The sequence below is a fragment of the Microbacterium sp. B35-30 genome (genome assembly GCF_010634855.1).
Classification (GTDB): Bacteria; Actinomycetota; Actinomycetes; order Actinomycetales; family Microbacteriaceae; genus Microbacterium.
Genome location: NZ_MWLQ01000011.1, coordinates 170,964 through 228,634, shown reverse-complemented (window position 1 = coordinate 228,634; position 57,671 = coordinate 170,964). Strand labels below are relative to the sequence as shown.

Sequence of the window (57,671 nt, the reverse complement as noted above, 5' to 3'; positions counted from 1 at the left end):
CGAAGAAGGTCGCGATTGTCACCAAGACGGATGCCGCGACTCGCGACGAGATCACCGAGAGGCTGATCGAGGTGGACCAGCTGCGCGAGGACTGGGCCGCCGTCATTCCGCTCTCGGCCCTCACCCGTGATCAGCTCGACGTGCTGACCGACGAGCTGCTCGTCCTCATGCCGAAGGGCCCGGCGCTCTACCCGGACGGCGTCGTCACCGACGAGTCGACCGAGGACCGCATCGCCGAGATCATCCGTGAGGCGGCGCTCGAGGGCGTGCGGGATGAGCTGCCGCACTCCATCGCCGTCACGATCGAGGACATCTCCGAGCGTGACACGGGGTCGATGACCGACATCTATGCGAACCTCATCGTCGAGCGCGACAGTCAGAAGGCGATCATCATCGGCCACAAGGGCTCACGCCTGCGCGACGTCGGAGCGCGTGCTCGCGCGCAGATCGAGCCGCTGGTGGGAACGAAGGTCTTCCTGAAGCTGCACGTTCGCGTCGCGAAGGAATGGCAGCGCGACCCGAAGCAGCTGGGCCGCCTCGGCTTCTGACGCTGCGTCCGCGGGCGCTGCGGCTCAGCCGCCGGTCGGCGTGATCGCCGACCGGATGATGACCGTTTCTTCGCCGTACTCCGCGTCCGCGGCATCCTGCCAGCTGCCGTCGTCCCAGACGACGTCGACCCAGAGCCACCCGTCCTGCGGGTACGAACTCAGGTAGGCGTCGCCGAGGCGATCGGGAAGCTCCTCCTGGATCGCGGCGAGCTCGGACTCGTCGCCGGCCCCCGGTTTGCCGCCCGTCGGATCCTCGGGCCGGATCGGGTCGTACAGCGCGAGCAGGATGGGGTCCTCGGTGACGGTGAACGTCGTGCCGTCGTACGTGCCGCGGACCGCGTACGCGCCCCAGGTCACCTCGTCCGACGACTCCGCGCCCTCGACGCCGTCCCACGTCCAGCCGTCGAGCGGGATCCCGGTGCACTGCGGAGGGTACGACTCCGCCACCGGCCCCAGGCAGAGCTCGGCATCGCCCGACGCATCCAGCACGGTGCCGATGGCAGACACCTCGCCCGCCGGCGGAACGGGGGTGACGGTGCCCAGTGGCGGCGACGCGGGCGTGCTGCCCGGATTCTCGCTCGCGCAGGATGCGACGACGAGGGGGACGAACACGGCGATGGCGGCGATGCCGAGCAGACGGCGCAGACCTCTCATACCCTCATGGTGTCGCAACGGCCTCGATCGTCTCAGAGGCGGATGCCGCGGCATCCGCGTTCCAGCGGTTCGCGCTGCGCGCGGAACCGGGTGTAGCCTGGTGCCATGCGCTTCGGCCGGCTTCTCCTTCTTAGCCGCCGCGACGAGACCTCGTTCTAGGGCCTTCCTCGTCGCGGAGCTTTCGCCTGGCCCGCATCATCAGGCATCGAGCCACCCCGATCGGGTTGAGGCTCGTGACAGACGAGAGAAGCAATCCATCATGAAGAACAATCAGAAGCCCTCGGGCATGCCGGTCCACAAGTATCTGCCGTACCACGAGCAGATCACCGTCGAACTGCCCGACCGCACCTGGCCGGCTCAGCGCATCACGACCGCCCCCCGCTGGTGTGCTGTCGATCTGCGCGACGGGAATCAGGCGCTCATCGACCCGATGAGCCCCGAGCGCAAGCGGGTCATGTTCGACCTTCTGGTGCGCATGGGCTACAAGGAGATCGAGGTCGGCTTCCCCTCGGCGAGCCAGACCGACTTCGACTTCGTGCGTCAGCTCATCGAAGAGAACCTCATCCCGGACGACGTCACGATCCAGGTGCTGACGCAGGCGCGCGCGCACCTCATCGAGCGGACGTACGAGTCGATCGTCGGTGCCAAGCAGGCGATCGTCCACCTGTACAACTCGACCAGCGTGCTGCAGCGCGAGGTCGTCTTCCGCACGGACGAGCAGGGCATCATCGACATCGCCCTGGAGGGCGCGCGGCTGTGCCGCGAGTTCGAGAAGCGCATCCCCGAGACCCGGGTGTTCTACGAGTACTCGCCCGAGAGCTACACCGGCACCGAGCTGGAGTTCGCGGTGAACGTGTGCAACCAGGTGATCGAGATCTTCGAGCCGACGCCCGAGCGCAAGGTCATCATCAACCTGCCCGCCACGGTCGAGATGGCGACCCCCAACGTCTACGCCGACTCGATCGAGTGGATGAGCCGTCGCCTCGCGCATCGCGAGAACGTGATTCTCTCGCTGCACCCCCACAACGACCGCGGCACCGCGATCGCCGCAGCCGAGCTCGGCTACATGGCCGGCGCCGACCGGATCGAGGGGTGCCTCTTCGGCAACGGCGAGCGGACCGGCAACGTCGACCTCGTCGCGCTCGGCATCAACCTGCTGACGCAGGGCATCGATCCGCAGATCGACTTCAGCGACATCGACCAGGTCAAGCGCACGGTCGAGTACTGCAACCAGCTGCCCGTCCACGAGCGCAGCCCCTGGGCCGGCGACCTGGTGTTCACCGCATTCAGCGGATCGCACCAGGATGCGATCAAGAAGGGCTTCGAGGCCATGGAGGCCCGGGCCGCCGCGGCCGGCGTCACGGTCGACGAGATCGACTGGGCCGTGCCGTACCTGCCCATCGACCCCAAGGACCTGGGCCGCTCCTACGAGGCCGTCATCCGCGTCAACTCGCAGTCGGGCAAGGGCGGGGTCGCGTACCTGCTCAAGACCGACCACTCGCTCGACCTGCCCCGCAAGCTGCAGATCGACTTCTCGGGTGTTGTGCAGGCCAAGACGGATGCCGAAGGCGGCGAGGTCACCAGCGACCAGATCTGGAAGATCTTCACCGACGAGTACCTGCCGGCCGAGGTCGCGGATGAGCGCTGGGGCCGCTTCGAGCTGCTGGCGACGAGCACCCGCAGCGACCTGTCGGGTGACGTCGCGCTCGACATCACCCTGCGTGACGGCGACGACCGGTTCGAGGCATCCGGCCGGGGCAACGGCCCGGTCGCGGCGTTCCTCGAGATCATCCGCGCACAGGGATTCGACGTGACGCTCTACGACTACGTCGAGCACGCCCTCAGCGCCGGTGGCGACGCCCAGGCTGCGGCGTACATCGAACTGCAGGTCGATGGTGAGCGCCTGTGGGGCGTCGGCATCGACTCGGACATCTCGACCGCATCGCTCAAAGCGATCGTGTCGGGCGTGAACCGCGCCATCCGCACGCGGCAGCGCTCCGGGGCCCTCGCGGCCGTCTGAGCGCGAACCGTCGACGGGTGTGCGCGGGTGATCCCCGCGTGCGCCCGTCGGTGTGCGTTCGGCCGGTGTCGGATGCCGGCACTGCAGGGCTGCTGAGCCCGCTCAGGGCTTGACGATCGGGATCGCCGACGTCTCGACGGCGACCTTGCGCCGATACAGCGCGCGCTGTTCCGGCAGAGAGATGTCGAAGATCACCGCGAGCAGGCGGATCACCGTGGTCACCACGATCCCGATCACGGCGGCGACCACGAGGTTCGCGCCGAGCTCGTGCGAGATCGCCAGGACGAGGCATCCGGCCCCCGCGGCCACCGCGTAGAGGGAGCCGACGTGCATGATCGCGACGGGCAGCCCCATGATCATGTCGCGAAGGATGCCGCCGCCGACCGCGGCGCAGACCCCGACGAACACCGCCGGGACGAGGGGCAGCCCGAGCGCGAGGGCCTTGCTGGTGCCGAACGCGCCGAAGAGACCGATCACCAGCGCGTCGAGGCCGACGATGACCGCGTTGAGCCGCTGGAACAGGCCGGCGAGCAGCATCCCGAACAGTGCCGCGCCGGCCGCGGTCAGCAGGTACCAGTTGCTCTGGAGCGTGGTGGGCGTGACGTTCAGCAGCAGGTCGCGGATGAGACCGCCGCCCATGCCGACCACGATGCCGATGATGGCGACCCCGAGCATGTCGAGTCGCCGCTGACCGCGGAACCCGGATGCGAACAGGGCGCCTTGGATGCCGCCGAGCCCGACGGCGATGAGGTCCGCCCACAGGGGGATCACGAAGACAGGCTCGTTCACCCCTCCATTGTCGCGTCCGGAGCCGCAACATGCCGCGCGCCTCGCGCGTGCATGCCGGGTATGCAAAGGGACACGTGGTGCAGGATGGGGACATGCCGGACGGCGACGACGGGAGCAGGGATGCCGCGGCCCACGCCCGTGGCCGCCTCATCAGTGCGGTCGACGTCGTGCGCGGCCGGCTCACCGCTGCCACGCTGCCGCTGGAGGGAACCGGCGTCGCGGAGGCGCGAGCGCGCCGGCACGACATCCTCGCGCAGATCGATGACTACCTCCTGCCGCGGCTGCGGTCGGACGGAGCCCCGCTTCTCGTCGTCGTCGGCGGATCGACGGGCGCCGGCAAGTCCACGCTCGTCAATTCCGTCCTGGGTGCGGCTCTGACGACCCCGGGCGTTCTCCGGCCGACCACCCGGTCACCCGTCCTCGTGCATCACCCCGCTGACGCACCGTGGTTCGCGCCCGAGCGGATCCTCCCGACCTTGACGCGGGTGCACACGACGACCGTCGCCTCGGGAGGATCATCCGTCGCCGAGCGTGACGGCACCGCCGCGTCCGGTGTGCGGGCGCTCCGCCTCGCTCCGTTCGCCGGGATGCCGCCGGGGCTCGCGCTTCTCGACGCCCCCGACATCGACTCCGTGGAGGTGGCCAACCGAGAGCTCGCCGCACAGCTGCTGGCGGCCGCGGACCTGTGGCTGTTCGTCACGACGGGTGCGCGCTACGCCGACGCCGTCCCGTGGGAGCTGTTTCGCGCAGCCGCAGGGCGCCATGCCCAGCTGGCCCTCGTCCTGGACCGCGTCGACGCGGGCGGTGAAGCCGTCGTGGCGGACCTCCGCCGCATGATGCTCGAGCACGACCTCGGCGACGCGCCGCTCTTCGTCGTCCCCGAGGCCCGGCTCGATCCCGACGGGCTGCTCCCCGACGCAGCCGTCGCAGACATCTCCGGGTGGCTCACCGACCTGGGCGGAAGCGCGGACGCCCGTGATGATGTGGCGCTCGCCACGCGCGACGGGGTCCTGGCCGATCTCGCTGAGGCCGTGCAAGGTGTCGCCGCAGCAGCCGACGGGCAGGCGGCCTCAGCCGCCCGCCTTCGCCAGATCGTCGAGGGTGCGTACGCCGACGCGTCGTCGCAGATCGCGACGGCCACCACGGACGGCGCGATGCTCCGCGGCGAGGTGCTCACGCGATGGCAGGATTTCGTCGGCGCAAGCACCTTCATGCGCTCGATAGAACGCGGCGTGAGCCGCGCCCGCGACGCCGTCGTCTCGTTCCTGCGCGGCGGCGAACCCGATGCGAAGCCGGTCGAGCTCGCGATCGCCAGTGGACTCGAGGCCATCACGATCGATGCGATGGAGACGGCGCGTGAACGGGTGCGCTCCGCCTGGCGCAGCGACCCGGCCGGCGCGGGGATCCTCGTCGACGCCGGAGCGACGGCGGGCGTGACGGGCGTCAGCACGGCCGACCTCAGATCGGCGATCGCCGAGCAGATCCGCGCATGGCAGGGCGACGTGCTCGCCATCGTGCAGGAGCAGGGAGCGGACCGCCGCGGCCTGGCCAGGGGACTGAGCTTCGGCGTCAACGGTCTGGGCGTGGCGCTCATGCTGGTCGTCTTCGGCAGCACGGGAGGCCTCACCGGCATCGAGGTCGGCGTCGCCGGGGGCACGGCGCTGCTCGCGCAGAAGGTGCTCGAAGCCGTGTTCGGCGACGACGCCGTCCGCAGGCTCACGGCCGAGGCATCCGAGCGACTCAGTCGGCGCCTGGGGTCTCTTCTCGAGGCCGATGCCTCCATCGCTCTCACGGCGGTCACTGCTCTCGCCGTCTCGGAGTCGGCAGGCGACGAGCTGCGGGATGCCGCTGAGGAGCTGACGCGCGCATCCGCCGACGAACGCCGCGCGCGGGTGGTGAGCGCCCCACGCGCCGCGAGTCCGGTACCCGCGCTCCGCGGCGCGCACCTTCGTGCCGTCGACATCGCCGCGCGAGGCGTCAGCGCCGAGGCATCCGGTGCACCGACGACGTCAGGCCCCGCGGAGGAGCCGAGGAAGCCCGGATTCTGGCAGTGGCTGCTGGGCAGGCAGGGCTGATGGCGCGGACGACACTCTCCCAGCGCGCCGAGGATCTGCGTGTCGCGGCCGATGCCGCGGAGGGACGGATCGCCGACGAGGTGATCGCCGCTGCGCGGCTGGCCCTGCAACGCGCGGGCGAGCGTTCGCAGCTGTCGGCAGAGCACACGGTCGTCGCACTGGCAGGGGCGACCGGCACGGGCAAGTCCACGTTGTTCAATCTCCTCACCGGAGCGGACCTCGCCCGCACGAGCCAGCAGCGCCCCACGACGGCATTCCCCCTTGCCGCCATCGCCGAGTCCTCCGACATCGCAGCCGGCTCGGCTGCCCTCCTCGACTGGCTCGGCGTGAAGGAGCGTCACGAACTCGACGTCTCAGCGAGGCACCCCGAGGGCCTCGTCTTGCTGGACCTGCCCGACCACGACTCCGTGGTCACCGAGCACAGGGTGCGCGCCGACCACGTGACCGAGCGGGCCGACCTGCTGGTGTGGGTCACGAACCCGCAGAAGTACGCCGACGCAGTCCTTCACTCCCGCTACCTCATTCCCCTCGCCGGTCACGAGGACTCGGTGGTCGTCGTGCTCAACCAGCTCGACCGCCTGACCCACGAAGACGCTGCTGCGTGCCTGGCGGACCTGACGCGCCTCGTGCAGGCCGATGGAGTCCGAGCGCGCATCCTCGGCACGTCCGCGCGCAGCGGCGAAGGGATGCCCCAGCTCGAAGCCCTCATCGCGCGCGCCGTCGACCGGCGGGAGGCTGCGACCGCGCGTCTCACGGCCGATGTGCGTCACGCGGCGGCCGAGCTCCTCGCCGCCCTTCCCGGCACGGCGCCGGACGCACGCGCACTCGCCGACGCCCGCCGCAGCCTCGTCGACGCGCTCGAGCACGCGGCCGGTATTCCTCTCGTCGTCGACGCGGTGCGCGACTCGAGCCTGCGCGACGGGTTCGCCCGCACCGGGTGGCCACCGACACGCTGGGTGCGAGCGCTGCGCGCCGACCCGCTGCGCACACTGGGGCTTCGCCCGCCCGAGCGCCGGCGCGAGGTGGACGCGCCTGCGGAGTCGGAGCTCATCCGCTCGTCGCTTCCGACGGCATCCCCGGCCGTTCGGGCGCAGGTCGCGACCGCCACCCGCACCTACGTCGCCGCCGCCGCCGCGGCGCTCCCCGGCGGCGCGCAGGAACGCGTCAACGCACGCGCGGTCGCGGCCTCGGCCGGCATCGTCGACTCCGTCGACCGCGCGATCGTGCGGACAGTCGAAGTGCGCAGCTCGCGCTGGTGGGGTGTGGCGAACGTGATGCAGTGGCTGCTGCTCGCCGTCGCCATCGCCGGGGGCTCCTGGCTCGGGCTGCTCGCCCTCCTGGACTATCTCCGCATGCCGACGGAGGGCCTCGTGCCGACGCTGACGGTGGGCGAGTTCGACGTGCCCTGGCCGACCCTGCTGCTCGTGGCGGGTGCGGCGCTCGGCCTCCTGCTCGCACTCGTGTCGGGGTTCGCGGTGCGGGCGGGCGCCCGGCGACGAGCCGCCCGCGTGGCCGGGCGGCTACGAGACGGCATCGCGGCAGTTGCGCACAACGAGATCCTCGACGAGGTCGACGCCGAGCTCACGGCGCTCGCGACGGCGCGGGAGGCAGCCCGCCGTGCCGCGCGCTGACCACGCGGCGAGGACGCCTGATCCGATGAGCGGGCGTCGAGCTCAGGGGATGTGGGTGCGGACCGCCTGCAGGAAGCCGTCGACGTCGTCGGTCCAGAGCCGCACCGCATCGATCTCGACCGCGTTGTCCGACAACCTCGTGCGCACCGGCCTCTCGAGCACGATGAGGATGTTGGTCTCGTTCGCCATGCGCAGGGACAGCGTGCGCCCGTGCTCCTCGTCGCGCAGCTTCGGCGCCTTCTCGGCGACGTCGCGCGACCGCTCGACCGATGCCACCGCCTCCCACGGCAGGTCGACATCGACGTCCGCGCCCACGCGCGCACGGATGCCGTCCGGACCGACGGCGTGGGGACGCGTGAGGTAGCTCAGCGCGAGGCCGATCATCCAGGTGAGCCCCCAGATCCCGAGGATCAGGAGCGGGATGCGCACCCACGGCCACGGGTGGACGATGAGATCGATGATGGGGATCTCCACCGCAGACAGCACGATGAAGATCATGAGGATCGTGAAGACGGGGGAGTGGTAAGCGAACCCGGTGGCCCCGGCGGGAACGCGCGGGCGGCGGAAGATCCAGCGGTAGAGGCTCTGCCAGATCCCGATCTCCGCGCGCCACGCGAGTGCAGCGAGACGTCGTAGGCGCTGCCCCAACGACGCGGGCATCGGTCGCGGCGTCGGGGTCGTGGTCGGGGTGCTCATGCGTGCACCACTCGCTCGTCCTGCCGCGCCGCATGCTCGGCGACGAGGCGCTGCAGCGTCGTCAGGACATGCTGCAGCGCGTCGGCCGTGACGCGCACGGTCTCGTCGTCCAGCCCCGCAACCAGGTCGCTGCCGAGCGACTCGTGCTCGGCATCCATCGTCTCCATGATCGAGAGTCCGCGTTCGGTCAGGTGCACCAGCACGGCCCGGCGATCGGACGGATGCGGCTCCCGACGTGCGAAGCCCGTCGCCTCCAGCGCGTCGACGAGCGTCGTGACGTGGCGCGGCGTGACGCCGATCGCCTCGGCCAGCTGAGCCTGTGTCACCGGCCCGCCGTGGTACAGCACCCACAGCAGATGGGTGCGGGGCTGAGTGAGTCCGCGCCGCTCGAGTTCGCGCGCCTGATCGGCCTCGAGCACCTGCGAGAGGGCGAGGAGGGTGTCGAGAATCTGTGTGCCAGACATAGTGAACACTATACATTATGTGATCCGGGGTTGACCGACGCCCCGTCCGTTGGGATCCTTGCGGAGGGGCTCTCAGCACTGGGGAGAGGCGATGGCGATGGCGATGTCGGATCGCGCGGCACGGGCGAAGGCGTCGGTCGACGTCGTCACGGCGTTCTTCGCACGCATCCAGGCGACGGCCGACGACACCGACGCCCTCGATTTCACGTTCGGCAACCCGCACGAGCTGGCCCTTCCGGGACTGACGGCGGCGATTCAGGCGCAGGTCGAGCCGCGGTCGGTGGACTGGTTCGCCTACAAGTCGAGCGAGCGGGCTGCGCAGGAGACGATCGCGGCAGGCCTTCGCATCGAACTCGACCTCGACTTCGAGCCCGACGACATCGCGATGACCCAAGGCGCCTTCGGCGCGCTCTCGCTGGCGTTCGCGCTGCTGGCGGACGCGGGCGACGAGGTGGTCATCCCCGTGCCCGGATGGTTCTGCTACGAGCCCATGCTCCACGCCGCGAACCTCCGCCCCGTCCGGGCCGCGCTCGATCCCGAGACGTTCGATCTCGACATCGACGCGATCTCTCGCGCGATCGGCCCGCGCACGCGGCTCGTCGTCGTCAACTCGCCGGCCAACCCGACCGGACGCGTCTATTCGCAGGAAACCTGGCACGCGCTCGCGGACGTGCTCGAACAGGCCTCGCGCACGCACGGTCGCCGCATCTGGCTCGTATCGGACGAGCCGTATCGGCGCATCCGCTTCGACGGCATCGACTTCACGAGCCCCGCCGGCTCGTACCCGTGGACGGTCATCGACTACAGCTACGGCAAGGTGCTGCTCGCACCGGGGCAGCGCCTCGGGTACCTCGCCCTGTCGCCGCTCATCCCGTTGGCCGAACGGGACGAACTGCGCGCCGCGCTCATGCCCGTGGGCCTCGCGATCGGATGGGGATTCCCCGACGCCGTCATGCAGTACTCGGTGCCGGCGCTCGAGTCCGTGTCGCTCGACCTGGCCGAACTCGCCCGGAAGCGCGATCGGCTGTTCGGCGCGCTCACCGATGCGGGCGTGCGTGTCACCCGCCCCGAGGGCACCTTCTACCTGTGGGGCGAAGCGCCGGGCGGCGACGCGGCCGCCTTCTGCGACGCCCTCGCTGCGCGCGGGGTCTATGTGATGCCCGGCACGCTCTTCGACGAGCCGCGCCACTTCCGGATGTCGCTCACCGCCACGATGGCGACCATCGACCGGGCTCTGCCCGATCTCACCGAGGTCGCCGCGGCCCTCGCCTGACAGCGCGCGGGGCGTCAGCGCCCGAGTCGGGGAGACCGCATCCATAATTGACGGGTGCCCACCTACCGCGATGAAGTCGTGGTCCTGCGTACCCACAAGCTGGGGGAAGCCGACAGGATCGTGACGATGCTCAGCCGCCGCCATGGCAAGCTGCGCGCGGTCGCGAAGGGGGTCCGCCGCACGTCGTCGCGCTTCGGCGCGCGTCTCGAGCCGTTCATGGTCGCCGACGTCCAGCTGTACCAGGGCCGGTCGCTCGACATCGTTCAGCAGGCCGAGTCCCTCGGCTCGTACGGCGCCGAGATCGTCGCGCACTACGACCGCTACACCTCCGCCCACGCGATGGTCGAGGCGGCGGACCGGCTGAACGAGGCAGAGGCGACGCCTCAGCAGTACCTGCTCCTCGTCGGCGGTCTCCGCGCTCTGTCGCGCGGCGAGCACGCCTCGCGCAGCGTGCTGGACTCCTACCTCCTCCGCGCCATGGCGCTCTCTGGATGGGCGCCCGGACTCGGCGAGTGCGCCCGCTGCGGGCGCAGCGGCCCGCACGACACATTCGTCGCACAGCAGGGCGGGATCATCTGCCGCGACTGCGCTCCGACGGGTGCCGCTCGCGTGGATGCCGCAACCGTGTCACTGCTCCAATCGCTCATGGCGGGGGAGTGGGAAATCGTGGATGCCGCATCCGCCGGCTCGACGGCGGCCGCGTCGGGGCTCATCGCGGCCTACGCTCAATGGCACCTGGAGCGCGGCATCCGTTCGCTCTCGCACGTCTCAGCCCCGCAGGAAGGCGACCGGTGACCCCGAAGCCCTACACGCACCGCGACGCGGTGCCGTATCGCCCGCTGGACTGGACCGGTGTTCGCCCTCCCACGTACCCGCGAGGGGCGGTGCCGAACCACGTGGCGATCGTGATGGACGGCAACGGCCGCTGGGCGAACCGCCGGGGTCTCACGCGCATCGAGGGGCATAAGGCCGGCGAGGCCGCCCTCCTCGATGTCGTCGCCGGCGCGATCCAGGCCGGCGTCAAGCACCTGTCGGTGTACGCATTCTCCACGGAGAACTGGTCGCGCTCGCCCGAAGAGGTCCGCTTCCTGATGGGGTACAACCGCGACGTCCTGCACCGTCGCCGCGACCAGCTCAACGAATGGGGCGTGCGGATCCAGTGGGCAGGGCGCAAGCCGCGGCTGTGGTCGAGCGTCATCAAAGAGCTGCAGTTCGCGGAGCGGCTCACCGCGGGCAACGACGTCCTGACCCTCACGATGTGCGTCAACTACGGGGGCCGCATCGAGCTCGTCGACGCGATGCGCTCCATCGCCGACGACGTCGCGGCGGGCCGGATCAAGCCGTCAGCCGTGTCGGAGAAGCTCATCCAGCGACGGCTCTATCGCCCGGACATGCCCGATGTCGACCTCTTCCTGCGCTCGAGCGGCGAGCAGCGCACGTCGAACTTCCTGCTGTGGGAGTCGGCGTACGCGGAGTTCGTCTTCCTCGACACACTGTGGCCGGACTTCTCGCGGCAGGACCTGTGGCACGGCATCGACACGTACCTCGGTCGCAATCGTCGATTCGGCGGCGCCGTCGACACGCCGGACGCATCCGCCTCCTGAGTCCGCTCGCATCGACCGGGGTATCCAGCGCGCCCGAGCACGCTCATCATTGACGTGAGCCGCGCACGCGGCCGTCAGGAGGCGCACCATGGCGCTGTCACGCAGGGTCGTCGCCACAGCGACGCTGAGCATCGCGGTCGTGCTCGCCACCGCGGGCTGCGCCGGCCCCGTGACGCAGACGGATGCTGGGCGCACGGTGTCGGCGAGCCCCTCACCGTCGCCCACTGAAACGGACGATGGGGAGAACGGGGAGACCGATCCGGACGGAGATGAGGATCCGGCTCAGGACCGCGTTCGGACCGGACCCGTCGCGCAGTACGGCGGTCCCGCGTACGGCGATCAAGGCGTGGCGGAGATCATCGACGCGGGCGTATGGTGCAAGACCATCGCGGTGTTCTGGGGCGGAACGGTTCCCGAGGGCGTGCGGTTCACCTTCCAGCACGCGGTGACCGATCGTGGCGGACTCCAGATCGAGGGCGGGGTGTGCGGGTCGCGCGGCGCCGACCGCTCCTGTCTGGGAATGACCGTCGACGCCGACGACTCCCAGCTCACCTGCAGCCTCCTGCTGCGTCCCGATGCGGACTTCCAGGACGGCACGTCGATCCTGTTCGAGGGAACACTCGAGTGCCCGACATCGGAGATCTGCGACATCGTGGTGGCCCGCGATGTCAAGCCCGGGCCCGCCATCGTCGTCGTAAACCCTGAGGGGGAGGGTGAGGACGAGCAGCAGGATCAGGATCAACAGGATCAGGATCAACAGGATCAGGACCAGCAGGATCAGGACCAGCAGGATCAGGACCAGCAGGATCAGGACCAGCAGGATCAGGACCAGCAGGATCAGGACCAGGATCAGCAGGAGGAGGGGAGCGGGTGATGGCCCGCCGCGCGCGCAGTCCGCGGCCGGAGCAGTCGGCCGTCGGCGCGCCCGCGCACGCGACGCAGACGACGAGCACCACCGCAACCCCTCCCGACCCCGCCGCCGCACCGCGCCGCGAAACCGGACTCGGCTTCGAGAAGTGGATGGGGTTCCTGTCGTCGTTCGTGGCGCCGCTCACCCTGGTCACGGCGCTGCTGTTCTACTTCGGCTACGTCTCGACGCGCGAGTTCTTCCGCTACTTCGGCGTGGACGTCGACATCATCGGACTGAGCTCCCAGGAGTTCGTCATGCGCAGCCCCGGAGCGCTCTTCATCCCCGTCATGGTGCTCACCCTCCTGGCGGTCCTGGCGATCCTCGGCCACCGCGCGCTGAGGAAGTGGCTCGTGGTGCAGCAGCGGGCGACCCAGCGCCGCGTGATCGGAACCGTCGCGTGGACCGGCATCGCGTTCGTGCTCGCCGGTCTCGCACTGGCGTTCGTGGTGCCGTTCCTCCCCGGATGGACCTACGGACAGCTGCTGACGCCGCTGTTCCTCGCAATCGGCGCGGGCCTCGCCGCCTACGCGGCGGCGACCGTTCGCGCCCTGGACGGCGCGAGCGGTGGCCGGGGCGTCGTGGTACTGCTGGTCCTCGTGATGATCGCGGGGACGTTCTGGTCGACGGCGACCATCGCGCAGTGGTGGGGTCTCGGGCAGGCGCGGTCGCTCGCGGCCGACCTCAGCACACTGCCCGCGGTGGTCCTCGACACGCGCGAGCGGCTCTACCCCGGCGACGACGACATCACGTTCCAGCAGCTCGGCGACGAGGCATCCACAGAAGATCCCGCTGCAGGGGACCCCAAGTTCGGCTACCGCTATTTCGGCCTCCGGCTCCTCGCGCAGGGCGGAGGCCGGCTGTACCTGGTGCCGGACGCGTGGTCACCGGATGCCTCGACCATCGTCGTGCCGTACGACGATGTGCGCGTGCGATTCCGGTTCGTCCCCGACGCGGACCCGCCGACACCCTGACCATTCCGTCCGCGAGCATTCGACGGAATAGAAGCGTGCGCTCGCACCGTTGTCACCAGCATGACGGACGCCATCAAGATCGACGTGTGGAGCGACATCGCCTGCCCCTGGTGCTACATCGGCAAGCGCAACCTCGAGAACGGGCTGGCCGCGGCATCCGCCGACGACGACGCGCCCGCCGTGGAGGTGACCTTCCACTCGTTCGAGCTCTCGCCCGACACGCCCGTCGACTTCGAAGGCGATGAGCTCGACTTCCTCGCGAAGCACAAGGGCATGCCGCGCGAGCAGGTGGAGCAGATGCTCCAGCGCGTCACGGGCGTCGCCGCCGAGGCCGGCCTGGAGTACCGCTTCGACCTCCTCAAGCACACCAACACCGTCAAGGCGCACGAGCTGCTGCACTTCGCCAAGGAGCAGGGCCGGCAGCACGAGCTCGCCGAGCGGCTCATGGCCGCATACTTCACCGAGGGCCGTCACCTCGGGCGGGAGGACGAGCTCATGGACCTCGCCACGGATGCCGGGCTCGACGCCGACGCCGCGCGCAAGGCCCTGCAGAGCGGCCGCTACCTCGACGCTGTCCGTGCCGACCAGGCGCAGGCCACGGCGTACGGCATCAACGGCGTGCCGTTCTTCGTGATCGACGGCAAGTACGGCGTATCGGGTGCGCAGCCCGCCGAGGCGTTCGCACAGATCGTGCGCCAGGTCTGGTCGGAGCACCGTGAGCCCGTCGTCGCCGACGCCTGATCCCTGACCGCTCGAACGGGCCCGCCGCGATTCGTCCGCGCCGGGCCCGTGCTCTGCGTGCGGTCGCCGGACAGAATGCACGGCGATGACGGCGACGAGGCCACAGGGAAGCGGTCCGTTCAGCCAAGGGACGGATTCCTGTAAGAGAATGGAGTCGTGACGACTGCCCTCGCTCCCGCGCGCACGCTGCGCATCGGGCCCATCGAACTCGATGCGCCCGTCGTGCTGGCGCCGATGGCGGGCATCACCAACACCGCTTTCCGGCGGCTCTGCCGCGAGTACGGAGCAGGCCTCTACGTCAGCGAGATGATCACGACGCGCGCCCTCGTCGAGCGCAACGCCACGACGATGCGCCTGATCACGCACCACGAGTCCGAGAAGCCGCGCTCGATCCAGCTGTACGGCGTGGACCCAGCGACGACCGAGGCCGCGGTGCGCCTCCTCGTCGAGGAGGATCGCGCCGACCACATCGATCTGAATTTCGGATGCCCCGTTCCCAAAGTGACCCGCAAGGGCGGGGGAGCAGCGCTGCCGTGGAAGCTCGGGCTGTTCCGCGACATCGTGACGCGCGCTGCGCGCGCCGCCGGAGACATCCCGCTCACCGTCAAGATGCGCAAGGGCATCGACCCCGACCACCTCACCTACCTCGATGCGGGCCGCATCGCCGAGGACGCCGGAGTGGCGGCCGTCGCCCTGCACGCGCGCACCGCGTCGGAGTTCTACTCGGGCAACGCCGACTGGTCGGCGATCGCCGCACTCAAGCAGGCCGTCACGAGTGTCCCCGTCCTCGGCAACGGCGACATCTGGTCGGCCGACGACGCGGTGCGCATGATGGATGAGACGGGGTGCGACGGCGTCGTCGTCGGTCGTGGCTGCCTCGGGCGTCCGTGGCTCTTCGGAGACCTCGCCCGCGCGCTCGGCAACCCGGGCGCCGCACCCGCCGCGCCGGTCGATGCGACCCTCGGGTTCGTCGCGCGCGCCTTCCGCCGGCACGCGGAGCTGCTCGTCGACTTCTTCGAGGACGAGGGCCGCGGCTGCCGCGACATCCGCAAGCACGTCGCCTGGTACTTCAAGGGCTACCCGGTGGGTGGCGAGCTGCGTGCGAGCCTGGCCACCGCATCCACCCTCGCCGAGATCGACGATCTACTCGCGACCATGGAACTCGACGCCCCCTACCCGGGTGCGGCGGCGGAGGGCCAGCGCGGTCGTGCCGGCACCCCGAAGCGCCCCGCCCTGCCCGACGGCTGGCTGAACTCCCGCGAGCTCGGGGCCGAGGCATCCACCGCCCTCGCCGAAGCGGAACTCGACCACAGTGGCGGGTGACGTGGCGGGCGCGTCCGATCGCCCAGCGGGGTACGACGACGCCGATGCCGCCCGCTTCCTCACCGAGCGCCACCGGTCGCAGCGCGACGACTTCGCGCGGGATCGAGCCCGAGTGCTGCACTCGGCTGCACTCCGGCGTCTCGCCGCGAAGACGCAGGTGCTCAGCCCGGCGAGTCCGGCCGACTTCGCGCGCAACCGCCTGACACATTCGCTCGAGGTCGCCCAGGTCGGGCGCGAGCTCGCGACGGCGCTGGACCTCGCCGCGGACGTCGTCGACACCGCCTGCCTCAGCCACGACCTCGGGCACCCGCCCTTCGGGCACAACGGCGAGCGGGCGCTGAACGAGTGGGCGGAGGGCTTCGGCGGGTTCGAAGGGAACGCCCAGACGCTGCGCATCCTCACGCGCCTCGAGCCCAAGGTCATCGACGCCGAGGGCCGCAGCTTCGGGCTGAACCTCACGCGCGCGAGCCTCGACGCGGCGTGCAAGTACCCGTGGACGGCAGACCACCCGCTCCCCGATCCGGGCGGCCGGTTGAAGTTCGGCGTCTACCCCGAAGACGAAGAGGTCTTCCGCTGGCTGCGCGCGGAAGCGCCAGGACGCGTGCGCTGCATCGAGGCCGAGGTGATGGACCTCTCGGACGACATCGCCTACTCGGTGCACGACTTCGAGGACGCCGTGGTCAACGGCTACCTCGACCCCGCGCGCCTCGTGGATCCGCGCGAGCACCAGTGGTTGCTCACCGCGATCCAGTCATGGGTCGGCTTCGACTTCGCGCGGGACGAGCTCGAGGACGCCCTGTTCCGCCTCACACGGATGCCCGAGTGGATCGATTCGTTCGACGGCACCCGCCCGGCGCTGGCGCGACTCAAGAACCTGACCTCCGACCTCATCGGCCGCTTCGCGCGCGCGGCCACGACGGCCACGCGCGAGTCGTACGCGACCTCGGTGCTGACCCGCTACCGCGGGCACCTCGTGGTGCCCCGCATCGTCGAGGCTGAGATGGCAGTGCTCAAGGGCATCATCGGCGCGGCGGTCGTGTCGATCGAGGGACGCAAAGACCTCTACAAGGAGCAGCGGCGCCTGCTCAAGCGCGTCGCCACCGCGCTCTGGGAGCGACCCGAGGCGCTGGACCCGCTGCACGCGGAGGACTTCGCCGCCGCCGAAACGGATGCCGCACGCCGCCGCGTGGTCGTCGATCAGGTCGCGAGTCTCACCGACCAGCTGGCGATCGCGTGGCACGGGTCGCTCGTCGGGCAGGTGGACGCCGCATCCGTCGGCGTCTGGGCGCCGGGAGCCCGGCCCATGGACGCGGCGCGCACCGCCCGCGACCCGTCCGAGGTGCGCTGATGGTGGGGCGAATCCGTCAGGCGGACGTCGACGAGGTGAAGGCCCGCACGAACATCGCCGACATCATCGGTGAGCGGGTCGCCCTCAAGTCGGCCGGCGTCGGCTCGCTGAAGGGCCTGTGCCCGTTCCACGACGAGCGCAGCCCGAGCTTCAACGTGCGCCCGCAGGCCGGCTTCTACCACTGCTTCGGCTGCGGCGAGTCGGGCGACGTCTACTCCTTCCTGCGCGCGATGGACCATGTGACCTTCACCGAGGCGGTCGAGCGCCTCGCCGGCCGCATCGGCTATTCGCTGCACTACGAGGACGGCGGCGCCGCCCCCGAGCACACCGGCCGTGCGCGCCTGTACGCCGCGAACGCGGCGGCGGCGGAGTTCTTCCGCGCGCAGCTGGTCACGGCGGAAGCCGACATCGCCAGGCGCTTCCTGGGGCAGCGCGGATTCGACGCCGGCGCAGCAGGACACTTCGGCGTGGGCTACGCCCCGAAAGGGTGGTCGGGCATGCACTCGGCGCTGCGCGCACAGGGCTACAGCGACGAGGAGCTCTCCTCAGCGGGACTCGTGTCGCAGGGCCAGCGCGGCGTGTACGACCGGTTCCGCGGCCGGGTGGTCTGGCCCATCCGCGACGTCACCGGTCAGGTGATCGGGTTCGGCGCACGCCGGCTCTACGACGACGACAACGGCCCCAAGTACCTCAACACGCCCGAGACGACCATCTACAAGAAGGCGCAGGTGCTCTACGGACTCGATCTCGCCAAGCGCGAGGTCTCCCGCCAGCACCGTGTCGTGGTCGTCGAGGGCTATACGGACGTGATGGCCTGCCACCTCGCCGGCATCACGACCGCGATCGCCACGTGCGGCACCGCCTTCGGCTCCGACCACATCACGGTGCTCCGCCGCGTCATGGGCGACGACTCCACCGCCGGGGAGGTCGTCTTCACCTTCGATCCCGATGCCGCAGGGCAGAAGGCGGCGCTGCGCGCCTTCGCCGACGCCAAGCGGTTCAACGCGCAGACGTACGTCGCCACCGGTCCCGAGGGACTCGACCCGTGCGACCTGCGCCTCGCCCGAGGGGACGGCGCGGTTCGCGCGCTGCTCGAGACCAAGGTGCCCATGGTCGAGTTCGTGATCGATCAGCGCATCTCGGGCTTCGATCTCGCAAGTGTCGAGGGCCGTGTGGGCGCGCTGCGCTCGGCCGCACCGGTCGTCGCCGAGCTGCGCGACCCGCTCCTGCAGCCCGAGTACGTGCGGGTGCTCGCGCGTCGACTCGGCATGGACACGGAAGACGTGCGCCGCGAGGTCGAACGCGCGGGCCGTGGTGGCGGGAACCGGCGCGACTCCGCCCCCGGAGCGCCACCGGCGGAGCCCGCCGCCGACGGCGCGCTGCGCGTCACACTCGCGACACTTCCCCGCACCCCCGAGGTCGGGCTGGAGCGGGACGCGCTGATGGGCGTGCTGCAGTTCGGGCACCGCATGGACGCGACCCTCATCGAACGGGCGCTCGAGCAGCCGTTCCGCAACTCCGCGCTCGACGCGGTGCGCGTCGCCATCCGCGAGGCACCCGGGATGCAGCGGCCGGGCTGGTCGGCGGATGCCGTCGCCACCGTGCGCGAGCCGTATCGGTCGCTCGCCGCAGAGCTGCTCGCGGGCGACTTCCCGGCGCTGAGCGATGATGCGGCGGTGACATCGGCAGGAGATCTCGCGCGCCGCCTCGTCCTGCGGCGCTTCGATCGGGAGAAGGCCGAACTCCTCGGTGCGATCCAGCGTGTGCCGGCGGCATCCGAAGAGGGACGCAGCATCCGCCTGCGCCTGCGCGAGCTCGACGCACGACGCCAGGCGCTCGTCGACGAAGCGTCCTGATCCGCGCGTCCCGGCTGGCGTCGAGGTCGCTCCCAGGGCAGGATGAACAGATGGCTCGCCGAAGAGACGCGGATGTCGCGATCGACTGCTCCGATCTTTCGATCGCCCGTCGTGGCGGCCGCGGAGGTGAGTCCCAGCGGGTCGTCGACGGCGTCTCGTTCCGGCTGCCCCACGGTGGCATCCTCGCTCTGATGGGCCCAACCGGCTCAGGCAAGTCCTCGCTCGCCACGGTGCTGGCAGGCGCCGACGAGGCGGGCCTCGCTGTGGTGGGCGGACACGCGCTCGTCGAAGGAATCTCGGTGCGGCATCCGGGCCGCGCGCATCGCCAGTTGACGTACTACGCCGGCCACCTCCCGCAGTCGGCGGGCGCCCGGCTGCCGGCGCGCCTCACGGTGGCCGACCTGATCGGCGAACCGATCACCAGCCGCGACCGCCGCGTGAGCGCACGTGCCCTCGCGGTGCGGGTGGCGTCCCTGCTGGACGAGCTGATGCTCCCGCTCGGCGCGGCCGCAAAATATCCGTACGAGCTGAGCGCCGGCATGCGCCAGCGCGTCGCGCTGGCGCGCGCTCTCGTTCTGCAGCCGCGTGTGCTGATCGCCGACGAGCCCTTCGCGAACATGGACGTCGAGGTGCGCAAGGCGGCACGCGAGGCCGTGCTGCGGCGCCGCCGTGAGCTCGACATGGCGGCGCTCATCGTCACCAACGAGCGGGACGTCGTGAACGAGCTGGATGCGGACGTGCTCGTGCTCCGCGCAGGGCATGCGGTCGCGTACGGACATGGCACGCAGAACCTGCTGTGGACGCCGAGCGGCGAGGCCGACAGGCGTCTCGTGAGCTCATGAAAGCCCTGCCGTGGTCGTGAGCACGGGCTGGGCTTTGCTAGTATGGTCTGGTTGCCCGCGCGAAAGTGCGGACCATTCCTCCATAGCTCAATTGGCAGAGCAATCGGCTGTTAACCGATAGGTTCTTGGTTCGAGTCCAAGTGGGGGAGCGAAGGCCTCGGGGCTCCACCCCCGAGGCTTTCTTCGTCTCCGGGATCAGATCGAGGGGTGCACATGGCGGGTCGCGCGAAGGCCTCGCCGCTGCTGGCGGTCGAGGGCGGCGTCCCCGCGCCGGCGCCGATCTACCGCGCTGTGCCGCTGCTGGCTGCGCTGGCGGTGTTCGCGGCGGCGGTCGCGTGGGTCGGCCTCGTGGTGCTGATGGGCGGAGACCCGTGGATGTTCCCGTTCTCGGTTCCGGCGCCCTGGCTCTTCCTCGCACTGGTGCCCTCGATCGCGGCGATCCTGCTCGCGGTGCGTGGCGTTCTGGTGTGGTCGCTGGCTCTCGCGGTCGTCAGCTGCTGGCTTGTTCCGACGGGTGTCGCGACGATCGCGGTCGTGGTGGTCGCGCTGTGGACGGCGCGCGGGATCCGCAGTCAGTGGGCCGCGCACGATCTCGACTCGGTCATCGCCACCGCCGCGGCCCACGGCCTTCCGGTGCTGGTCGTGCAGCACGTCGCGGGCAGGGCGGGGTCACGCAAGGCCACCGACACCACGCAGGTGCAGGTACGCGACGTCGACACCGGCGAGCTGACCACCGCCCGGGTGTGGGGGCCGCTGCAGACCGGCACCACCCTCGTGCGGCAGGGGATGAACGTCATCGCACAGGCGCCGCCCGGAGCCGACGCCGAGCTGCGTCGGTGGGTCGACCGTCAGAACCGCCGCAGCGACGATATACCTGCCTGAGCGTCAGGCGTCGATGTCGTCCACTCCGGGAGTCCAGGCACTGCCGGGCCGGCCCCACCCGCGCTTGCGGGCGATCTTCTGCACGGTCTTCCAGTCGCCGTCGTCGAGACGATCGACGTACAGGATCCCGTCGAGGTGGTCGAATTCGTGCTGCATGATGCGTGCCCGCCACCCGCCGACACGAATCTCCACGGGCGCCCCGTCGAGATCGGAACCGGTCACGAGCACTTCGTCCGAGCGACGCAGCGGGAATCGTTCGCCCGGGAACGAGAGACAGCCTTCGGCTTCGTCGTCGGGATCTGGTGCGCCCGGGTCGAGCGGTCGCATCCACAGCTCGGGGTTGATGACCACCCCGCGCCAGGGCGCACCGTCGTCGTCAGCGTAGTTGTACGTGTAGATGCGCAGCGGCACACCGACCTGAGGGGCGGCGAGCCCGACGCCGGGTGCGGCATCCATCGTCTCGAACATGTCGGCGACCAGCGTGCGGATCTCGTCCGTGATCTCTTCGACGGGGGATGCGGGGGAGTGCAGGACGGGATCGCCCATGATGCGAATCGGGAGAACAGCCACGCCTTGAGCCTATCGACCGGCGCCTGCGGCTAGTGTCGATACGTGGTCTGGACTGCGGTGGAACTCGAGGATGTCGGCGATCAGCTCGTCGGCGCGTTCCAGAACCCCGGCATCCTGATCGGCATCCCGCTCGCCCTGCTGGGCGCGGTGTTCATGTCGTTCGGCGCCCAGTACCAGCACCGTGGCGTGACGAAGGTCGAGAGCCTCAGTGGCGGCCACTCCAGCGAGGGGCTGGGGCCGAGTCATCTGCTGAAGCTGCTCGCCCGTCCTTCGTGGGTGATCGGCACCGTGATGCTGGGCCTGGCGATCGTCTGCCAGCTGTCTGCCCTCTTCTTCGCACCGCTCATCGTCGTGCAGCCGCTGGGAGCGGTGGCCCTCGTCATCACGACCCTCCTCAATGCGCAGATCAGTGGGCACAAGCCCACGAAGCGCTCCCTCATCGCGATCGGCGCGTGCGTCGGCGGCATCTTCATCTTCGTCACCATCGCCGCCCTGTTCGCGACCGAGAAGCCCGTGTCGAACGGGCAGCTGATCACGATCCTGGTGCTCCTGGTGGTCGTCACGCTGGTGTTCGCGGGGTTCTGGATCTGGCTACGCAAGCGCATCGGCGCTCTCTTCTACATCACCGCGGCCGGGGTCATCTACGGTTTCGTCGCGACGCTGGCCAAGGTGGTCATCGAGCGGATCAAAGACGACAACTTCGATTGGCTGACGTTCGCGTGCCTGGCCGCCCTGATCATCGGCGCCATCATCGGGGCCTATTTCGTGCAGAGCGCGTACGCCTCGGGTCCGCCCGACCTGGTCGTCGCCGGTCTCACTGTCATCGACCCCATCGTGGCCATCATCATCGGTCTGACGGTGCTGCAGGAGGTCGCCGGCGCTCCACTCTGGGTCTACATCTCGTTCGCCGTGGTCGGTGCGATCGCGGTGTGGGGAGTGTTCCAGCTGGCGCGCCACCATCCGCAGGTGCTCAGCGAGAGCCAAGAGCTGCCGATCCAGCGTGGGAGCAACGGCGAGACGATGGATGCCGCGCACCCGCGCACCGGCTCGGTCAAGGTCACCGAGGCCGTTGCTAAGGTGTGGCCCGAGCCGCCGGTCAAGGACCGCCTCGACGACACCGACCACCACTGACGCGCGCACGTCGAGACGGACCGGTAGGCTCGTCTGCGCACTCGGTGCCCGGGGGCGGTGGCCAAGCTGGTCAAGGCAGCGGGCTCATAACCCGACGATCGTGGGTTCAAGTCCCACCCGCCCTACGAGTGGAAGACCGCCGCTGCCCGAAGGGTTGCGGCGGTCTTCCACTCGGAGAACGGGTGTCGTCGAGAACGCACCTGTGGGTGGCCCACGCCACCGAAGGCAATTCGTTCGCACCCCTTACTTTCGGAGGGAGGGACCTGTTGGCGCACTGGTTGTTGCGTGTAGCGTCAGCGGCAGCAACTGTCCCTTGCGCCTGGGAGGCGAACAATGAAGTTCCTGCAACGGCTCGGTAGATCGATCATGCTCCCGGTGGCGGTGCTGCCGGTGGCCGCGATCCTTTCGGGCCTCGGATTCTGGATCAGCAATGGCGGCAAGAGCCCCAACATCGTGTCGGCGTTCCTCGGCGCTGCCGGCGGATCCCTGCTCGACAACATGGCGCTGCTGTTCGCCGTCGGCATCGCGCTGGGGATGGCCCAGAAGTCCGACGGCACCTCGGCGCTGGCGGGACTCGTGTCCTGGCTCGTGGTGACGACGCTCCTCAAGCCGGAAACGGTGGCGCTCTACACCGGCGTGGCCGACGTCAACGAGGTCGACCCCTCCTTCCTGAGGGTGCAGAACGTCTTCATCGGCATCATCTGCGGCCTGATCGGCGCGTTCTGCTACAACCGCTTCAAAGACACCAGGCTGCCGGACGCGCTGTCGTTCTTCTCGGGCAAGCGCTCGGTCGCGATCGTCACGGCGGGCATCTCGCTCGTCGTCGCCATCGTGCTGTACTTCGTCTGGCCGTGGGTCTACGGCGGACTCGTCACCTTCGGCGAGTGGATCGTCACGCTTGGCCCCTTCGGCACCGGCATCTACGGCTTCCTGAACCGGCTGCTCATACCCGTGGGCTTGCACCACGCACTCAATTCCGTGTTCTGGTTCGACGTCGCCGGCATCAACGACCTCAACAACTTCCTTTCCGGCGAAGGCACTTACGGGGTCACCGGCCAGTACATGACCGGGTTCTTCCCCATCATGATGTTCGGTCTGCCCGGTGCGGCCCTCGCGATGTACCTGACGGCCAGGACCACGCGCAAGAAGCTCGCCTACGGCATCCTGCTCGCCGGCGCCATCTCGTCGTTCTTCGTCGGCGTGACGGAGCCGCTCGAGTTCGCCTTCATGTTCCTGGCCCCGGTCCTGTACGTCACGCACGCGCTGTTCACCGGCATCTCGATGGCGATCAGTCAGATACTGCCGGTGCGCATGGGCTTCGGGTTCTCGGCCGGGTTCGTCGACCTCGTGCTCAACTGGATGAACCCGATGGCGCAGAACCCCTGGCTCATCCCGGTGATGGGCGTGTTCTGGTTCTTCATCTACTTCGGGGTGTTCTACTTCTTCATCAAGCGGTTCAACCTGAAGACCCCCGGGCGCGAGGATGACGACATCCTCGGCGAGGGCACCGAGTACGACACGCACGCAGCCGACGACAAGTACCTCATCACCGGCAGCCGCTTCATCGATGCACTCGGAGGAAAAGCGAACATCCTCGAACTCGAGAACTGCGCCACACGATTGCGGATGGAGATCGACGACCCGAGCAAGGTCGACGAAACCGCTCTCAAGCGCGCCGGGGCGGCGGGCACGATGAAGCCCGGCGGCAAATCGGTGCAGGTCGTCTACGGAACGAACGTGCAGTTCGTGAAGGACGCGATGGAGCAGATCATCGCGGGAGAGGTCGCGGTGCCGGCTGGCGCCGCGCCGGAACCATCCATCGCTCCCGCCGCGGGCTCCACCGCGGTGCTCACCGACACCCCGGCCACCACGACCGTGAGGCTGCGCCAGCCGCTCGAGGGACGGGTGGTGCCGCTGTCCGCGGTACCCGATCCGACCTTCGCGCAGGGCATCATGGGGCCGGGCGTCGCGATCGAGCCGACCGGCGACACGGTGGTCGCTCCCGCCGACGGCACTATCGGGGCGACGTTCGACAGCAGCCACGCCGTGGCGCTCGTGCTGGGCGACGGCACGGAGCTGCTCATCCACGTCGGCATCGACACCGTCGGCATGAAGGGTGACGGCTTCCAGACACTGGTCGAGAAGGGCCAGAAAGTCACAGCCGGCACGCCGCTGCTCCGCTTCGACCTGGCGAAGATCCAGGCGGCGGGTCATCCGTCGATCACTCCGGTGATCGTGCTGAACAACGAGAACGCCGCCGTCACGTTCGAGTGACGCCCGCGCGACCCACGATGAAGGGGACGGATGCCTCGGTGTGAGGCATCCGTCCCCTTCACATCGCGTTGCCGATGTACGAGTACTTGACGAACACCTCGGGTGCGAGGCCGGCCTCCTCCAGGACGCCCTGCACGGCGCTCAGCATGTAGCTGGAGTCCCAGCCCATGTAGAGCGAGTGCTCATCGTCGAGCCGATCCCACTGGCCATTCCACGACTGCGCCGTGTACACCGGGCCGCCACGTCGCGCGCTGTATGCGACGACGGCTTCACGCGCGTCGGCCCACAGTCGCTTGAAGACGCGGTTGAAGAGGTATTTGACGTCCGGTACCTCCCAATGCTCGCCGCAGTACTCCACGTACGACCACTCGCGGTGCCATCCCGGCGGCCAGCCGCGCCGGCGCACGGCGTCGAGGATGGGGGTCAGACCGTCGTCGTCGATCGCCGGCCCGCCGGGGCGCTTCCACACCTTGACGAAGCGCTCGGTCAGCTGCGTCGACCGCTGGGAGATCGCGGCGGTTCCCCAGGCGGGAAGTTCGGCGAGTGCGGCTGTCGTCCCGACGGCACTGCGGGCGTAGAGCGCACGCTTCTCAGGGAACGAGCGGTCGAAGGCGCGCAGCGCGAGGTCCTCCTCGAGCACTGTGAGGTTGCCGATGGTGTTCGCGAGGGCGCGATGGCTGTTCTGCTCATCTTCGCTGTACGAGGCCCACGCGCGCACACCGTCGCCCGACCACGCGTCGCCGGGCGCGATCGGGAAGATGTGCTCGACATCGAGGCCGCCGGCTCCGTCGACCCCGGCGAGACGGCCCAGCACATACGACGCGTGGGGCAGCTCGGAGTACTTCAGCGCCACAGCGACGCGCTCGTCCGAGGGGGTGATGCGGGAGATCGCCGACACCAGTGCGTCCCTGCCCTGTTCGCGCGCACGGCACAGACGCGCGACCAGTCGCTCGACGCCCGTGCCGACGATCGAGCGGCGCACCAGCAGCGACTGCACCATCTCGAGTGTCTCGATGAGCTCCTCGCGGGCGACGGCGCCCAACTCGAAGTCGCGGTACACGCGCATGACGAGCGGGTACATCCCCGTGCCGAACGTGCTGAGGTACGACAACTCGCGCGCGAGCTCAGCATCCGGGGCCTCGCTCGGGTGCAACAGCACGCGATACACCCGGGACAGCTCACGCCATTCGTCGGCGTGACGCACCAGGTCGGCGAACTCCAGCCGGGGGAACTCGTGCCGGAACGCCTCGTACACGCCGCGTCCGCCGACGACCGTCACCTCACGGCCGGTTGTCATGACCAGGTACTGCCGCCAGAACGCGGCGATGGCGTCGCCGGTGTTCTGCTCGATGGCCTGCCAGTACTCGGCTTCGATCTCACGCTGCTCGGCATGATTGAGGCCCATCAGCACGTAGTTGTGGATCAGCTCGTGGTCGCGCAGCGGTTCGCCGGTGGAGTTGAGGCTTTCGAAGATCTGCTGCGCATTGGCGCCGGCGCCCAGCGTGATCGCCACGTGCTCGAGCTTCTGCAGGCCGCGCCAGATGTGGGGTGCCTCGTCGAGGCTGATCTGACTGCGGAAGAACGCGTAGTTGTCGTCGAACCGCGAGTCGCGCTGCTCGTCGGGCGGCAGCGGCAGATCGAGCACCACGCGCTCGAAGACGGACGCCCAGGCCCGATGCGGTCGCAGCTTGGTGCGCGTCGCGTCGTGCGAGTGCACCAGCACGCGCTGCAGCTGGTCGGCGAGATCGGTATCGGTCTCACGAACAGTGTGGTGCAGGGCCGCGACGAGCAGCATGAGGGTCGTCGTGCGCTGCTGGCCGTCGATGAGCACAAGCTCGGCTTCCTCGCCTGCGCCGCTTGCCGACGAGAGGATCGAGCCGATGAAGTGCATGTGGCGATCATCGAGATCGGCCACCGCGCGGATGTCCGAGAGCAGCTGCTCGCACCCGCCGATGTCCCACCGGTACTGCCGCTGGTAGACCGGAACGACGATCGTCCAGTCCGCGGCCGAGAGCCATCCGATGGTGTTGACCGCAGTGGCGTCGACATTCGTGGCAGTGACCATGGCCTGTCCAGTCTAAAGGCGGTGCACCCCGCCGACCCGGCGCCGCCGGCGTGCGCCGGTTATTCACGGCGCGGTCCACGGGCCGCTTCGGGGGCCCGATGTAGGCTTGCCTAAGTTGAGCCTGTTAAAACGTGCTGGCTCACTGACCGAAAGGCATGATTCGTCATGGGTTACATCAAGTCTGCCGCTCTCGATGAGACCGGCTTCGTGGTCCTCGACTCCTACGATCGGGAGCTCGACCCGAAGGAATGGCTCTCCATCGAATACGTCGACTGGAAGTCGTCGGGTGACACCCGGTTCGCGCCGCTCGCATCCGCCAAGGGCGAGATCGAGTGCAACGGGTTCTGGAACCACACGCCCCCGCGCACCGACAAGGACGGCGTCTGGATCCCCTCTCAGGTCGAGAAGGCGCCGGAGATGACGCGCCGCGCACAGGAGCCCGGCGCGAACGTCGGGCGTTGCCGTGTCATCGAGCTGCAGCCCAACACGTACGCCGACGCGCTGTACAACCTGCACCAGGACGACAACAACCGACTCAACCCGGACGGCACGGGCTGGGTCGTGCGCGGCTTCTTCAACCTCACCGACGACAAGACCAGCTACTTCGTGCTGCGCGAGAACCGCACCGACCCGAGCATCGAGTACCGCGTGGCACTGCCCGCCGGCGCTCAGCTCATCGTCGACACGCAGCGGCTGTGGCACGCCGTGCATCACAACGGTGAAGAGCCGCGCTACTGCCTCATCACGTCGTGGGAGTCCGGCCCCGAGCTCGACGCCTACATCGAGAAGTACCACGGCAAGCCGACGACCGAGTACGTCGACGTGCCGCAGGACGTGCTCGACGCCGGCCAGGCGGAGCAGGCGCGTCGCGATGCCGCTCGCGCCGCGTACTACGCGGCCAAGGGCAAGGTCGAAGTCCAGGCGATGAGCGAGGCCTGAGCCTCCGCATCTCCGACCGGAAGGGCGGGGAAATCACACTCTTGTGATTCCCCCGCCCTCTCGGCAATAATGGGCGGCAGCACAACCGAACAGCACGTCATGAACACCTTCACAGGTCGTAGGGGAAGACGCACCTGACGAACGGAGAGATCATGGCGACACAAAAGGCGCGTGGGGTGATCTTCATCCACTCCGCGCCAAGAGCGTTGTGCCCGCACCTCGAGTGGGCAGTCGGACGAGCGCTGGGTCGAGCGGTCAGCTTCGAATGGGCAGATCAGCCGGTTCTCACCGGCAGCCGCCGGGCGGAGTTCTACTGGGAGGGCCCGGCCGGCACCGGTTCGGCGCTTGCGACAGCGATCCGCGGCTGGGAGCATCTGCGCTTCGAGGTCACCGAGGATCCCACCCCCCGCAGCGACGGCGGCCGCTGGCTGCACACGCCGGGGCTCGGCATCCACTATGCGCAGACCGACAGCGCCGGCAATGTCGTCATCGGCGAGGACCGCATCCGCTACGCCATGGAGATCGCCGGCGGCGACGCATTCGAACTGCGTCGCGAGCTCGACATCGCCCTCGGCGCCGCCTGGGACGAGGAGCTCGAGGCGTTCCGGCACGCGAGCGACGACGCGACCGTCGTCTGGCTGCACAAAGTCGGCTGAACACAGACGCAGGCGGCGCGGGGCGCCACTACCGAGGCTCGGAGGCCATGAATCCCGGGCAGCGGGACCGCGAACCACCGCCTGGCACGACAGACGCCCCCGGTCTGGTCCCTGAGCTCGTCGCAGGGTCCCGGGGGCGTCTTCGTTGCATCGCAGCGGCTGCGACCGAGGCCTCAGATCGAGGCGAATGCCGCGACCGCGTTGTGACCGCCGAAGCCGAACGAGTTGCTGATCGCGAGGTGCGGCCCGTCGCCCAGCGGCGCGGGCGCGCTCGAGATGCGGAACGGCACCGCGGGATCCTGCGTCGTCAGGTTGATGGTCGGGGGAGCGACCCGCTCCTGCAGTGCCAGCACGGTGAAGATCGCCTCGAGCGCACCGGTGCCGCCGAGCAGGTGGCCGGTCGATGCCTTGGTGGCCGACACCGGGATCTCGTCGATACGGTCGCCGAAGACCGAGCGCAGGGCGGTGTACTCGTTCGGGTCGCCGACAGGCGTCGAGGTGGCGTGCGCGTTGATGTGCGTCACGTCGTCGGGCGAGGCATCCGCCATCTCGAGCGCGAGGCGCACGGCGCGCGAAGCCCCCAGGCCCTCGGGATCATTCGCGGTGATGTGGTACGAGTCCGCGGTGACGCCGCCGCCTGCCGCGACAGCGTAGATCTTCGCACCGCGCGCCCGGGCGTGCTCTTCGGTCTCGAGGATCAGCACCGCCGCACCCTCGCCCATGACGAAGCCGTCACGGTCCACGCTGCAGGGCCGCGACGCGGTCGCGGGGTCGTCGTTGCGACGGGACAGCGCCTGCATCGAGGAGAACGCGGCGATGGTCACCGGGTGGATGACGGACTCGGTACCGCCGGCGATGACGACGTCGGCATAGCCGGCGCGGATGTGCTCGATCGCGTTGACGATCGACTCCGTGCTCGACGCACAGGCGCTCGCGACGGTGCGCGCATAGGCGCGGGCGTTGAAGTGGAGGGAGAGGTTTCCGGCAGCCGCGTTCGGCATGAGCATGGGGACCGTCATCGGCAGAACGCGGCGCGGGCCCTTCTCGCGCAGCGTGTCCCACCCGTCGAGCAGCGTGTGCAGCCCGCCGATGCCGGTGGCGAAGTCGACGCCGAGCCGCTCCGGGTCGATCTCGGGGCTGCCGGCGTCGGCCCACGCCTCCATCGCCGCGACGAGCGCGAACTGCGACGAAGGGTCGAGGCGCTTGGCGATGGGACGCTCGAGCACGGTGTCGGGGCGCACCTTCGCCTCTGCGGCGAAGCTCACCGGCAACTGGTACTGCTCGACCCAGTCGTACTCGAGGGTGCGGGCGCCGGAGACGCCCTCCAGGAGCGCGGACCAGCTCTCGGGTGCCGTGCCGCCCAGCGGCGACGATGCACCGATGCCGGTCACGACGATGCGGGAGTTGCTCATGTCGTTGTGAATCCTCGTGGATGCGCCGGTGGGGGCCGCGGCCCCCACCGGGGGGTTTACGCCTGGTTCGACGTGATGAAGGTGACGGCGTCGCCGACGGTCTTGAGGTTCTTGACCTCGTCGTCGGGGATGGTGACGCCGAACTTCTCCTCGGCGTTGACGACGATCGTCATCATCGAGATCGAGTCGATGTCGAGGTCGTCCGTGAACGACTTCTCGAGGGCGACCTCGTCGGCCGAGATGCCGGTCTCGTCGGTGATGAGCTCCGCGAGTCCGGCGAGGACCTCGTCGTTGGTGAATGCCATGGGGTTCTCCTGTTTTCTAGGGGTTTGCGGGGGGCCCGAACGGGCCGTCTCAGTCTAGGGTCGGGCTCCGCCGGGTCAGGGGAGCACCACCACCTGCGCGCCGAACACGAGGCCGGCACCGAAGCCGATCTGCAGTGCGAGGCCGCCGCTGAGCTCGGGGTGCTCCTCGAGCAGCCGGTGGGTGGCGAGTGGGATCGATGCGGCGGAGGTGTTGCCGGTGGTCTCGATGTCGCGACCGATCAGCACCGTGTCGGGCAGCTTCAGCTGCTTGGCGAACTCGTCGATGATGCGCATGTTGGCCTGGTGGGGCACGAAGGCGGCGAGGTCGGATGCCTCGACCCCCGCAGCCTCGAGCGCCTGACGCGCGACCTTCACCATCTCCCACACGGCCCAGCGGAAGACCGTGGGGCCCTCCTGGCGCAGCGTGGGCCAGGGGGCGATGCCGTCGCGGAACTCGGTCAGCGAGTGGTTCATGCCCACCGCGTCGGCCTTGGAGCCGTCCGAGCCCCACACCGTCGGGCCGATCCCGGGCGCGTCGCTCGGGCCGATCACCACTGCGCCCGCGCCGTCACCGAGGAGGAATGAGATGCTGCGGTCAGTCGGATCGACGACGTCGCTGAGCTTCTCGGTGCCGATGACCACCGCGTAGTGTGCGGCGCCCGCACGGATGAGGGCGTCCGCCTGCGCGACGCCGTAGGCGAAGCCCGCGCATGCGGCGTTCAGGTCGTATGCGGCGGCGGGATTCGCCCCCACGCGGTCTGCCACGATCGCCGAGACCGAGGGCGTCTGCTTCGGGTTGCTGATGGTCGCCACGATGACGGCGTCCACCTGCGACGGGTCGACGCCGGAGCGCTCGATCGCCTCGCGAGCAGCATCCGTCGCCAGGTCGATGGCATCCGTCCCAGCCACCGCACGCGCGCGCGTGACGATGCCGGTGCGCTGGCGGATCCACTCGTCGCTCGAATCGATCGGACCGATCAGGTCGTCGTTCGGCACGGCGATCTCGCCACGGGCGGCGCCGTACGCGTAGATGCGCGTGTGGGCGACACCGGTGGGCTGGACGAGGATGGGGGTCATTCGGATACTCCGGTCATGCGTCGACGGCCACCAGGGCGGTGGCGGCGTCCAGGTCAGCGGGCGTCTTGACGGCGACCGTCGGTACCCCGCGGAGCGCGCGCTTGGCGAGCCCGACGAGCGTTCCGGCGGGGGACAGCTCCACGATGCCCGACACACCCGCATCGGCGAAGGACGACATGCAGAGATCCCAGCGCACCGGCGAGGCGACCTGGTCGACGAGCAGGTCGACGAAATCACGGCCCGACGCCACTGCTGAGCCGTTGCGGTTGGTCCAGAGCCGAATGCCCGGATCTGATGCCGCGACCTCGGCAGCGGCGGCGCGCAGCGTCTCGACGGCCGGCGCCATGTACCGGGTGTGGAAGGCCCCCGCCACCTGGAGGGGAATCACCCGCGTGCCGGCGACCGGCGCCGCCGCGAGTGCCTGAAGCGCGTCGAGCGCGCCGGCGACGACGAGCTGGCCGCCGCCGTTGTAATTGGCCGGCGCGAGGCCGAGCTCGTCGAGGCGTGCGACGACGGCTGCCTCGTCGCCGCCGATCACCGCGCTCATACCCGTCTCGGCAGCGGCGGCGGCCTCGGCCATCGCGCGGCCGCGGATGCCGACGAGCGTCAGCGCGGTCTGCTCGCTGAGGACGCCGGCCGCGGCGGCTGCGGCGAACTCGCCGACGGAGTGACCTGCGACGCCGGCGATGCGCTCACGCTCGGGGAGCGCGTTCCATGACAGCAGGCTCGCGGCGACGATGAGGGGCTGGGCCACCTGCGTGTCGCGGATGCGGTCCGCATCCCACTCCGTGCCGGCGGCCACGAGGTCGACGCCCGACCACTCGGAGTACTGCGCGAGGCGATCGGCTGAGCCGTCCGCGTCGAGCCAGGGTGTCAGGAAGCCGGGGGACTGGGAGCCTTGCCCTGGGAATACCGCGATTCTCACCGTTCCATCCTGTCAAGGATCTGGAGGGTGGTTCTGGCGACACCGTCACAAGAATGACGGATGCCTTTGTGCAAGGTCCACACGTCGGGCCGGCGACGACGTCAGACGGCGCCGCGCCGAGGCGTCGGCGGGCGTCGGCGGGCGGCATCCGTCCCGATGGAGCCGAGGATGAGCGCGGTCTGCAGGATCAGCGCCTCGCGGGGTCCCGTGGCATCCCAGCCGATCACCTCGGACACGCGCTTGAGCCGGTAGCGGACGGTGTTGGGGTGCACGAACAGCTCGCGGGCGGTCGCCTCGAGCGATCGCCCGTTGTCGAGGTAGGCCCACAGCGTCGTGACCAGGTCGGCGCTGTGCGCCTGCAGCGGCCGGTAGATGCGATCCACGAGGGTGATCTTCGCGAGGGGGTCGCCGGCGAGGGCGCGCTCGGGGAGCAGGTCATCGGCCTCGACCGGGCGCGGGGCGTGGCGCCACGCCCTCGCGACCGCGAAGCCGGCAAGCGCCGCCCGGGCACTCTGGCTCGCGTCCACGAGTGCGGGCACCGTGGGACCGAGCACGAGGTAGCCGGCACCGAATCCGGGTTCGAGCCGCCGCGCGATCTCCGCGAAGGGCAGGTCGACCACGGCGTCGTCGGCGATCGCCGACAGGTCGGCGCGCCCCACGACCAGCACGAGGCGAGAGCCCTGCACCCCGATCAGCACGTCGACGCCGAGCTTGCGTGCCGTGCGCCGCAGCTGGTCGACGTCGAACTGGGGGGGAGTGGTGCCCACCAGCACCGCGACCTCGCCGTGACCGTGCCAGCCGAGCGCGGCGATGCGGCTCGGCAGCTCCTCGTCGGCCTCTCCCGTGAGGATGGAGTCCACCACCAGCGCCTCGAGCCGCGCATCCCAGAGGCCCCGGGCCTCCGCCGCGCGGGCGTACACGTCCGCCGCGGCGAAGGCGACCTCGCGCGAGTACAGCAGGATCGCCTCGCGCAGATGCTCGCCTTTGCCGGCGACCCGCTCCTCGGTGACCTCGACCGTCACCCGGATCAGCTGCAGCGTCTGCGTGAGACTCACGCTCCGCAGCAGCTCGCGAGGAGCGGCGGCGAAGATGTCGGCGGCGATCCACGGGGTCGACTCGGGATCGTCGTACCACTGGATGAACGAGGTGATGCCGGCCTGTGCCACCAGCCCGACCGCGGAGCGGCGGGCCGGTGGCATCTCGGCGTACCAGGGCAGCGTGTCATCGAGACGCTTGATGGTGACGGTGGCGAGGTCGCCCGAGATGCGTCGCAACCAGGCGAGCGTCTCGGTCTTGTCCATCACCTCGGTGGGCCTGCCCATCGGCGGGTCAGCTCTCGCCGCCCGCGTTCCCGCTCGTTCCGGCCGTCACATCGTGCAGGCGGTACTTCTGGATCGCCTGTGCCGCGAGGCTGCGGTCGACCACGCCCTCTTCGGCCAACGACTGCAGCGTGCGGACGACGACCGACGGACCGTCGATCTTGAAGAAGCGACGGGCGGCGGCTCGCGTGTCCGAGAACCCGAAGCCGTCGGCGCCGAGGGTCGCGAACCGGTTCGGCACCCACGGACGGATCTGATCCTGCACCGCGTGCATGAAGTCGCTCACCGCGACGACCGGGCCGGCGGCATCCTTCAGCTTGTCGGTGAGGTACGCGGTGCGTGCCTCTTCTTCCGGGTGGAGGAAGTTGTGCTCATCCGCCGCCAGACCGTCGCGGCGCAGCTCGCTCCACGAGGTCACCGACCAGACATCCGCCTGCACGCCCCAGTCCTCGCGCAGCAGCTGCTGCGCTTCGAGCGCCCACGGCACCCCGACGCCGGACGCGAGGATCTGCGCCTTCGGGCCTTCGCCCTCCGCGGTCGAGATGCGGTGGATGCCGCGCACGATGCCGTCGACGTCCACCCCTTCCGGCTCCGCCGGCTGCACCAGCGGCTCGTTGTACACCGTGAGGTAGTACATGACGTTCGGGTCGGGGTGGTTGCCGCCGTACATGCGCTCGATGCCCGAGCGGACGATGTGCGCGATCTCGTAGCCGTAGGCCGGGTCGTACGACAGCGTCGCCGGGTTGGTGGAGGCCAGCAGCGGCGAATGGCCGTCGGCGTGCTGCAGTCCCTCGCCGGTGAGCGTGGTGCGTCCCGCCGTCGCGCCGATGATGAAGCCGCGTGCCATCTGGTCGCCCGCCGCCCACTGCGCGTCGCCGGTGCGCTGGAACCCGAACATCGAGTAGAAGACGTACACCGGGATCAGCGGCTCGCCGTGCGTGGCATACGAGGTGCCCGCGGCGGTGAACGCCGCCACGGCGCCGGCCTCGTTGATGCCGACGTGGATGATCTGGCCCTGCGGGCTCTCCTTGTACGCCAGCAGCAGCTCGCGGTCGACGGAGGTGTAGTTCTGGCCGTGCGGGTTGTAGATCTTCGCCGTCGGGAAGTACGCGTCCATGCCGAACGTGCGCGCCTCGTCGGGAATGATCGGCACGATGCGGTGGCCGAAGTCCTTCGCCCGGAGCAGATCCTTGAGCAGCCGGACGAACGCCATCGTGGTGGCGATCTCCTGCGTGCCCGAGCCCTTCTTCGGCAGTGCGTACGCCTCGTCGCCGGGCAGCTGCAGGCCGACGTGGTGCGTGCGGCGCTCCGGCAGGAAGCCGCCGAGCGCGCGGCGGCGCTCCAGCATGTACTGGATCGTCTCGTCGTTGCTGCCCGGGTTGTAGTACGGGGGCAGGTACGGGTTCTCGTCCAGCTGCGCGTCCGAGATGGGGATCCGCATGGAGTCCCGGAAGTACTTGAGGTCCTGGAGCGTCATCTTCTTCATCTGGTGGGTCGCGTTGCGACCCTCGAAGTGATGACCGAGCCCGTAGCCCTTGATCGTCTTCGCGAGGATGACGGTGGGCTGGCCCTTGTGCTCGGTGGCTGCCTTGTAGGCGCCGTAGACCTTGCGGTAGTCGAGGCCGCCACGGCGCAGCTTGCCCCAGATGTCGTCGTCCGACCAGTCCTTCACGAGGGCCGCGGTGCGCTCGTCGCGCCCGAAGAAGTGCTCGCGGATGAACGCGCCGTCCTCGGCGCGGTAGGTCTGGAAGTCACCGTCGGGCGTCGTGTTCATGAGGTGCACGAGCGCGCCGTCCGTGTCCTTCGCGAGCAGCTCGTCCCAGCCGCTGCCCCACACGACCTTGATGACGTTCCAGCCGGCGCCGCGGAAGAAGCTCTCGAGCTCCTGGATGATCTTGCCGTTGCCGCGGACCGGGCCGTCGAGACGCTGGAGGTTGCAGTTGACGACAAAGGTCAGGTTGTCCAGGCCCTCGTTCGCGGCGACCTGCAGCTGTCCGCGGCTCTCGACCTCGTCCATCTCGCCGTCGCCGAGGAACGCCCAGACATGCGAGTCGGCGGCGTCCTTGATCCCGCGATTGGTGAGGTACTTGTTCGTCATCGCCTGGTAGATGGCGTTGATCGGTCCGAGACCCATCGAGACCGTCGGGAACTGCCAGTACTCCGGCATGAGCCGGGGGTGCGGGTACGACGGCAGCGCGTTCGGCGCCTTCGACTTCTCCTGGCGGAAGCCGTCGAGCTGCTCCGATGTCAGACGCCCCTCGAGGAACGAGCGGGCGTAGATGCCGGGGGAGGCGTGGCCCTGGATGAAGATCTGGTCGCCGCCGTTCGGGTCGTCCAGACCCCGGAAGAAGTGGTTGAAGCCGACTTCATACAGCGACGCCGACGAGGCGTACGTCGAGATGTGGCCGCCGACGCCGATGCCGGGGCGCTGCGCTCGGTGCACCGTGACCGCGGCGTTCCAGCGGATCCACCGGCGGTAGCGTCGCTCGAGCTCCTCGTCGCCCGGGAACTCGGGCTCGTTCTCGGGGGCGATCGTGTTGATGTAGTCCGTGGTGGGAACCTGCGGGACGTTCAGCTGCAGCTCGTGCGAGGTCTGCAGCAGGCTCAGCATGATCTCTCGGCCACGTCCGTGGCCCTTCGCCTGCACGAGCTGCTGGAGGGACTCCTGCCACTCGGAGGTCTCATCGGGATCGCTGTCGAGGGGTTCCTGCGAGTACGGATCCTGATCGTTGACAGTCACAGAAGACCTTTCGTCGTCTGGCAGATCGTGCCAGGGAATCGCTACCGGAGCGGGGCAGGCTTTGTCAGCCGTGCACAACGCACCATCTGCCAGCCTAGCGAGTTCGAGACGCAACGGACGCACCTCGTAGACTGACAGCGAGGGCCTTTAGCTCAGCTGGTAGAGCGCCACGTTTACACCGTGGATGTCGTCGGTTCGATCCCGGCAGGGCCCACCGTCGTCCTCATCCCCGGTCCGGCCGCGGATCGTCGTCGCTGTCGTCGCGCTGGTGTGAGACGACATGCGGCAGCGCGAACTCCTCGTAGCCGGGCTGGCCGATCTTCGAGTGCCGGTGCGAGTAGGCGAAGTAGATCGCGAAGCCGATGACGAGCCACACCAGGAATCGCAGCCAGGTCTCGACGGTGAGGTTGAGCATCAGGTACACGCAGATGGCCGCCGAAAGCGCGGGCAACCACGGGTTGAACGGCACGCGGAACGCGCGCGGCAGGTCGGGCCGCTTGCGGCGCAGGACGATCACGCCGACCGAGACGAGCACGAAGGCAGAGAGCGTGCCGATGTTCACCATCTCCTCGAGGAGCCCGACCGGGGTGAATCCCGCGACGACGGCGACCACGATCGTGACGATGATCGAGATGAGCCAGGGCGTGCGGTACCGGGGGTGCACCTTCGCGAGGCCCATCGGCAGCAGCGCATCGCGGGACATCGCGAAGATGATGCGCGTCGCACCGATGAGGAGCGTCAGCACGACGGTCGTGAGACCGGCGACGGCGCCGGCCGAGATCAGGGTGGCCATCCAGGTCTGCCCGTGGAACGCGAACGCGTTGGCCAGGGCGGCCGCGGGGTCCAGGTCCTGGTAGGGGACCATGCCGGTGACGACGAGCGCGACGGCGCAGTAGAGCAGCGTGCAGATCACCAGCGACGCGATGATGCCGATCGGCAGGTCGCGCTGCGGATTGCGCGTCTCCTCCGCGGTCGTCGCGACGACGTCGAAGCCGATGTACGCGAAGAACACGAGTGCAGCGCCCGCGAAGATGCCGCCCACGCCGAAGGCGGTCGGCTCGATGCCCGAGAAGAACTGCAGCAGCGGCTGGCTCAACCCGGTCGGTGCATCGGTCGGTGCGGGGGCGGGGACGAACGGCGACCAGTTGGCGGGGTTCACGAACAGGATGCCGGCGACGATCACGAACAGCACGATGAAGAGCTTCACGGCGACGAGGACCATGTTCACCCTCAGCGACTCCTTGATGCCGAAGGTCATGAGCCCGCCGAGCACCAGCACCAGCAGGATGGCCATGAGGTCGACGGTGCCGCCGTATCCGATCTCGGGCGGGATCGGCATCCCGAGCTGATCGAGAAGCGTGCCGAGATACGCGCTCCATCCCTGCGCGACCACGCTCGCCCCCAGGAACATCTCGAGGATGAGGTCCCACCCGATGATCCAGGCGAACAGCTCGCCGAGTGACGAGTACGAGAAGGTGTACGCCGACCCCGACACCGGCACGGTCGAGGCGAATTCCGCGTAGCAGAGCGCGGCGAGGGTGCAGGCGATCGCGGCCACCGCGAAGCTCAGGACGATCGCCGGGCCGGCGACCTCGTGGGCGGCCCGGCCGGTGAGCGTGAAGATCCCTGCCCCGATCACGACGCCGATGCCGAAGACGGTCAGGTCGAGTGCTGTCAGCGACTTTTTGAGCCGGAACTCCGGTTCATCGGTGTCGGCGATGGACCGTTCGACGGACTTCGTACGGAGAACGCCCATGATGCGCGCCTTTCGTCAGCGGAAGGACCGGTCGTCGAATGCTAGCCCCCGCCGATCACGGCGTCGATGCCCACGGTAGGTTGGACACGTGAAAGCCAGCCCCGCAGACCAGCGCCGCCTCGTCGAGGTCGCCCAGCTCGACGCCAGGATCCGCCGGGCCGAGAACGCCCGCAAGAACCCGCCGCAGGCCGGTCGCGTCCAGGAGCTGCTCGGACGCCGTCAGCAGCTGTCGCAGGAGCTCACCACCCGCCTGGGCGCCCGTGACGACCTCCGCACGGAACTGTCCCGCATCGAATCCGACGTCGCCGTGGTCGATGCCCGTGCCGCACGGGACGCGCAGCGGCTCGCGGCGTCCACCAATTCGAAGGAGGCGCAGGGGTTCGAGAGCGAGCTCGCCGCGCTCGCGCGACGTAAGAACGACCTCGAAGACGCCGAGTTGGCGATCATGGAGCGACTCGAGCTCGCGGACGCGGCCGTCGCCGAGCAGGAGTCGCTCATCGCGGCGACCAACGCCGAGGGAGCCGAGCTCAGCGCCGACGGCAAGCGCGCCGTCGCCGAGGCGACGGCGGCCTTCGAAGCCGCGACCCGTGACAGGGCCGCGATCGCCGGCGCCCTGCCCGCCGATCTGATCTCGCTGTACGACCGTGTGGCCGTGCGCAGTGCCGGCGCGGCCCTCCTTCGCCGCCGCACCTGCGAGGGCTGCAACATGGTGCTCGCCGGCACCGACCTGCAGGTGCTGCGCCAGTCGCCCGAGGACGAGGTCGTCACGTGCCCCGAATGCGGCTGCCTGCTGGTGCGCGACGATGATTCCGGACTGTGACGGAATCCGGGCTGTGAGCCCAGCCGGGCAGTGCCGTCGTGGGCGCAGCTGACGCGCCCGCCTGGATCGTCCTCGGACGGACCGCTCGCGGGGCGCACGTCATCCGGCTCGACGACGCCGCCGCCGAGCTGGACCGCGACGAGGTCGATCAGGGCGCGCTGACGTCCTGGATCGCCGACGCCGAGGCGCGCTGGGCGCCTCGCTGGGTCTGGCACGACACGCCGCAGTGGTATACGGCGCTGCTCGCCGCCGGAGTCCGGATCGCCCGCTGCCACGACCTGCGGCTCTGTCACGCCATCCTGAGGGATTCGGCGCTGGTCGACGAGTCGGCCGTGGTGCGCCGGGCGGTGGAATGGGATGCCGCACCACACGTCGACGCGGCGGACGCGGCGCCCACGCTGTTCGATCTCGAGCACGGGCAGCGTCCCGCCGGGCCCCCGTCCGATGTCGAGGCTGCCCTGGCCGAGTTCCGGCGCCAGCGCGCTGCGGTCTCGGACAGCAGCGGGGCCGGCCGGCTGCGCCTGCTGACCGCGGCGGAGTCGGCGGGCGCGCTCATCGCCACCGAGCTCCGGGCTGCAGGGCTCCCGTGGGACGCCGCCGCGCATGACCGGATCCTCGTCGAGACGCTGGGGGAGCGCCGTCCCGGTGGCGGCCAGCCGGCGAAGCTCGCGGACGCCGCGGAGCGCGTGCGTGCAGCGCTCGGAGACCCGACGGCGAGCCTCGACTCGCAGCCGAAACTGCTGCGGGCGCTGCACCGCGTCGGCGTGCTGGTCGAGTCCACGAGCCGGTGGGAGCTCGCCGAGCAGCGGCATCCGGTCATCGAGCCGCTCCTCGAGTACAAGAAGCTCTCGCGGCTGCTCTCCGCCAACGGGTGGGTCTGGCTCTCGGAATGGGTCGCCGACGGGAGGTTCCGCCCCGTCTTCGTCCCCGGTGGCGTCGTCACCGGCCGCTGGGCGTCCTCCGGCGGAGGCGCTCTCCAGCTTCCACGCCAGTTGCGGGAGGCCGTGCGCGCCGATCCCGGCTGGCGGCTGGTCGTGGCCGACGTCGCGCAGCTGGAGCCGCGCGTGCTGGCCGCGATGGCGAGCGACACCGCCCTCGCCGCGGCGGCGCGCGGCCGAGACCTCTACGCGGGCATCGTGGACAGCGGTGCCGTCGCCACCCGTCAGGAGGCCAAGATCGCCCTCCTCGGCGCCATATACGGTGCCACGACGGGCGAATCCGGCCGCCTCGTTCCGCGCCTGCGCCGTGCCTACCCGCGCGCGATGGGCCTGGTGGATGACGCGGCGCGCGTCGGCGAAGACGGCGGCGTGGTCTCGACCTGGCTCGGCCGCAGCTCGCCGGCTCCCTCGCCGGAGTGGTCGGCCGCGCAGTCCCGCGCGACCGAGGCCGAGGCATCCGGAGCGGAAGAGACCCGTGCGAGGAGGTGGGCCCGCGATCGTGGCCGGTTCACACGCAACTTCGTCGTACAGGGCACCGCCGCCGAGTGGGCGCTGGCGTGGCTGGCCGACCTGCGGGGACGTCTGGCCGCCCTCCCGCCCGTGCCGGCCGGGCGCGCCGCGCCGCGGTCGGGTCCCGCCTTCGCACGACAGCCGCATCTGGCGTTCTTCCTCCACGACGAGGTGATCGTGCACACGCCTGAAGAGCATGCCGAAGCGGCCGCGCAGGCGGTGACGGATGCCGCAGCCGCCGCGGGGCGTCTGCTGTTCGGCGACTTCCCGCTCGACTTCCTGCTGGACGTGCGCATCGCCGAGACCGCTCAGAAGGACTGACGCGAAGCCGGCACCCGGCCCGCGACGGTAGACTCGCGGGGCGAATGGGTCGGCTGGACGGTCGCGTCGCGGGCGGTTCGCCGCCGCGCGCCGAGGAACGTCCGGGCTCCGCAGGGCAGGGCGGTGGGTAACACCCACCCGGAGCGATCCGCGAGACAGTGCCACAGAGAGCAGACCGCCGGGACTTCGGTCCCGGTAAGGGTGAAAGGGTGGTGTAAGAGACCACCGGGGTCGTGGTGACACGACCCGCACGGCAAACCTCGCCCGGAGCAAGGCCAGACAGGGGATGATGACGCGGCCCGCCGAGTCCCCGGGTAGGCCGCTGGAGCGGCACGGCAACGTGTCGCCGAGAGAGATGACCGTCCACGGGGCTCACGCCCCCGGACAGAACCCGGCGTACAGGCCGGCCCATTCGCCCTCTCCGCCGGCCCCCGTCGCGAGAAGCATCCGGCGGGCGCGACCTCAGACGACGGGCCGCCCCGCGAGGGCCGCGGCACCGATGATGCCCGCGTTGTTGCGGTGCACCGCCGGAACGATCGGCGTCTTGAGCTCGAGCAGGTGCAGGAACTTGTCGGCGTGCTTGGAGACGCCGCCGCCGACGACGAAGAGGTCCGGGCTGAACAGGAACTCGATGTGGCCGTAGTACCACTGCAGCCGCTTGGCCCACTGCTCCCACGTGAGCTCGTGCCGCTCCATCGCCGAGTAGGCCGCGTACGCCTCGGCATCCTTCCCGTGCCGGGCGCGCTGCACGTGCCCGAGCTCCGAGTTGGGGACGAGCACGCCGTCGTAGAGCAGCGCGGAGCCGATCCCGGTGCCGAGGGTGGTGAGGATGGTGAGCCCGTCCCGGTCCTTCGCGGCCCCGTAGCGCACCTCCGCGACGCCCGCGACATCCGCGTCGTTGGCGAAGTGGATGTCGCGACCGAGGCCGTCTTCGAAGAACTTCTCCGCCTCGAAGTCGATCCACTGGTCGGAGACGTTGGCGGCCGACAGCGTGCGGCCGTGCTTGACGATCGCCGGGAAGGCGACCCCGAGCGGGACCGACTGGTCGTCGGCGACGCCGAGGGTCGAGAGGACTTCGGTGACCGCGGCGAGCACGTCCGGCGGGTGCGCCCCTTCGGGGGTGGCGACCTTGACGCGGTCGCTGATCAGCTCGCCTCGATCGAGGTCCACGATGCCCGCCTTGATGCCGGTGCCGCCGATGTCCACGCCGACGGCGCGTGCCGCGTCAGATGCCATGCCGACAGCCTATCGAGGCGGACACGGCGGCCGCGGAGCGGCCCCCGTCAGTAGGATCGTGCTGACGGCGACCAGCCCCGCGATCCGAGGAGGGCACGATGACGCACGACAGCGAGAAGTACTGGTACAACCTCAAGACCGGCGAGGTCGAGAAGGGCTTCGAGTCGCCCGCTCCGGACCGCGCCGGCCCGTTCGACACCCCGGAGGAGGCCGCGAAGGCCCCCGAGGTGATCCGCGAGCGTGCGCGCGCGTGGGCGGCCGAGGAGGCGCGTGAGGACTCCTGGGGTTCGGACACCGTGTCGGGAGCCCCTCGCGACGAGCAGTAGTCTGGCTTCGACCGCGGTCAGTCAGCCACGGTCGGCGATTCCGGCACCGGAGAGGACGCGATGGACAAGCAGCGTGACTTCGTTCTGAGAACCATCGAAGAACGAGGCGTGAAGTTCGTACGGCTGTGGTTCACAGACGTGATCGGCACGTTGAAGTCCGTGGCCATCGCACCCGCAGAGGTCGAGGGCGCCTTCAGCGAAGGCCTGGGCTTCGACGGGTCCGCGATCGAGGGTCTGACGCGGTCGTACGAATCGGACCTGCTCGCGCACCCCGACCCCACCACCTTCCAGATCCTGCCCTGGCGGGGCGAGATCGACCCCACGGCGCGGATGTTCTGCGACATCACGACGCCCGACGGTCAGCCCGCCGTCGCCGATCCGCGCCATGTCCTGAAGCGAACGCTGGCGAAGGCCGCCGACGCCGGGTTCACGTTCTATACGCACCCGGAGATCGAGTTCTACCTCCTCAAGTCGTCGTCCTTCGGCACGGAGGGCCCTGAGCCGGTGGACTCGGCGGGGTACTTCGACAACGTACCCGGGGGCACGGCCCACGACTTCCGCCGGCGCTCCGTCCGCATGCTCGAAGACCTGGGCATCTCGGTCGAGTTCAGCCACCACGAGGGCGGCCCGGGTCAGAACGAGATCGACCTGCGCTACGCGGACGCCCTGACCACGGCGGACAACATCATGACGTTCCGCACCGTGATCAAAGAGGTCGCGATCGAGCAGGGCGTCTACGCCACGTTCATGCCCAAGCCGATGACCGGCAAGCCGGGCAGCGGGATGCACACCCACATGTCCCTGTTCGAGGGCGACGTCAACGCGTTCTACGAAGAAGGCGCGCAGTACCAGCTCTCGAAGGTCGGCCGGCAGTTCATCGCCGGCCTGCTCCGCCACGCGAACGAGATCTCGGCCGTGACCAACCAGTTCGTCAACTCCTACAAGCGGGTGTGGGGCGGCGACGAGGCTCCGAGCTTCATCTGCTGGGGTCACAACAACCGCTCCGCGCTGGTGCGGGTGCCGCTGTACAAGCCGAACAAGGGCCAGTCGTCGCGCGTGGAGTACCGCGCGCTGGACTCTGCCGCGAACCCCTACCTCTCGTACGCGCTCATGCTGGCTGCCGGCCTCAAGGGCATCGAAGAGGAATACGAGCTGCCCGCCGAGGCCGAGGACAACGTCTGGTCGCTGACGGATGGCGAGCGCCGGGCGCTCGGCTACGCGCCGCTGCCCGCCAGTCTCGACCACGCCCTGGAGTACATGGAGGAGTCCGAGCTCGTCGCTGAGACGCTCGGCGAGCAGGTCTTCAACTACGTTCTCCTGAACAAGCGACGCGAGTGGCAGGAGTATCGCTCCCAGGTCACGGCGTTCGAGCTCAAGAGCAACCTCGAGATGCTCTGAGACCGGCTGACGCATGTCCGCGAGCGATCGGCCGGGTTCGCTGACCCCGCTCGCCCGCCTGGGCTTCAGCCGTCTCACCGACGCCGAAGCACTCCTTGCGGAGCTGTCCGCGCTCGTCGAATTACCGCGGGATGCGCTGCTCGAGGGTGCCGGCCGCGCGGCCGACCCCGACGAGGCGCTGCAGGCACTGACCCGTCTGGCTCGGCGCGACGCCGCCCCCGTGCAGCGAGCGCACGCCCGACCCCGCGCCTGGCGGGCGCTCTGGGCACTGCTCGGGGCTTCGACCGGTTTCGGCGAGTTCTTCTTCCGGCATCCGTCCGAAGTCGATCAGCTCGCGGACGCGGGGGACCGGCTGCCCACGCCGGAGGAGCTCCGCGTCGAACTCCTGGACGCGATCGGAGCCGTCGACGGATTCGCCGCGGACGGCGGCGAGGGCGCCTGGGTCGCGCTCCGCGTCCGCTACCGCCGGATGCTCGCCCGGATCGCCGCGTACGACCTGCTGAGTCCCTCGCCGGTGGACGAGATCGCCGCGGTGTCGGCGCGGCTGGCGGATGCCGCGGGTGCGGCGCTGGAGGCATCCCTCGCGGTCGCCCGCACCCGGGTGTCGGGCGGCGCGGTCGGAGCCGGCCTCTTTCCGCACGAGCAGGTCGCACGGACCAAGCTCGCGATCATCGGGATGGGCAAGACCGGGGCGCGCGAGCTGAACTACGTCAGTGACGTCGACGTGATCTTCGTGGGGGGCGGAGACGACGACGCCCTCGAGCAGTTCGGCGAGAGCCGCATCGTCGACATCGCGACCCGCCTCGCGGTGCAGACGATGCGCGGCATCTCGGGCGTCGAGATCGAGCCGCCACTCTGGGAGGTCGACGCCAACCTGCGCCCGGAGGGCAAGCAGGGCGCGCTGGTGCGCACCCTCGACTCGCACCTGGCGTATTACGACCGGTGGGCGAAGAGCTGGGAGTTCCAGGCGCTGCTGAAGGCGCGTCCGATCGCCGGTGACGACGAGCTCGGCAGGGCCTACACCGCGGCGGTCCAGCCGAAGATCTGGACGAGCGCCGCACGCGAGAACTTCGTCGACAGCGTGCAGCGGATGCGCGAGCGGGTCACCGAGCACATCCCCGCGGCCGACGTGCCTTACCAGCTCAAGCTCGGCCCCGGAGGCATCCGCGACATCGAGTTCACGGTTCAGCTGCTGCAGCTCGTGCACGGGCTTTCCGACGACCGCATCCGCCAGCGCGGCACGCTCGAGGCGCTCGACGCCCTCGTGACGGAGGGCTACATCGGCCGGGCCGAGGCATCCGCCTTCTCCCGCGACTATCGCGTGCTGCGCCTGCTCGAACACCGGGTGCAGCTGCGTCATCTGCGCCGCACGCACCTCATGCCGGAGCGTCCGGAGGAGCGTCGCGCGCTCGCCCGCGCGAGCCGGCTCGCCGACACCGGCGCCGGCATCTGGGAGCTGTGGGAGTCGGTCAAGCGCGAGGTCCGCGACATCCACGTCCGCCTGTTCTATCGTCCGCTGCTGTCGGCCGTCGCGGCACTGCCGGCCGACGAGCGGGTGCTGTCCACCGCGCAGGCGCACGACCGCCTCGCCGCGATCGGCTTCTCCGACCCGGCCGGCGCCCTCCGCCACATCGCCGCGCTCACCAGCGGGGTGAGCCGCAAGGCCACCATCCAGCGCCACCTCATGCCCGTCATGATCCGATGGTTCGCCGACGGGGTCGACCCCGATTACGGTCTGCTGGCGTTCCGCCGACTCAGCGAACGCCTCGGCGACACCCACTGGTTCCTCCGCATGCTGCGCGACTCGTCGGGAGCCGCCGAGAGCCTCTCACGCGTGCTCTCGGGATCGCGGTACATCGGCGAGCTCATGGAGTGGATCCCTGAATCCGCGGCGTGGCTGGATGATCCCGAGCTCCTGCGCCCGCGATCGGGCCTCGCCCTCCAGCAGGAGGCGCGCGCGATCCAGACACGCCACGACACCGTCACCGATGCCACGCGCGCCGTCCGCGCGCTGCGACGACGCGAGCAGCTGCGGATCGCGATGGGGGCGATCCTCGGCACGGTGACGATCGAAGAGGTCGCCGAAGCGCTCACGACGATCACCGACGTGACGATCCAGGCGACGCTGCGAGCCGTGCGTCGCGACATCGTGCCGCCCGAAGACGCCGCGCTCGACTTCTCCGTCATCGCCATGGGCCGCTTCGGCGGCGCGGAGCTCGGCTTCGGTTCCGACGCCGATGTCATGTACGTCTATCGCCCGAACGGCGTCGACCCGCAGCGTGCGAACGAGCTGGCGTTGAAGCTCGTCGCGGCTCTCCGCACGTACTCCGAAGACCATCGTGTACCGCTCGAGCTCGATGCCGACCTGCGACCGGAGGGGCGCAACGGCCCGCTCGCGCGCTCGCTCGACGCGTATGCCGAGTACTACCGCCGGTGGGCGCTCTCTTGGGAGGCGCAGGCGCTGCTGCGTGCCCGCGGCGTCGCGGGCAGTGTGAAGCTCATCCGGGACTTTCTGCAGCTGGCGGACCAGGTGCGCTATCCGGAAAGCGTCGATCTCGCGGCGACCCGAGAGATCAAGCGGATCAAGGCGCGAGTCGAGAGCGAGCGCCTGCCGCAGGGCGTCGATCCGTCGCGGCACCTCAAGCTCGGCCCCGGTTCGCTGAGCGACGTCGAGTGGCTCGTACAGCTGCTCCAGCTGCAGCACGCCCACACGGTGCCCGAGATGCGCACCACCTCCACGCTCGGCGCCCTGCGCGCCGCGGAGCGCGCCGGTCTCATCCCGACGGCCGCCGCAGACCGTCTGGCCGAAGCCTGGCGGCTGGCGAGCCGCCTGCGCTCTGCCAACACGCTCCTCTCGGGCCAGACCAGCGATGTGCTCCCGGTGGACCGCGGGAAGCTCGACGGCATCGGCCGGCTCCTCGAGTACCCGCCGCGCTCGGCCACGCAGGTCGAGGAGGACTACCTCGGCACGACGCGACGCGCCCGCCGGGTCTTCGAGAAGCTGTTCTACGGCTAGGACGCCGGCGGCGGCATCCGGTGCTCGCCGGACGTGGCGTTCAGACGGGAGGGCACAGCGGGATGCCGTCGATGCGATCCCGCTCTTGCAGCGGTGCGGCATTGAGCGCCGCCACCACGCGGGCGGCGCGATCCCAGAACCGGGCGTAGTGGAGAGGGTCTGCGTTGATCTGCGTGAGGTGCGCCACCAGGGTCGGTTCTGTGGACACACGGTCGGGCACGCGCACCGTCATCGCGCGGTAGAAGATGCTCGCAGCCGTGTAGGGGTCGAGCCGTGCTTCACGGCTTCCCCAACTGTCCTGCTGCTGGAAGAGGCCGATGGAGGTGGTGCGCGAGCCGTCGGGATTCGTGACGCCGCTGGTCTCCCAGTCGCCGTAGTCGATGTTCCGCAGTGACGACTCACCCATGGCCGTCATGACCGCGATGGTCTGATCGCGTTCATCGAGGCCCAGGTCTCGACCGGCCGCCATGATCGTGCAGGCGTGCGCGAGCTGCTCGACCCCGTAGCCGGCGATTCCCGGCTCGCGGATCGACGGGGGAGCGAACGACGGGAAGAGGGCAGCATCATCCTGCTCGCTGGAGAACGCACTCGCCACGAATGCCGAAGCGATGAGGAACCCGACGAGGAACGTGACGGACACCGCGACGAATGCGACCAGCCCACCGCGTCGAGTCGACCCACGAGCGGCTCTTGCCCGATGCCGCGGCGGTCGCCGCCGAGCGGCTGCTGGCGGCCGCGCCGGACGACGTCGTCGTGCCTGTGCGCGGGGGCGGGCGGACATCGATCGTCACTTCCGGTCAGGAGCGGGGGCGCGACCAGCGTAGGGAGGACGGCTGGGGGAACGCCCCGAGTCTGTGGCCGGTGACGCCGGCCGCAGACTCGGGGCATGCGAAAGGGCCCCGGATGACCGGGGCCCTCTCGTCAATGCTGGAACGTCAGACTCCGAAGTACAGCTCGTACTCGAACGGGTGCGGACGCGCGTTGAGCGGCTGGATCTCGTTCTCGATCTTGTACTCGATCCACGTCTCGATCAGCTCGGGCGTGAACACGCCACCCTTCAGCAGGAACTCGTGGTCGGCGCGCAGCGCGTCCAGCGAGTCGAGCAGCGAGTTCGGCACCTGCGGGATGTTCTTCGCTTCCTCGGGGGGAAGCTCGTAGAGGTCCTTGTCGACCGGCTCGTGCGGCTCGATGCGGTTCTGGATGCCGTCGAGCCCGGCCATCAGCTGTGCGGCGAAGGCGAGATACGGGTTGCCCGAGGCATCCGGCGCGCGGAACTCGATGCGCTTCGCCTTGGGGTTGGAGCCCGTGATCGGGATGCGGATGGCCGCCGAGCGGTTACCCGCCGAGTAGACGAGGTTGACCGGCGCCTCGTATCCCTTCACGAGACGCTTGTACGAGTTCAGCGTCGGGTTGGTGAACGCGAGCAGCGCCGGCGCGTGGGCCAGGATGCCGCCGATGTACCAGCGCGCCAGGTCGGAGAGCTGCGCGTAGCCCTTCTCGTCGTAGAAGAGGGGCTTGCCCTCGAGCCACAGCGACTGGTGCGTGTGCATGCCCGAGCCGTTGTCGCCGAAGAGCGGCTTGGGCATGAAGGTCGCGACCTTGCCCCACTCGTTGGCGACGTTCTTGACGATGTACTTGAACTTCAGGATGTCGTCTGCCGCGTGCACCATCGTGTCGAAGCGGTAGTTGATCTCCTGCTGGCCTCCGGTGCCCACCTCGTGGTGCGCACGCTCCAGCAGAAGGCCCGCCTCGATGAGGTGGAGGCTGATGTCGTCGCGCAGGTCGGCGGTCTTGTCGACGGGCGAGACGGGGAAGTAGCCGCCCTTGTAGGGCGTCTTGTTCGCGAGGTTGCCGCCCTCTTCGCTGCGGCCCGAGTTCCAGGCGCCTTCTTCGGAGTCGACGGAGTAGAAGCTGGAGTTCTGCTTCACCTCGTAGCGGACGTCGTCGAAGATGTAGAACTCCGCCTCGGGGGCGAAGAACGCGGTGTCGGCGATGCCGGTCGACGCGAGGTACTTCTCGGCCTTCTTCGCGACCTGACGCGGGTCCTTCGGGTAGATCTCGCCGTTGCGCGGGTTGTAGATGTCGAACACCATGACGAGGGTCTTCGCCTCGCGGAACGGGTCGAGGTACGCCGTCGACACGTCGGGGATCAGCTGCATGTCAGATTCGTGGATGTTCGCGAATCCTCGGATGGAGGAGCCGTCGAACAGCTGGCCGACCGTGAAGAACTCTTCGTCAACGGTGGAGGCCGGGATGTTGAAGTGCTGCTGCACGCCAGGAAGGTCCGTGAAACGGATGTCGAGGAACTTTACATCCTCGTCCTTGATGAACTTCAGCACCTCGGATGAATCTTTGAACATGAAGACTCCAGAGGTAGGGCATTCGGATCCGCCCGTGCGGGTCGGGCTTGCTGGCAAGCTACCCGCAGGGGATTGCCCGGCAGTATCACTCGTGTTTCCGGCATGTTACGGCGACCTGTATACGCTGGGGAAGTGACGCAGAGCACCCAGGACTATCCGGGCGAACGGCTCGGCCTGCCCCGCGAGGGCACCGGATCCATCGGCCGTCTCGGCCGCCGCGTCGGGGCGCTGTTCCTCGACTACGGCGCTGCGTACCTGATCTCGGGCTTCTTCGGCTGGGACCCGCTCGCGATCCTCGCGATCTTCGCGGCGATCCAGCTGGTGTTCCTGCCGACGCTGCAGGGAAGCCCCGGTCACCGGGTGTTCGGCCTGCGGCTGGCGCGCCTCGACGGGGCATGGGTGGGCTTGTGGCGCCCCATCATCCGCACGGCTCTGCTGATCGTCGTGATCCCGGCGCTCATCTGGGATGCCGACCAGCGTGGACTGCACGACAAGGCCGCGGGCACGGTGCTCATCCGCTCCTGACGACTCGACCCCGGAGCGGCCCCTCGATGCCACCTGGCCACGGTCACCGCGCGCACCGTCGCCGCACGCCCACCGTCACCGCATGCGCACCGACACCCTGCGGGCAACGTCACCCCGCGGGCGCTGTCACCGCGCCGGCGGTGTGAGGTGCGGGGTGCTCAGCGCGGGCGAGGGGCCCGCACCTTGGTGGGGTCGATGCCCTTCGGGATGGGCAGTGATGTCAGCGACTGCGAGACGGACTCGACGCGCTTGATGACGGCCGCCATCGTGGCACGGTCCACCTTGGTGGGAAGGGCTTTGATCGTCGACGAGAGCTTCGAGATGGGCACTTCTCCCTCGCCGTGGCCGATGTACAGCACGGTGACGGGCACGCCCGACGCGACGCGCTGCACCTTCGAGCGCTCGTCGTTGACGAGGCGGGTGAGGCGACCGCGAGCACCCTCGCCCACGATCACGACGCCGCCGCGGCCGATCGCGCGGTAGACGGCTTCCTGGGTCTTGGGGTTGATGCCCACCGGCATCTCGCTGGCCTGCCACTTCCGGCCGAGCGACGTCGACATGACGTGACCGGTGGCCCCCGGCATCCCGTCGATCTTCTTGTACATCGCGCGGGTCGACAGTCGCGTCATCGTCATCATCGACGCCAGGATGCCGAGCATGAGGCCTGTGATGCCCCACAGGATGATGCTCCACACCGCGACCGGCGGGATGGCGAACCCGATGCCCACGCCGGCGGCGGTGCCGAGGAGGAGGATGCCGGCCAGCAGGTACGGAAGCCAGCGGAACTCCTTCTGGGTGAAGGTGTAGAGGGTGCGGATCTGGGAGAAGAATCCCGGGCCCTTCTCGGGGGCGGTACTGCGCGCGGCCATAGCTTCCAGCCTACCTTTTCGCGGGCTCGTCCTCGGCTCCTCCACAGCCGACATCCGGCGATGTCCATCCACAGAACCCCACGCTCCGGGCGGTGGCGGCCCGCCGCGCCTCGCAGACTGTCGCCATGACCTCCGACGAGGGCCCGCTGGGCGATACGTATCGACCCATCCGCGTTGTGCGGGCACGTGTCGACGGACCGTGGCCGGGCGTGCTCGCGCACACGTCGACGGGCGACGCCTTCGTCCTGGTCGACGCGGACGCGCTCGGCGCCCAGTGGCGAGGATGGGATGCCGCGGCCGACGGCCACGTGCTCGCCCCGGTCGACGTCGCCCGGCGATCCGACGGTCACGACGTCGTGCTGCCGGTCTGCGTCGAGCGTCTCGAAGAGTTCGTGCGGCGACGTGCCACGCGGATGCCGCTCAGCGCCGGCGAGGCGGTGACGCTCGGCGTGAGCGTGCTGCGCGCATGTCTGCAGATCGCGCCTGCGCCCGATACGACGGGGGACTGGTGGCTCGACGACGCCGGCAGGCCGCTGCTGGCGACGGATGCCTCACCGCACCGCGCGCTCGACACGGCCGCAGCCGTGCTCGAACAGGTGGCCGTCGACCCGCGGGCCGAGCGGACGTGGGCGACGGCGCTGCGCGCAGTGACGGCCGAGCGCATCTCGGTCCGCGAGCTGGAGGCGGCCGAGGAGGCGCTGTTCGCCGTTGCGACTCCCGAGCCTCTCAGCACCGTCAGCCTGAACCCGCGCAGCGCCGCCGCGGAGGGCGCACCGCGCGCTGACGCATCGGCCTATGGGGGCGGCGCCCGGGAGGGCGGTGAAGCAGCGCCGACATCCCTGTGGCAGAGCCTCCTCGCAGGAGTCGACAACGACCTCGCAGACAGTGTGTCGCGCGCGACGACGGCCGTCTGGCGCCGGCTGCGTCGCATCGAGCCGACGAAGAGGAACTCCTCCCGCCGAGCGCCCTGGCTCGTCGGCGGCGCGGTGGCAGCGGCGGTGCTGGCGGGCGGTGCGCTCTGGCCGACGGCGAGCGGCGTGGCGACGGAGGACCACGCGGATGTCGTGACCACCCCGGCGCCCACGGCGACCGGCGCGGGCGCCGATCCGTCGCCGACTTCAGCCGCGCCGCAGGGCGCCCCGGCAGCCGACGTCAGCGCAGGCACCGCCCTCACTCAAGTGGCCGGTGGGCTGCTCGACGCACGGACCGCCTGCGGCGGGGCGACGGACTGCCTGGCCACGGTGGTGGCGGACGCCACGACGCTGCCCGAGGGGGCGATCGACCTCCCCGCCGGTGAGCGAGCGCTCACGCTTCTCGACGACTTCGGCGACATCGCCGTGCTCCGCCTGGACGCGGCCGACGGCGCCCTCCCGTCGCAGATGGTGGTGATCCTGAAGCGGGACGAGAAATGGCTGCTGCGCGACGTCTCGGACGTCGCGCAGCAGCCGGAACAGTAAGGGCGGGTCGGCTCAGACGCCGAGCTGACCCTCGAACGCCGCTGCCTCGAGCCGGGACTTCACCGCGCCGAGGAAGCGCGCGGCGTCAGCACCGTCGATGACACGGTGGTCGTACGACAGTGCGAGGTACACGTACGAGCGCACCGAGATCGCGTCCTTGCCGTCGACCGTCACGATGCCAGGACGCTTGACGACCACACCGGTTCCGAGGATCGCCGTCTGCGGCAGGAACACCACCGGGGTGTCGAACAGCGCGCCCCGCGAGCCGGTGTTGGTCAACGTGAAGGTGCCGCCCGCGAGCTCGTCCGGCTTCAGCTTGTTCTCACGCGTACGAGCCGCCAGGTCGGCGATCTCGTGGGCGATCTGGGCCAGGTTCTTGGACGCCGCATCGCGCAGCACCGGCGTCAGCAGGCCGCGCTCGGTGTCGACGGCGATCGACAGGTTCTCGCTCGCCGGGTAGACGATCTGGTCGCCGTCGACGGTCGAGTTGACGATCGGGTACGCCTGCAGCGCCTCCGCCGCCGCCAGTGCGAAGAACGGCAGGAACGACAGCTTGTCGCCGGTCTTCGCCAGGAAGTCGTTCTTCACCTTGTCGCGGAAGGTCGCGAGCTTGGTGACGTCGACCTCGACGACGCTGGTCAGCTGGGCGGTCGACTGCATCGACTCGACGGCGCGCTGGGCGAGCACCTTGCGCAGACGCGACATCGGCTGCGTCGTGCCGCGCAGCGGCGACACCTCGACTGGTGCCGGAGCGGCGGCGGCCGCCGGAGCAGCAGGAGCCGCCGCGGCCTCGGCCGCCTTGAGCACGTCCTCCTTGCGGATGCGTCCGCCCACGCCGGTGCCCTTCACCGAGGCGAGATCGACGCCCTGCTGCTGAGCCAGTCGGCGCACGAGCGGTGTGACGTACGTGACACTGTCGTCGTCCGACACGAGGGCCGCTGCGGGAGCCGGAGCGGCGGCAGGGGCCGGAGCTGCGGGAGCCGGAGCGGCGGCAGGAGCCGGGGCAGCGGGAGCCGGAGCGGCGGCAGGAGCCGGAGCCGGAGGGGCAGGAGCAGGTGCGGCCGCAGCCGGAGCGGGCGCAGCCGGAGCCGGTGCTTCGGCAGGTGCGGCGCCGGCATCGCCGATGCGGGCGAGCGCCGCGCCGACCTCGACGGTCTCGTCCTCGGAGACCAGGATCTCCTGCAGGACGCCGGCGAACGGCGAGGGGATCTCGGTGTCGACTTTGTCGGTGGAGATCTCGAGCAGCGGCTCATCGACGGCGACCTCGTCGCCGACCTGCTTCAGCCATCGCGTGACGGTACCCTCGGTGACGCTTTCGCCGAGCTCGGGGAGCACGACCTCCTTGCCGCCGCCGGCGGATGCGGCCGGCTGCGCCGCAGCGGGCGCGGCTTCGGCCGGAGACTCGGCAGCGGGTGCGGGTGCCTCGGCGGCGGGCGCGGGCGCTTCGGCTGCGGGTGCCGGCGCTTCTGCGGGAGCCTGGGCTGCGGGAGCCTCAGCGGCCGGCGCGTCGGCGGCGGCGCCCTCGGGCGACCCACCGGCGGCTGCGCCGGAGCCGTCGCCGATCTTGGCCAGCACGGCGCCGACCTCGACGGTCTCGTCCTCCTGGACGAAGATCTCCTCGATGACGCCGCTGACCGGCGACGGGATCTCGGTGTCCACCTTGTCCGTGGAGATCTCGAGCAGGCCCTCGTCCGCCTGGACCGTGTCGCCGACGTTCTTGAGCCAGCGGGTGACCGTTCCCTCGGTCACGCTCTCACCGAGAGCGGGGAGGACCACGGATGTGCTCATGAGGATGTCTCCTTCTGAAGAAATATCGGATCTAGCTTAGTGATGAGGGGCGACCGCGAGGGTCAGAGCGCGTGCAGTGGCTTGCCTGCGAGGGCGAGGAAGGCCTCGCCGAGCGCTTCGGACTGCGTCGGGTGCGCGTGGACGAACGGTGCGATGTCTTCGGGGTGGGCTTCCCAGCCGACGGCGAGCTGTCCTTCGGTGATGAGCTCGCCGACACGGTCGCCGATCAGATGGACGCCGATGACAGGCCCGTCCTTCACGCGCACGACCTTGACGATGCCGCTGGTGCCCAGGATCTCGCTCTTGCCGTTGCCCGCGAGGTTGTACTCGTAGGCCACGATCCCGTCGGCGCCGTGCGCCTCGGCTGCCTGCGCCTCGGTGACACCGACGGAAGCGACTTCTGGGTGGCTGTAGGTCACCTTCGGGATCTGGTTGTCGGGGATGACGACGGGACCCAGCCCTGCGATCTCCTCCGCGACGAAGATCCCCTGCTGGAACCCGCGGTGCGCGAGCTGGAGTCCTGGGACGATGTCGCCGACGGCCCACACGTGCGGGACGCCGGTGCGAAGGCGTTCGTCGGTGACGACGAACCCCCGGTCGATGACCACACCCGCCTCTTCGTAGCCGAGGCCGGCCGTCGCCGGTCCGCGCCCGACGGCCACCAGCAGGTAGTCGGCGGTGAAGGTCTTGCCGTCCTCGAGCGTCACGGTGACGGCATCCGCTGTCTGCGTCGCGCTCTGGAAGCGCACACCGAGGGAGTACTGGATGCCGCGGCGCCGGAACGCGCGCTCCAGGCCCTTGCTGAGCGTCACGTCCTCGTTGGGCACGAGGTGGTCGAGGGCCTCGATGATGGTGACGTCGGCGCCGAACGAGCGCCACACGCTCGCGAACTCGACGCCGATGACGCCACCGCCGAGGATCACGGCGCTGCGGGGGATCTCGTCGAGTTCGAGGGCGTGCTCGCTGGTGAGGATGCGGCCGCCGATCTCCAGCCCCGGAAGCGTGCGGCTGTACGAACCGGTGGCCAGAATGACATCGGTGCCGCGGTAGAGGTCATCGCCGACGCGCACCGCGGGACCGGCTTCGAGCCGGCCCTCGCCCGTGACGACGGTGATCCCGCGTGCCTTCACGAGTCCCTCGAGGCCCTTGTACTTCTTGGCGACGATCCCTTCGCGGTACGCCCTGACCCCTGCGGGGTCGATGCCGTCGAGCGTCGCGCGGATGCCGACGGCCGCTGCATCCCGTGTCAGATCGGCCACCTCGGCGGCATGCAGCAGCGCCTTCGTCGGGATGCAGCCGCGGTGCAGGCATGTGCCGCCCACCTTGTCCTTCTCGACGAGAGCGACGCTCTTGCCCAGCTCTGCGGCGCGCAGCGCCGCGGCATAGCCGCCGCTGCCACCGCCCAGAACGACGAGATCGAAGGAGTGGTCGGTCATCGTGCCTCCTCATCGAGGTCAGTCAGGACGAAGCGGATCAGGCTGCGCACGGTCGCGGCAGTCGGTCCCTTGTCGGTGTAGCCGTACGGCGCGCCCTTGTGGGTGCCGCTCCCGGCGATGTCGAGATGCACCCACGGGATGCGGGGCGCACCGTCCTCGTCGCCCGTGCGGCCGACGAAGTGACGCAGGAACAGCCCTGCGAAGAGCGAGCCGCCGGCAGGGTCGCCGATCTTGGCGTTCTGCAGGTCGGCGATGGGGGAGTCCAGCTCCTCGACCATGTGGCCCGGAAGGGGCAGCTGCCACGCGGGCTCGCCGACCTCGGCGGCGGCGGCGAGGTACGCAGCCACGGCGTCGTCGTCGCCCATCACACCGGTGTGGCGCGTGCCGAGGGCGATCAGGATGGCTCCGGTGAGAGTGGCGACGTCGACGATCACATCGGGCTGCTCGCGGCTGGCGGCGACCAGTCCGTCGGCCAGCACGAGGCGCCCCTCGGCGTCGGTGTTGAGCACCTCGACGGTCGTGCCGTCGAGCAGGCGCAGCACGTCGCCCGGGCGCGTCGCGCGGCCCGACGGCATGTTGTCGGCGAGGCACAGCCACGCGGTCACCTTGACCGGAGCGGCGACGGATGCCGCGGCCCGGAGCACCGCGAGAACCGTGGCGGCTCCCGCCATGTCGTACTTCATCCCGACCATGGAGGCCGCCGGCTTGAGCGACAGACCGCCGGTGTCGAAGGTGATGCCCTTGCCCACCAGCGCGACGTGCCTGGTCGCGCCTTCAGGTGCGTACTCGAGACGGACCAGGCGCGGCGGGCGATCCGATCCCCGGCCGACGCCGAGGATGCCGCCGAAGCCCTGCTCGCGCAGCGCCTCCTCGTCGAGGATCTCGACGCTGACGGGGAGATCCGCCACGGACTCGGCGGCGCGCGCTGCGACGTCGGCGGGGCCGAGCCACTCGGCCGGGATGTTGACCAGGTCCTTCACGAGGGCGACCGAGGCCGCGGTCTCGACGATGAGCTTCAGTGCGGCGTCGTCGGGGTCGGCGGTGCCGTGGACGATCACGCGCGCCGCGCGCGGCTTGGGCGCCTCGGTCTTGTAGCCGTCGAATCGGTAGCCGCCCAGCGCGGCCCCCTCGGCGGCGGCGGTCCACAGTGCGGGGTCGGCGAACGGTGCGGCGACCGCCACCGTCGAGAACCCGGTCAGGGCGCGGATCGCGGCGCCCACGGCGTCGCGCAGAGCCGCAGCATCAGGCTCCGTCCCGGTGCCCACGACGGCCAACGGCAGCGATGTGACCTCCGCTGCGTAGACGCGGACCCACGCGCCCGGCGCACCGGTGAAACCGACCGCCAGGAGCGCGTCGCGCAGTCCGGGCCAGTCCGACAGATCAGGGGATGCGTCAGCCTCGAGCGGGGGGAGTGCGACGAGAAGGAGGTCGGCGTCGGACTCTCGGACAGGGGTGGTGCGGTACTCGAGGTCGGGAAGCGACATGGTCTCCATCCTAGGGACGCCGACTGTTCGCTCTGAGCGCGACCGGCGTGACCCGACCAGGTCGGGGCGGCTCGTAGCATGGGAGCATGCCTTTTCCCGGCCCGCTGTTCGAGCGTGCGGCTTCCGCGCCGCCCGTCCCGCGCGGGCTGCCGCTGGTGATCGCCCTGACCGGGTTCACCGACGCCGGCAGCGCCGTGAGCCGCGCCATCGACTACTTCCGCGACGACCTGTCGCCGTCGCCGCTCGCGGTGTTCTCCAACGACACCCTGCTGGACTACCGGGCACGCCGGCCCATCGTCTCGTTCGAGAAGGACCACCTCACCGACTACCGCCCGCCGCGCCTGGAGCTCTCCTTCGCGCACGACGCCCTGGGGCAGCCGTTCCTTCTGCTGGCGGGCTATGAGCCGGACTTCGCCTGGGACGCCTTCGCCGACGCCGTCCTCGACTTCACCGAGAGCTACGGCGTGTCGACGGTGACGTGGGTGCACGCCATCCCGATGCCCGTTCCGCACACCCGGCCCATCGGCACGACGGTCAGCGGCACACGATCCGAGCTCACCGAGGCGCACTCGGTGTGGCAGCCGCACACGCAGGTCCCCGCCACGGCGGGTCATCTGCTCGAGTACCGGCTCGCTGCCGCCGGCGTGCGCATCGCCGGCTTCGTCCTGCTCGTTCCCCATTACCTGGGCGACACCGAGTATCCGGCGGCCGCGCTGGCCGCCCTGGACAGCCTCACCGTCGCGACGGGCCTGGTCTTCGCGGGCGACGATCTGCGCGACGAGAATCGCGAATACCTCGAGAAGGTCAGCGAGCAGATCGAGGGCAGTGACGAGCTCGCCCGGATGGTGCAGGGGCTCGAAGAGCGCTACGACGCCTACATGGCGGGGTCCACCCTCGCGACCCCGATGATCCACACCGGCGATCTGCCCAGCGCCGACGAGCTCGCGGCCGAGCTCGAGAGATTCCTCGCGACACGACCCGCCGAGGACGACAAGCGCGGCTCCTGATCGCGTAGTCCGCCGCTGCCGTGGAATTCCGCGCACGACCTGCGCGTTGAACCTGGGGATGGAGGTGCGCCGATCCACGCGGGGCGATGCTGGCGGCGCACGGCAAGTATGAGATACTAGACGCTCTGACCCGTTGTCAACCGTCTTCGTCCGGCTTCCGGCTGAAGATGTGGACTTGACAAGGGTCTTACTAGTGTCCGAAACCGACCGGAGATGCGCACGGCGCGTCGACCGGTGAAAGGCGAAACGTGACTCCAGGCACGAACACCAAGGCTCGCTCGGCCGCGAAGGACACCGAGACGGACGAGACGAAGGCTCCCGCTGCGAAGAAGGCTCCCGCGGCGAAGGGCGCCCCCAAGGCGAAGGCGGCACCGAAGACCGCCT

At 69.8% G+C, this 57,671-nt stretch carries 48 protein-coding genes, 3 tRNA genes and 1 other RNA gene (2 of these 52 cut by a window edge); 32 read left to right on the top strand and 20 right to left on the bottom strand.

Going from position 1 to position 57,671, the window contains the following annotated elements; translation table 11 throughout:
* Positions 1-548: the 3' portion of a GTPase Era gene (gene era / locus B2K11_RS05395; protein ID WP_204260014.1), read on the top strand. Its footprint begins 415 nt before the window's first position; only the last 548 of its 963 coding nucleotides appear in the window; its start codon lies off the left edge, out of view; it ends in the stop codon at positions 546-548.
* Between the two features lie 24 nt (positions 549-572).
* Here era and B2K11_RS05390 read toward each other — a convergent pair whose 3' ends face one another.
* On the bottom strand, positions 573-1,202 hold the full coding sequence (locus B2K11_RS05390; RefSeq protein ID WP_163617225.1) for a hypothetical protein: 630 nt from the start codon (positions 1,200-1,202) through the stop codon (positions 573-575).
* Positions 1,203-1,461: 259 nt separating this feature from the next.
* On the opposite strand from B2K11_RS05390, the gene leuA reads away from it, so the two are divergent.
* Positions 1,462-3,222, top strand: coding sequence for a 2-isopropylmalate synthase (gene leuA, locus B2K11_RS05385; protein WP_163617224.1), 1,761 nt, complete (start codon positions 1,462-1,464; stop codon positions 3,220-3,222).
* Between the two features lie 102 nt (positions 3,223-3,324).
* Here the strand turns inward: leuA and B2K11_RS05380 are convergent, their stop codons facing one another.
* A complete protein-coding gene (locus tag B2K11_RS05380; protein ID WP_163617223.1) occupies positions 3,325-4,011 on the bottom strand; it encodes a TRIC cation channel family protein in 687 nt (228 codons plus the stop codon).
* A gap of 92 nt (positions 4,012-4,103) precedes the next feature.
* Here B2K11_RS05380 and B2K11_RS05375 point away from each other — a divergent pair, with 92 nt between their 5' ends.
* Together B2K11_RS05375 and B2K11_RS05370 are read left to right on the top strand one after the other, a co-directional pair.
* Positions 4,104-6,086 (top strand): dynamin family protein, encoded by a 1,983-nt coding sequence (locus B2K11_RS05375; protein WP_239525743.1) that lies wholly within the window; start codon positions 4,104-4,106, stop codon positions 6,084-6,086.
* Positions 6,086-7,717 carry a GTPase gene (locus B2K11_RS05370; RefSeq protein WP_163617221.1) on the top strand — a complete coding sequence of 544 codons (1,632 nt, stop codon included), beginning with the start codon at positions 6,086-6,088 and terminating at the stop codon, positions 7,715-7,717. The genes B2K11_RS05375 and B2K11_RS05370 overlap by 1 nt, the downstream gene beginning before the upstream one ends.
* A 42-nt stretch (positions 7,718-7,759) precedes the next feature.
* Here the strand turns inward: B2K11_RS05370 and B2K11_RS05365 are convergent, their stop codons facing one another.
* Complete coding sequence (locus B2K11_RS05365; RefSeq protein ID WP_239525741.1) at positions 7,760-8,413, bottom strand: hypothetical protein; 654 nt, start codon at positions 8,411-8,413, stop codon at positions 7,760-7,762.
* Positions 8,410-8,877: a MarR family transcriptional regulator gene (locus tag B2K11_RS05360; protein ID WP_163617220.1), complete on the bottom strand. Its 468-nt coding sequence runs from the start codon at positions 8,875-8,877 to the stop codon at positions 8,410-8,412. The genes B2K11_RS05365 and B2K11_RS05360 overlap by 4 nt, the downstream gene beginning before the upstream one ends.
* A gap of 97 nt (positions 8,878-8,974) precedes the next feature.
* On the opposite strand from B2K11_RS05360, the gene B2K11_RS05355 reads away from it, so the two are divergent.
* From B2K11_RS05355 to B2K11_RS05300, 12 genes are all read left to right on the top strand, one after another.
* The gene (locus B2K11_RS05355; protein ID WP_204260013.1) at positions 8,975-10,150 is read left to right on the top strand and encodes an aminotransferase class I/II-fold pyridoxal phosphate-dependent enzyme; all 1,176 of its coding nucleotides are present in this window, start codon (positions 8,975-8,977) and stop codon (positions 10,148-10,150) included.
* A gap of 54 nt (positions 10,151-10,204) precedes the next feature.
* A complete protein-coding gene (gene recO, locus B2K11_RS05350) occupies positions 10,205-10,945 on the top strand; it encodes a DNA repair protein RecO (protein WP_163617218.1) in 741 nt (246 codons plus the stop codon).
* A complete protein-coding gene (locus B2K11_RS05345; RefSeq protein ID WP_163617217.1) occupies positions 10,942-11,754 on the top strand; it encodes an isoprenyl transferase in 813 nt (270 codons plus the stop codon). The genes recO and B2K11_RS05345 overlap by 4 nt, the downstream gene beginning before the upstream one ends.
* Before the next feature lie 88 nt (positions 11,755-11,842).
* On the top strand, positions 11,843-12,628 hold the full coding sequence (locus B2K11_RS05340; protein ID WP_163617216.1) for a hypothetical protein: 786 nt from the start codon (positions 11,843-11,845) through the stop codon (positions 12,626-12,628).
* Positions 12,628-13,635 carry a hypothetical protein gene (locus B2K11_RS05335; RefSeq protein WP_163617215.1) on the top strand — a complete coding sequence of 336 codons (1,008 nt, stop codon included), beginning with the start codon at positions 12,628-12,630 and terminating at the stop codon, positions 13,633-13,635. Before B2K11_RS05340 ends, B2K11_RS05335 begins: the two co-directional genes overlap by 1 nt.
* Positions 13,636-13,695: 60 nt before the next feature.
* A complete protein-coding gene (locus B2K11_RS05330) occupies positions 13,696-14,376 on the top strand; it encodes a DsbA family oxidoreductase (protein WP_163617214.1) in 681 nt (226 codons plus the stop codon).
* Between the two features lie 156 nt (positions 14,377-14,532).
* Complete coding sequence (dusB, locus tag B2K11_RS05325; RefSeq protein WP_163617213.1) at positions 14,533-15,699, top strand: tRNA dihydrouridine synthase DusB; 1,167 nt, start codon at positions 14,533-14,535, stop codon at positions 15,697-15,699.
* Positions 15,689-17,047 (top strand): deoxyguanosinetriphosphate triphosphohydrolase, encoded by a 1,359-nt coding sequence (locus tag B2K11_RS05320; RefSeq protein WP_163617212.1) that lies wholly within the window; start codon positions 15,689-15,691, stop codon positions 17,045-17,047. Before dusB ends, B2K11_RS05320 begins: the two co-directional genes overlap by 11 nt.
* Positions 17,048-17,049: 2 nt before the next feature.
* Positions 17,050-18,903, top strand: a complete 1,854-nt coding sequence (gene dnaG, locus B2K11_RS05315; RefSeq protein ID WP_163617514.1) for a DNA primase — start codon at positions 17,050-17,052, stop codon at positions 18,901-18,903.
* Positions 18,904-18,953: 50 nt separating this feature from the next.
* The gene (locus B2K11_RS05310; protein WP_163617211.1) at positions 18,954-19,745 is read left to right on the top strand and encodes an ATP-binding cassette domain-containing protein; all 792 of its coding nucleotides are present in this window, start codon (positions 18,954-18,956) and stop codon (positions 19,743-19,745) included.
* 76 nt (positions 19,746-19,821) lie between these two features.
* Positions 19,822-19,894, top strand: a tRNA-Asn gene (locus B2K11_RS05305).
* 64 nt (positions 19,895-19,958) lie between these two features.
* Positions 19,959-20,627 carry a hypothetical protein gene (locus B2K11_RS05300; RefSeq protein WP_163617210.1) on the top strand — a complete coding sequence of 223 codons (669 nt, stop codon included), beginning with the start codon at positions 19,959-19,961 and terminating at the stop codon, positions 20,625-20,627.
* Between the two features lie 3 nt (positions 20,628-20,630).
* On the opposite strand, the gene def is transcribed toward B2K11_RS05300, so the two are convergent.
* Complete coding sequence (gene def, locus B2K11_RS05295; protein WP_163617209.1) at positions 20,631-21,197, bottom strand: peptide deformylase; 567 nt, start codon at positions 21,195-21,197, stop codon at positions 20,631-20,633.
* Between the two features lie 42 nt (positions 21,198-21,239).
* Between def and B2K11_RS05290 the strand changes: the two genes are divergently transcribed.
* The 3 genes from B2K11_RS05290 (at position 21,240) to nagE (ending at position 24,602) form a co-directional block, all read left to right on the top strand.
* The gene (locus B2K11_RS05290; RefSeq protein ID WP_163617208.1) at positions 21,240-22,328 is read left to right on the top strand and encodes a DMT family transporter; all 1,089 of its coding nucleotides are present in this window, start codon (positions 21,240-21,242) and stop codon (positions 22,326-22,328) included.
* 51 nt (positions 22,329-22,379) lie between these two features.
* Positions 22,380-22,453: transfer RNA gene (locus B2K11_RS05285), tRNA-Ile, on the top strand.
* Positions 22,454-22,661: 208 nt separating this feature from the next.
* Positions 22,662-24,602, top strand: coding sequence for an N-acetylglucosamine-specific PTS transporter subunit IIBC (gene nagE, locus B2K11_RS05280; protein WP_163617207.1), 1,941 nt, complete (start codon positions 22,662-22,664; stop codon positions 24,600-24,602).
* 58 nt (positions 24,603-24,660) lie between these two features.
* On the opposite strand, the gene B2K11_RS05275 is transcribed toward nagE, so the two are convergent.
* A complete protein-coding gene (locus B2K11_RS05275) occupies positions 24,661-26,667 on the bottom strand; it encodes a DUF262 domain-containing protein (RefSeq protein ID WP_163617206.1) in 2,007 nt (668 codons plus the stop codon).
* A gap of 165 nt (positions 26,668-26,832) precedes the next feature.
* Between B2K11_RS05275 and B2K11_RS05270 the strand changes: the two genes are divergently transcribed.
* Both B2K11_RS05270 and B2K11_RS05265 read left to right on the top strand, forming a co-directional pair.
* Complete coding sequence (locus tag B2K11_RS05270) at positions 26,833-27,606, top strand: hypothetical protein (RefSeq protein ID WP_163617205.1); 774 nt, start codon at positions 26,833-26,835, stop codon at positions 27,604-27,606.
* Positions 27,607-27,758: 152 nt separating this feature from the next.
* Complete coding sequence (locus tag B2K11_RS05265; protein WP_163617204.1) at positions 27,759-28,262, top strand: DUF3145 domain-containing protein; 504 nt, start codon at positions 27,759-27,761, stop codon at positions 28,260-28,262.
* Between the two features lie 173 nt (positions 28,263-28,435).
* On the opposite strand, the gene B2K11_RS05260 is transcribed toward B2K11_RS05265, so the two are convergent.
* The 6 genes from B2K11_RS05260 to aceE form a co-directional block, all read right to left on the bottom strand.
* A complete protein-coding gene (locus B2K11_RS05260; RefSeq protein WP_163617203.1) occupies positions 28,436-29,674 on the bottom strand; it encodes a beta-ketoacyl-[acyl-carrier-protein] synthase family protein in 1,239 nt (412 codons plus the stop codon).
* Between the two features lie 56 nt (positions 29,675-29,730).
* Entirely contained in the window at positions 29,731-29,979 is a 249-nt protein-coding gene (locus tag B2K11_RS05255; protein WP_013586517.1) for an acyl carrier protein, read from the bottom strand.
* 75 nt (positions 29,980-30,054) lie between these two features.
* Entirely contained in the window at positions 30,055-31,056 is a 1,002-nt protein-coding gene (locus B2K11_RS05250) for a beta-ketoacyl-ACP synthase III (protein WP_163617202.1), read from the bottom strand.
* Positions 31,057-31,069: 13 nt separating this feature from the next.
* Positions 31,070-31,981 (bottom strand): ACP S-malonyltransferase, encoded by a 912-nt coding sequence (locus tag B2K11_RS05245; RefSeq protein WP_163617201.1) that lies wholly within the window; start codon positions 31,979-31,981, stop codon positions 31,070-31,072.
* Positions 31,982-32,082: 101 nt separating this feature from the next.
* Positions 32,083-33,282, bottom strand: a complete 1,200-nt coding sequence (locus B2K11_RS05240; RefSeq protein WP_204260031.1) for a helix-turn-helix domain-containing protein — start codon at positions 33,280-33,282, stop codon at positions 32,083-32,085.
* Positions 33,283-33,310: 28 nt separating this feature from the next.
* Entirely contained in the window at positions 33,311-36,040 is a 2,730-nt protein-coding gene (aceE, locus tag B2K11_RS05235; protein WP_163617199.1) for a pyruvate dehydrogenase (acetyl-transferring), homodimeric type, read from the bottom strand.
* A 141-nt stretch (positions 36,041-36,181) separates the two neighbouring features.
* On the opposite strand from aceE, the gene B2K11_RS05230 reads away from it, so the two are divergent.
* A tRNA-Val gene (locus B2K11_RS05230) sits at positions 36,182-36,254 on the top strand.
* A gap of 9 nt (positions 36,255-36,263) precedes the next feature.
* Here B2K11_RS05230 and B2K11_RS05225 read toward each other — a convergent pair.
* Positions 36,264-37,796, bottom strand: coding sequence for an amino acid permease (locus B2K11_RS05225; RefSeq protein ID WP_163617198.1), 1,533 nt, complete (start codon positions 37,794-37,796; stop codon positions 36,264-36,266).
* Between the two features lie 88 nt (positions 37,797-37,884).
* Between B2K11_RS05225 and B2K11_RS05220 the strand changes: the two genes are divergently transcribed.
* From B2K11_RS05220 to rnpB, 3 genes are all read left to right on the top strand, one after another.
* Positions 37,885-38,616, top strand: coding sequence for a C4-type zinc ribbon domain-containing protein (locus B2K11_RS05220; RefSeq protein WP_163617197.1), 732 nt, complete (start codon positions 37,885-37,887; stop codon positions 38,614-38,616).
* Positions 38,617-38,654: 38 nt separating this feature from the next.
* Positions 38,655-40,385: a bifunctional 3'-5' exonuclease/DNA polymerase gene (locus B2K11_RS05215; protein ID WP_163617196.1), complete on the top strand. Its 1,731-nt coding sequence runs from the start codon at positions 38,655-38,657 to the stop codon at positions 40,383-40,385.
* Between the two features lie 45 nt (positions 40,386-40,430).
* Positions 40,431-40,800, top strand: an RNA gene (gene rnpB, locus B2K11_RS05210) — RNase P RNA component class A.
* A 47-nt stretch (positions 40,801-40,847) separates the two neighbouring features.
* Here the strand turns inward: rnpB and B2K11_RS05205 are convergent.
* Positions 40,848-41,621: an ROK family protein gene (locus B2K11_RS05205; protein ID WP_163617195.1), complete on the bottom strand. Its 774-nt coding sequence runs from the start codon at positions 41,619-41,621 to the stop codon at positions 40,848-40,850.
* A gap of 98 nt (positions 41,622-41,719) precedes the next feature.
* On the opposite strand from B2K11_RS05205, the gene B2K11_RS05200 reads away from it, so the two are divergent.
* From B2K11_RS05200 to B2K11_RS05190, 3 genes are read left to right on the top strand one after another with little or no spacing between them, the layout of a single operon-like run.
* Positions 41,720-41,947 (top strand): SPOR domain-containing protein, encoded by a 228-nt coding sequence (locus B2K11_RS05200; protein WP_163617194.1) that lies wholly within the window; start codon positions 41,720-41,722, stop codon positions 41,945-41,947.
* A 60-nt stretch (positions 41,948-42,007) separates the two neighbouring features.
* Entirely contained in the window at positions 42,008-43,345 is a 1,338-nt protein-coding gene (locus B2K11_RS05195) for a glutamine synthetase family protein (RefSeq protein WP_163617193.1), read from the top strand.
* Positions 43,346-43,358: 13 nt separating this feature from the next.
* Entirely contained in the window at positions 43,359-46,361 is a 3,003-nt protein-coding gene (locus B2K11_RS05190) for a bifunctional [glutamine synthetase] adenylyltransferase/[glutamine synthetase]-adenylyl-L-tyrosine phosphorylase (RefSeq protein WP_163617192.1), read from the top strand.
* Between the two features lie 40 nt (positions 46,362-46,401).
* Here B2K11_RS05190 and B2K11_RS05185 read toward each other — a convergent pair whose 3' ends face one another.
* Together B2K11_RS05185 and glnA are read right to left on the bottom strand one after the other, a co-directional pair.
* Positions 46,402-47,001, bottom strand: a complete 600-nt coding sequence (locus B2K11_RS05185) for a peptidase M23 (protein WP_239525740.1) — start codon at positions 46,999-47,001, stop codon at positions 46,402-46,404.
* Between the two features lie 295 nt (positions 47,002-47,296).
* The gene (gene glnA / locus B2K11_RS05180; protein WP_163617190.1) at positions 47,297-48,721 is read right to left on the bottom strand and encodes a type I glutamate--ammonia ligase; all 1,425 of its coding nucleotides are present in this window, start codon (positions 48,719-48,721) and stop codon (positions 47,297-47,299) included.
* Positions 48,722-48,853: 132 nt separating this feature from the next.
* Between glnA and B2K11_RS05175 the strand changes: the two genes are divergently transcribed.
* Positions 48,854-49,246, top strand: a complete 393-nt coding sequence (locus tag B2K11_RS05175; RefSeq protein ID WP_163617189.1) for an RDD family protein — start codon at positions 48,854-48,856, stop codon at positions 49,244-49,246.
* Positions 49,247-49,404: 158 nt separating this feature from the next.
* Here B2K11_RS05175 and B2K11_RS05170 read toward each other — a convergent pair whose 3' ends face one another.
* Complete coding sequence (locus B2K11_RS05170; protein ID WP_163617188.1) at positions 49,405-50,115, bottom strand: DUF4191 domain-containing protein; 711 nt, start codon at positions 50,113-50,115, stop codon at positions 49,405-49,407.
* 125 nt (positions 50,116-50,240) lie between these two features.
* Here B2K11_RS05170 and B2K11_RS05165 point away from each other — a divergent pair, with 125 nt between their 5' ends.
* Positions 50,241-51,572 (top strand): hypothetical protein, encoded by a 1,332-nt coding sequence (locus tag B2K11_RS05165; protein ID WP_163617187.1) that lies wholly within the window; start codon positions 50,241-50,243, stop codon positions 51,570-51,572.
* Between the two features lie 12 nt (positions 51,573-51,584).
* Here the strand turns inward: B2K11_RS05165 and sucB are convergent, their stop codons facing one another.
* The 3 genes from sucB to B2K11_RS05150 form a co-directional block, all read right to left on the bottom strand.
* Positions 51,585-53,360 (bottom strand): 2-oxoglutarate dehydrogenase, E2 component, dihydrolipoamide succinyltransferase, encoded by a 1,776-nt coding sequence (gene sucB / locus B2K11_RS05160; RefSeq protein ID WP_163617186.1) that lies wholly within the window; start codon positions 53,358-53,360, stop codon positions 51,585-51,587.
* Positions 53,361-53,422: 62 nt separating this feature from the next.
* Positions 53,423-54,796 carry a dihydrolipoyl dehydrogenase gene (gene lpdA, locus B2K11_RS05155; RefSeq protein ID WP_163617185.1) on the bottom strand — a complete coding sequence of 458 codons (1,374 nt, stop codon included), beginning with the start codon at positions 54,794-54,796 and terminating at the stop codon, positions 53,423-53,425.
* Positions 54,793-56,280, bottom strand: coding sequence for a leucyl aminopeptidase (locus B2K11_RS05150; protein ID WP_163617184.1), 1,488 nt, complete (start codon positions 56,278-56,280; stop codon positions 54,793-54,795). Before B2K11_RS05150 ends, lpdA begins: the two co-directional genes overlap by 4 nt.
* A gap of 86 nt (positions 56,281-56,366) precedes the next feature.
* On the opposite strand from B2K11_RS05150, the gene B2K11_RS05145 reads away from it, so the two are divergent.
* Positions 56,367-57,287 carry a PAC2 family protein gene (locus B2K11_RS05145; protein ID WP_163617183.1) on the top strand — a complete coding sequence of 307 codons (921 nt, stop codon included), beginning with the start codon at positions 56,367-56,369 and terminating at the stop codon, positions 57,285-57,287.
* Between the two features lie 248 nt (positions 57,288-57,535).
* A protein-coding gene (locus tag B2K11_RS05140) for an RNA polymerase sigma factor (RefSeq protein ID WP_163617182.1) crosses the window boundary here: on the top strand, positions 57,536-57,671 show its 5' portion. The gene runs 1,208 nt beyond the window's last position; 136 of the gene's 1,344 nt are visible here — the first part of the coding sequence; the start codon lies at positions 57,536-57,538; its stop codon lies off the right edge, out of view.

What these genes read in the sequence shown, in the direction of transcription:
- B2K11_RS05390 (WP_163617225.1), bottom strand. Translation starts at nt 1,202, where the DNA reads ATGAGAGGTCTGCGCCGTCTGCTCGGCATCGCCGCCATCGCCGTGTTC.
- leuA (WP_163617224.1), top strand. Translation starts at nt 1,462, where the DNA reads ATGAAGAACAATCAGAAGCCCTCGGGCATGCCGGTCCACAAGTATCTG.
- B2K11_RS05375 (WP_239525743.1), top strand. Translation starts at nt 4,104, where the DNA reads ATGCCGGACGGCGACGACGGGAGCAGGGATGCCGCGGCCCACGCCCGT.
- B2K11_RS05370 (WP_163617221.1), top strand. Translation starts at nt 6,086, where the DNA reads ATGGCGCGGACGACACTCTCCCAGCGCGCCGAGGATCTGCGTGTCGCG.
- B2K11_RS05365 (WP_239525741.1), bottom strand. Translation starts at nt 8,413, where the DNA reads ATGAGCACCCCGACCACGACCCCGACGCCGCGACCGATGCCCGCGTCG.
- B2K11_RS05360 (WP_163617220.1), bottom strand. Translation starts at nt 8,877, where the DNA reads ATGTCTGGCACACAGATTCTCGACACCCTCCTCGCCCTCTCGCAGGTG.
- B2K11_RS05355 (WP_204260013.1), top strand. Translation starts at nt 8,975, where the DNA reads ATGGCGATGTCGGATCGCGCGGCACGGGCGAAGGCGTCGGTCGACGTC.
- B2K11_RS05340 (WP_163617216.1), top strand. Translation starts at nt 11,843, where the DNA reads ATGGCGCTGTCACGCAGGGTCGTCGCCACAGCGACGCTGAGCATCGCG.
- B2K11_RS05335 (WP_163617215.1), top strand. Translation starts at nt 12,628, where the DNA reads ATGGCCCGCCGCGCGCGCAGTCCGCGGCCGGAGCAGTCGGCCGTCGGC.
- B2K11_RS05330 (WP_163617214.1), top strand. Translation starts at nt 13,696, where the DNA reads ATGACGGACGCCATCAAGATCGACGTGTGGAGCGACATCGCCTGCCCC.
- B2K11_RS05310 (WP_163617211.1), top strand. Translation starts at nt 18,954, where the DNA reads ATGGCTCGCCGAAGAGACGCGGATGTCGCGATCGACTGCTCCGATCTT.
- B2K11_RS05300 (WP_163617210.1), top strand. Translation starts at nt 19,959, where the DNA reads ATGGCGGGTCGCGCGAAGGCCTCGCCGCTGCTGGCGGTCGAGGGCGGC.
- nagE (WP_163617207.1), top strand. Translation starts at nt 22,662, where the DNA reads ATGAAGTTCCTGCAACGGCTCGGTAGATCGATCATGCTCCCGGTGGCG.
- B2K11_RS05275 (WP_163617206.1), bottom strand. Translation starts at nt 26,667, where the DNA reads ATGGTCACTGCCACGAATGTCGACGCCACTGCGGTCAACACCATCGGA.
- B2K11_RS05270 (WP_163617205.1), top strand. Translation starts at nt 26,833, where the DNA reads ATGGGTTACATCAAGTCTGCCGCTCTCGATGAGACCGGCTTCGTGGTC.
- B2K11_RS05265 (WP_163617204.1), top strand. Translation starts at nt 27,759, where the DNA reads ATGGCGACACAAAAGGCGCGTGGGGTGATCTTCATCCACTCCGCGCCA.
- B2K11_RS05260 (WP_163617203.1), bottom strand. Translation starts at nt 29,674, where the DNA reads ATGAGCAACTCCCGCATCGTCGTGACCGGCATCGGTGCATCGTCGCCG.
- B2K11_RS05255 (WP_013586517.1), bottom strand. Translation starts at nt 29,979, where the DNA reads ATGGCATTCACCAACGACGAGGTCCTCGCCGGACTCGCGGAGCTCATC.
- B2K11_RS05250 (WP_163617202.1), bottom strand. Translation starts at nt 31,056, where the DNA reads ATGACCCCCATCCTCGTCCAGCCCACCGGTGTCGCCCACACGCGCATC.
- B2K11_RS05240 (WP_204260031.1), bottom strand. Translation starts at nt 33,282, where the DNA reads ATGGACAAGACCGAGACGCTCGCCTGGTTGCGACGCATCTCGGGCGAC.
- B2K11_RS05225 (WP_163617198.1), bottom strand. Translation starts at nt 37,796, where the DNA reads ATGGGCGTTCTCCGTACGAAGTCCGTCGAACGGTCCATCGCCGACACC.
- B2K11_RS05205 (WP_163617195.1), bottom strand. Translation starts at nt 41,621, where the DNA reads ATGGCATCTGACGCGGCACGCGCCGTCGGCGTGGACATCGGCGGCACC.
- B2K11_RS05200 (WP_163617194.1), top strand. Translation starts at nt 41,720, where the DNA reads ATGACGCACGACAGCGAGAAGTACTGGTACAACCTCAAGACCGGCGAG.
- B2K11_RS05195 (WP_163617193.1), top strand. Translation starts at nt 42,008, where the DNA reads ATGGACAAGCAGCGTGACTTCGTTCTGAGAACCATCGAAGAACGAGGC.
- B2K11_RS05190 (WP_163617192.1), top strand. Translation starts at nt 43,359, where the DNA reads ATGTCCGCGAGCGATCGGCCGGGTTCGCTGACCCCGCTCGCCCGCCTG.
- glnA (WP_163617190.1), bottom strand. Translation starts at nt 48,721, where the DNA reads ATGTTCAAAGATTCATCCGAGGTGCTGAAGTTCATCAAGGACGAGGAT.
- B2K11_RS05170 (WP_163617188.1), bottom strand. Translation starts at nt 50,115, where the DNA reads ATGGCCGCGCGCAGTACCGCCCCCGAGAAGGGCCCGGGATTCTTCTCC.
- B2K11_RS05165 (WP_163617187.1), top strand. Translation starts at nt 50,241, where the DNA reads ATGACCTCCGACGAGGGCCCGCTGGGCGATACGTATCGACCCATCCGC.
- sucB (WP_163617186.1), bottom strand. Translation starts at nt 53,360, where the DNA reads ATGAGCACATCCGTGGTCCTCCCCGCTCTCGGTGAGAGCGTGACCGAG.
- lpdA (WP_163617185.1), bottom strand. Translation starts at nt 54,796, where the DNA reads ATGACCGACCACTCCTTCGATCTCGTCGTTCTGGGCGGTGGCAGCGGC.
- B2K11_RS05150 (WP_163617184.1), bottom strand. Translation starts at nt 56,280, where the DNA reads ATGTCGCTTCCCGACCTCGAGTACCGCACCACCCCTGTCCGAGAGTCC.
- B2K11_RS05145 (WP_163617183.1), top strand. Translation starts at nt 56,367, where the DNA reads ATGCCTTTTCCCGGCCCGCTGTTCGAGCGTGCGGCTTCCGCGCCGCCC.